54 protein-coding genes and 1 tRNA gene (2 of these 55 only partly in view) are annotated in these 56,257 nt (G+C 63.0%); 24 read left to right on the top strand and 31 right to left on the bottom strand.

The annotated features are described in order from the left end of the window. On the bottom strand, positions 1–133 hold the 5' end (the start) of the coding sequence (locus tag RBH77_RS17775; RefSeq protein WP_311028908.1) for a DsbA family protein. 689 nt of this gene lie to the left of the window's left edge; only the first 133 of its 822 coding nucleotides appear in the window; it begins with the start codon at positions 131–133; its stop codon lies beyond the left edge, outside the window. Between the two features lie 221 nt (positions 134–354). Between RBH77_RS17775 and RBH77_RS17770 the strand changes: the two genes are divergently transcribed. Beyond that, on the top strand, positions 355–1,512 hold the full coding sequence (locus RBH77_RS17770; RefSeq protein WP_311028907.1) for a pyridoxal phosphate-dependent aminotransferase: 1,158 nt from the start codon (positions 355–357) through the stop codon (positions 1,510–1,512). A gap of 24 nt (positions 1,513–1,536) precedes the next feature. On the opposite strand, the gene RBH77_RS17765 is transcribed toward RBH77_RS17770, so the two are convergent. Further along, positions 1,537–2,172, bottom strand: a complete 636-nt coding sequence (locus RBH77_RS17765; protein WP_311028906.1) for a DUF922 domain-containing Zn-dependent protease — start codon at positions 2,170–2,172, stop codon at positions 1,537–1,539. 122 nt (positions 2,173–2,294) lie between these two features. Here RBH77_RS17765 and folP point away from each other — a divergent pair, with 122 nt between their 5' ends. From folP to RBH77_RS17730, 7 genes are all read left to right on the top strand, one after another. After that, the gene (folP, locus tag RBH77_RS17760; protein ID WP_311028905.1) at positions 2,295–3,137 is read left to right on the top strand and encodes a dihydropteroate synthase; all 843 of its coding nucleotides are present in this window, start codon (positions 2,295–2,297) and stop codon (positions 3,135–3,137) included. 6 nt (positions 3,138–3,143) lie between these two features. Next, complete coding sequence (gene folB / locus RBH77_RS17755) at positions 3,144–3,503, top strand: dihydroneopterin aldolase (RefSeq protein ID WP_311028904.1); 360 nt, start codon at positions 3,144–3,146, stop codon at positions 3,501–3,503. Next, complete coding sequence (gene folK, locus RBH77_RS17750; RefSeq protein WP_311028903.1) at positions 3,487–4,005, top strand: 2-amino-4-hydroxy-6-hydroxymethyldihydropteridine diphosphokinase; 519 nt, start codon at positions 3,487–3,489, stop codon at positions 4,003–4,005. The genes folB and folK overlap by 17 nt, the downstream gene beginning before the upstream one ends. Before the next feature lie 62 nt (positions 4,006–4,067). Then, positions 4,068–4,733: a carbonic anhydrase gene (locus RBH77_RS17745; RefSeq protein WP_311028902.1), complete on the top strand. Its 666-nt coding sequence runs from the start codon at positions 4,068–4,070 to the stop codon at positions 4,731–4,733. 59 nt (positions 4,734–4,792) lie between these two features. Next, positions 4,793–5,341, top strand: a complete 549-nt coding sequence (locus RBH77_RS17740) for an NADPH-dependent FMN reductase (RefSeq protein WP_311028901.1) — start codon at positions 4,793–4,795, stop codon at positions 5,339–5,341. An 84-nt stretch (positions 5,342–5,425) separates the two neighbouring features. Beyond that, complete coding sequence (locus tag RBH77_RS17735; protein ID WP_311028900.1) at positions 5,426–5,908, top strand: hypothetical protein; 483 nt, start codon at positions 5,426–5,428, stop codon at positions 5,906–5,908. 180 nt (positions 5,909–6,088) lie between these two features. Then, positions 6,089–6,889: an aspartyl/asparaginyl beta-hydroxylase domain-containing protein gene (locus tag RBH77_RS17730; protein ID WP_371832798.1), complete on the top strand. Its 801-nt coding sequence runs from the start codon at positions 6,089–6,091 to the stop codon at positions 6,887–6,889. Between the two features lie 15 nt (positions 6,890–6,904). Here the strand turns inward: RBH77_RS17730 and RBH77_RS17725 are convergent, their stop codons facing one another. The 6 genes from RBH77_RS17725 to RBH77_RS17700 all read right to left on the bottom strand — a co-directional run bounded on the left by RBH77_RS17725 (position 6,905) and on the right by RBH77_RS17700 (position 15,464). Beyond that, positions 6,905–8,476, bottom strand: coding sequence for a glycosyltransferase family 39 protein (locus RBH77_RS17725; RefSeq protein ID WP_311028899.1), 1,572 nt, complete (start codon positions 8,474–8,476; stop codon positions 6,905–6,907). A gap of 73 nt (positions 8,477–8,549) precedes the next feature. Then, positions 8,550–11,132 carry a GcvT family protein gene (locus tag RBH77_RS17720; RefSeq protein WP_311028898.1) on the bottom strand — a complete coding sequence of 861 codons (2,583 nt, stop codon included), beginning with the start codon at positions 11,130–11,132 and terminating at the stop codon, positions 8,550–8,552. A gap of 36 nt (positions 11,133–11,168) precedes the next feature. Beyond that, entirely contained in the window at positions 11,169–12,746 is a 1,578-nt protein-coding gene (locus RBH77_RS17715) for a trimethylamine methyltransferase family protein (protein ID WP_311028897.1), read from the bottom strand. Positions 12,747–13,213: 467 nt separating this feature from the next. After that, entirely contained in the window at positions 13,214–13,702 is a 489-nt protein-coding gene (locus RBH77_RS17710) for an RDD family protein (protein WP_371832797.1), read from the bottom strand. Between the two features lie 104 nt (positions 13,703–13,806). Then, on the bottom strand, positions 13,807–14,811 hold the full coding sequence (locus RBH77_RS17705; RefSeq protein WP_311028896.1) for an inorganic phosphate transporter: 1,005 nt from the start codon (positions 14,809–14,811) through the stop codon (positions 13,807–13,809). Between the two features lie 8 nt (positions 14,812–14,819). Then, complete coding sequence (locus RBH77_RS17700) at positions 14,820–15,464, bottom strand: DUF47 domain-containing protein (RefSeq protein ID WP_311028895.1); 645 nt, start codon at positions 15,462–15,464, stop codon at positions 14,820–14,822. 218 nt (positions 15,465–15,682) lie between these two features. Between RBH77_RS17700 and RBH77_RS17695 the strand changes: the two genes are divergently transcribed. Beyond that, a complete protein-coding gene (locus RBH77_RS17695; protein WP_311028894.1) occupies positions 15,683–16,030 on the top strand; it encodes a gamma-butyrobetaine hydroxylase family protein in 348 nt (115 codons plus the stop codon). A 7-nt stretch (positions 16,031–16,037) separates the two neighbouring features. Here the strand turns inward: RBH77_RS17695 and RBH77_RS17690 are convergent, their stop codons facing one another. From RBH77_RS17690 to RBH77_RS17680, 3 genes are all read right to left on the bottom strand, one after another. Then, positions 16,038–17,321 (bottom strand): M23 family metallopeptidase, encoded by a 1,284-nt coding sequence (locus RBH77_RS17690; RefSeq protein WP_371832796.1) that lies wholly within the window; start codon positions 17,319–17,321, stop codon positions 16,038–16,040. A gap of 346 nt (positions 17,322–17,667) precedes the next feature. Next, on the bottom strand, positions 17,668–19,545 hold the full coding sequence (locus RBH77_RS17685) for an ABC-F family ATP-binding cassette domain-containing protein (protein WP_311028892.1): 1,878 nt from the start codon (positions 19,543–19,545) through the stop codon (positions 17,668–17,670). Positions 19,546–19,644: 99 nt separating this feature from the next. Further along, positions 19,645–20,157 carry a DinB family protein gene (locus RBH77_RS17680; protein WP_311028891.1) on the bottom strand — a complete coding sequence of 171 codons (513 nt, stop codon included), beginning with the start codon at positions 20,155–20,157 and terminating at the stop codon, positions 19,645–19,647. A 173-nt stretch (positions 20,158–20,330) separates the two neighbouring features. Between RBH77_RS17680 and ndk the strand changes: the two genes are divergently transcribed. Then, positions 20,331–20,753: a nucleoside-diphosphate kinase gene (gene ndk / locus RBH77_RS17675; RefSeq protein WP_311028890.1), complete on the top strand. Its 423-nt coding sequence runs from the start codon at positions 20,331–20,333 to the stop codon at positions 20,751–20,753. Positions 20,754–20,778: 25 nt separating this feature from the next. On the opposite strand, the gene RBH77_RS17670 is transcribed toward ndk, so the two are convergent. The 6 genes from RBH77_RS17670 to RBH77_RS17645 form a co-directional block, all read right to left on the bottom strand. Continuing rightward, complete coding sequence (locus RBH77_RS17670) at positions 20,779–23,025, bottom strand: putative bifunctional diguanylate cyclase/phosphodiesterase (protein ID WP_311028889.1); 2,247 nt, start codon at positions 23,023–23,025, stop codon at positions 20,779–20,781. Between the two features lie 170 nt (positions 23,026–23,195). Further along, positions 23,196–23,669 (bottom strand): molybdenum cofactor biosynthesis protein MoaE, encoded by a 474-nt coding sequence (locus RBH77_RS17665; protein ID WP_311028888.1) that lies wholly within the window; start codon positions 23,667–23,669, stop codon positions 23,196–23,198. Between the two features lie 4 nt (positions 23,670–23,673). Next, complete coding sequence (moaD, locus tag RBH77_RS17660; protein ID WP_311028887.1) at positions 23,674–23,964, bottom strand: molybdopterin converting factor subunit 1; 291 nt, start codon at positions 23,962–23,964, stop codon at positions 23,674–23,676. Then, positions 23,948–24,532, bottom strand: coding sequence for a CDP-diacylglycerol--glycerol-3-phosphate 3-phosphatidyltransferase (gene pgsA / locus RBH77_RS17655; RefSeq protein ID WP_311028886.1), 585 nt, complete (start codon positions 24,530–24,532; stop codon positions 23,948–23,950). Before pgsA ends, moaD begins: the two co-directional genes overlap by 17 nt. A 101-nt stretch (positions 24,533–24,633) precedes the next feature. Next, positions 24,634–26,694 carry an excinuclease ABC subunit UvrC gene (gene uvrC, locus RBH77_RS17650; protein WP_371832882.1) on the bottom strand — a complete coding sequence of 687 codons (2,061 nt, stop codon included), beginning with the start codon at positions 26,692–26,694 and terminating at the stop codon, positions 24,634–24,636. A gap of 26 nt (positions 26,695–26,720) precedes the next feature. Continuing rightward, positions 26,721–27,485 carry an SDR family oxidoreductase gene (locus tag RBH77_RS17645; protein WP_311028884.1) on the bottom strand — a complete coding sequence of 255 codons (765 nt, stop codon included), beginning with the start codon at positions 27,483–27,485 and terminating at the stop codon, positions 26,721–26,723. 329 nt (positions 27,486–27,814) lie between these two features. On the opposite strand from RBH77_RS17645, the gene RBH77_RS17640 reads away from it, so the two are divergent. Then, complete coding sequence (locus RBH77_RS17640; protein ID WP_311028883.1) at positions 27,815–28,477, top strand: outer membrane protein; 663 nt, start codon at positions 27,815–27,817, stop codon at positions 28,475–28,477. Positions 28,478–28,544: 67 nt separating this feature from the next. Here RBH77_RS17640 and RBH77_RS17635 read toward each other — a convergent pair whose 3' ends face one another. The 4 genes from RBH77_RS17635 to RBH77_RS17620 form a co-directional block, all read right to left on the bottom strand. Continuing rightward, the gene (locus RBH77_RS17635; RefSeq protein ID WP_311028882.1) at positions 28,545–29,141 is read right to left on the bottom strand and encodes a glutathione S-transferase family protein; all 597 of its coding nucleotides are present in this window, start codon (positions 29,139–29,141) and stop codon (positions 28,545–28,547) included. Between the two features lie 91 nt (positions 29,142–29,232). After that, positions 29,233–29,916 (bottom strand): ribonuclease T2 family protein, encoded by a 684-nt coding sequence (locus tag RBH77_RS17630; protein ID WP_311028881.1) that lies wholly within the window; start codon positions 29,914–29,916, stop codon positions 29,233–29,235. Positions 29,917–29,931: 15 nt separating this feature from the next. After that, the gene (locus RBH77_RS17625; RefSeq protein ID WP_311028880.1) at positions 29,932–30,384 is read right to left on the bottom strand and encodes a hypothetical protein; all 453 of its coding nucleotides are present in this window, start codon (positions 30,382–30,384) and stop codon (positions 29,932–29,934) included. A gap of 74 nt (positions 30,385–30,458) precedes the next feature. Beyond that, positions 30,459–31,313 (bottom strand): 23S rRNA (adenine(2030)-N(6))-methyltransferase RlmJ, encoded by an 855-nt coding sequence (locus tag RBH77_RS17620; RefSeq protein WP_311028879.1) that lies wholly within the window; start codon positions 31,311–31,313, stop codon positions 30,459–30,461. 45 nt (positions 31,314–31,358) lie between these two features. Here RBH77_RS17620 and RBH77_RS17615 point away from each other — a divergent pair, with 45 nt between their 5' ends. Next, entirely contained in the window at positions 31,359–33,464 is a 2,106-nt protein-coding gene (locus tag RBH77_RS17615) for a molybdopterin oxidoreductase family protein (RefSeq protein WP_311028878.1), read from the top strand. A 9-nt stretch (positions 33,465–33,473) separates the two neighbouring features. Here RBH77_RS17615 and RBH77_RS17610 read toward each other — a convergent pair whose 3' ends face one another. From RBH77_RS17610 to purM, 4 genes are read right to left on the bottom strand one after another with little or no spacing between them, the layout of a single operon-like run. Further along, positions 33,474–33,764: a type II toxin-antitoxin system RelE/ParE family toxin gene (locus RBH77_RS17610; RefSeq protein WP_311028877.1), complete on the bottom strand. Its 291-nt coding sequence runs from the start codon at positions 33,762–33,764 to the stop codon at positions 33,474–33,476. Between the two features lie 3 nt (positions 33,765–33,767). After that, positions 33,768–34,043 carry a type II toxin-antitoxin system ParD family antitoxin gene (locus RBH77_RS17605; protein ID WP_311028876.1) on the bottom strand — a complete coding sequence of 92 codons (276 nt, stop codon included), beginning with the start codon at positions 34,041–34,043 and terminating at the stop codon, positions 33,768–33,770. A gap of 52 nt (positions 34,044–34,095) precedes the next feature. Next, positions 34,096–34,806, bottom strand: coding sequence for a phosphoribosylglycinamide formyltransferase (gene purN, locus RBH77_RS17600; protein ID WP_311032591.1), 711 nt, complete (start codon positions 34,804–34,806; stop codon positions 34,096–34,098). 2 nt (positions 34,807–34,808) lie between these two features. After that, positions 34,809–35,873 carry a phosphoribosylformylglycinamidine cyclo-ligase gene (purM, locus tag RBH77_RS17595; RefSeq protein WP_311028875.1) on the bottom strand — a complete coding sequence of 355 codons (1,065 nt, stop codon included), beginning with the start codon at positions 35,871–35,873 and terminating at the stop codon, positions 34,809–34,811. Positions 35,874–36,102: 229 nt separating this feature from the next. Here purM and RBH77_RS17590 point away from each other — a divergent pair, with 229 nt between their 5' ends. From RBH77_RS17590 to hdaA, 3 genes are read left to right on the top strand one after another with little or no spacing between them, the layout of a single operon-like run. After that, the gene (locus tag RBH77_RS17590; RefSeq protein WP_311028874.1) at positions 36,103–36,660 is read left to right on the top strand and encodes a CDP-alcohol phosphatidyltransferase family protein; all 558 of its coding nucleotides are present in this window, start codon (positions 36,103–36,105) and stop codon (positions 36,658–36,660) included. After that, positions 36,632–37,792, top strand: a complete 1,161-nt coding sequence (locus RBH77_RS17585) for an AI-2E family transporter (RefSeq protein WP_311028873.1) — start codon at positions 36,632–36,634, stop codon at positions 37,790–37,792. The genes RBH77_RS17590 and RBH77_RS17585 overlap by 29 nt, the downstream gene beginning before the upstream one ends. Continuing rightward, a complete protein-coding gene (hdaA, locus tag RBH77_RS17580; protein WP_371832795.1) occupies positions 37,789–38,493 on the top strand; it encodes a DnaA regulatory inactivator HdaA in 705 nt (234 codons plus the stop codon). Before RBH77_RS17585 ends, hdaA begins: the two co-directional genes overlap by 4 nt. 21 nt (positions 38,494–38,514) lie before the next feature. Here hdaA and RBH77_RS17575 read toward each other — a convergent pair whose 3' ends face one another. After that, positions 38,515–38,844 carry a hypothetical protein gene (locus RBH77_RS17575; RefSeq protein WP_311028871.1) on the bottom strand — a complete coding sequence of 110 codons (330 nt, stop codon included), beginning with the start codon at positions 38,842–38,844 and terminating at the stop codon, positions 38,515–38,517. Between the two features lie 663 nt (positions 38,845–39,507). Here RBH77_RS17575 and RBH77_RS17570 point away from each other — a divergent pair. Continuing rightward, positions 39,508–39,699 carry a hypothetical protein gene (locus RBH77_RS17570; RefSeq protein ID WP_311028870.1) on the top strand — a complete coding sequence of 64 codons (192 nt, stop codon included), beginning with the start codon at positions 39,508–39,510 and terminating at the stop codon, positions 39,697–39,699. A gap of 128 nt (positions 39,700–39,827) precedes the next feature. Here RBH77_RS17570 and RBH77_RS17565 read toward each other — a convergent pair. Next, positions 39,828–39,903, bottom strand: a tRNA-Thr gene (locus tag RBH77_RS17565). Positions 39,904–40,080: 177 nt separating this feature from the next. On the opposite strand from RBH77_RS17565, the gene RBH77_RS17560 reads away from it, so the two are divergent. After that, a complete protein-coding gene (locus tag RBH77_RS17560) occupies positions 40,081–40,356 on the top strand; it encodes a DUF982 domain-containing protein (RefSeq protein ID WP_311028869.1) in 276 nt (91 codons plus the stop codon). 175 nt (positions 40,357–40,531) lie between these two features. Here RBH77_RS17560 and RBH77_RS17555 read toward each other — a convergent pair whose 3' ends face one another. Continuing rightward, positions 40,532–41,392 (bottom strand): TrmH family RNA methyltransferase, encoded by an 861-nt coding sequence (locus RBH77_RS17555; protein ID WP_311028868.1) that lies wholly within the window; start codon positions 41,390–41,392, stop codon positions 40,532–40,534. Between the two features lie 141 nt (positions 41,393–41,533). Here RBH77_RS17555 and RBH77_RS17550 point away from each other — a divergent pair, with 141 nt between their 5' ends. Then, positions 41,534–41,959 carry a phasin family protein gene (locus RBH77_RS17550; RefSeq protein ID WP_311028867.1) on the top strand — a complete coding sequence of 142 codons (426 nt, stop codon included), beginning with the start codon at positions 41,534–41,536 and terminating at the stop codon, positions 41,957–41,959. 83 nt (positions 41,960–42,042) lie between these two features. On the opposite strand, the gene RBH77_RS17545 is transcribed toward RBH77_RS17550, so the two are convergent. After that, complete coding sequence (locus RBH77_RS17545; protein ID WP_311028866.1) at positions 42,043–44,769, bottom strand: Rne/Rng family ribonuclease; 2,727 nt, start codon at positions 44,767–44,769, stop codon at positions 42,043–42,045. A 613-nt stretch (positions 44,770–45,382) separates the two neighbouring features. Here RBH77_RS17545 and RBH77_RS17540 point away from each other — a divergent pair. The 6 genes from RBH77_RS17540 (at position 45,383) to RBH77_RS17515 (ending at position 54,817) form a co-directional block, all read left to right on the top strand. Beyond that, positions 45,383–46,627, top strand: coding sequence for an N-acetylmuramoyl-L-alanine amidase (locus tag RBH77_RS17540; protein ID WP_371832794.1), 1,245 nt, complete (start codon positions 45,383–45,385; stop codon positions 46,625–46,627). A 211-nt stretch (positions 46,628–46,838) separates the two neighbouring features. Continuing rightward, positions 46,839–49,340, top strand: a complete 2,502-nt coding sequence (locus RBH77_RS17535; RefSeq protein WP_311028865.1) for a penicillin-binding protein 1A — start codon at positions 46,839–46,841, stop codon at positions 49,338–49,340. 153 nt (positions 49,341–49,493) lie between these two features. Further along, positions 49,494–50,625, top strand: a protein-coding gene (gene prfB, locus RBH77_RS17530; protein WP_311028864.1) for a peptide chain release factor 2 whose coding sequence is annotated in 2 segments (ribosomal slippage) — positions 49,494–49,559 and positions 49,561–50,625 — 1,131 coding nt in all. Because the reading frame shifts where the segments join, the coding sequence is not laid out codon by codon here. Between the two features lie 840 nt (positions 50,626–51,465). After that, complete coding sequence (locus RBH77_RS17525) at positions 51,466–52,263, top strand: YdcF family protein (RefSeq protein WP_311028863.1); 798 nt, start codon at positions 51,466–51,468, stop codon at positions 52,261–52,263. 135 nt (positions 52,264–52,398) lie between these two features. Further along, on the top strand, positions 52,399–53,799 hold the full coding sequence (locus tag RBH77_RS17520; protein WP_311028862.1) for an L-serine ammonia-lyase: 1,401 nt from the start codon (positions 52,399–52,401) through the stop codon (positions 53,797–53,799). A gap of 580 nt (positions 53,800–54,379) precedes the next feature. Further along, positions 54,380–54,817: a DUF1489 family protein gene (locus RBH77_RS17515; RefSeq protein ID WP_311028861.1), complete on the top strand. Its 438-nt coding sequence runs from the start codon at positions 54,380–54,382 to the stop codon at positions 54,815–54,817. Positions 54,818–54,824: 7 nt separating this feature from the next. Here the strand turns inward: RBH77_RS17515 and RBH77_RS17510 are convergent, their stop codons facing one another. Further along, a complete protein-coding gene (locus RBH77_RS17510; protein WP_311028860.1) occupies positions 54,825–55,133 on the bottom strand; it encodes a hypothetical protein in 309 nt (102 codons plus the stop codon). Between the two features lie 62 nt (positions 55,134–55,195). Further along, on the bottom strand, positions 55,196–56,257 hold the 3' portion of the coding sequence (locus RBH77_RS17505; protein ID WP_311028859.1) for an SPOR domain-containing protein. 267 nt of this gene lie beyond the right edge of the window; the window shows 1,062 of its 1,329 coding nt (coding positions 268–1,329); its start codon lies beyond the right edge, outside the window — the gene reads right to left on this strand; the stop codon is at positions 55,196–55,198.

The raw sequence follows: 56,257 nt of genomic DNA, 5'->3' as shown, positions 1-56,257 counted from the left end.
GCGCATTGTCGGCCACCCTGACCACTTGCGGTAGTTCATCGGCATTTACCGACGAGCCGGAGACAAAGCCGGCGCCCAACATCACGGCGGAAACGGCGATGCCGCAGACGGCGGTCAGGATTGCGGTTTTCATGGAGGGCTTGTCCTCTTGCCTGAATTGCGGTTTCCGGCGCGAGATAGCGCCGGATTCTCTCTATATGATCTTAATAACCTCAACCGCCCGAAGCCAATCAACGGTTCGGCATCGTTCCCGACTGCGATCTATCGAAGCGCCCGCCTTGTGATCCCCACACCAATCGGGCATTTGTGCGGCGCGCCGCAAGGACGGCGGAACAGAAGCAGGATTTGAAGGGCATGGGAATATCCGTTTCACGGCGAAGCGCGGTCGAGCCCTTTCACGCCATGGACGTGCTCGCCGAGGCAAACCGGTTGAAGGCGGAAGGCCACGACGTCATCTCGATGGCGGTCGGCCAGCCTTCCGATCCGGCGCCGGAAATCGTGCGCGAGGCCGCGCGTGAGGCGCTTGCCGACGGCCGCATCGGCTATACGGATGCGCTCGGCCTTGCCAGCCTGCGCGAGGCGATCGCGGCCCACTATGCCGATCATTACGGCGTGAAGGTTCCCATCTCCCGCATCGTCGTTACGACGGGCTCGTCGGCCGCGTTCAACCTTGCCTTCCTTACGCTTTTCGACCCCGGTGACAAGGTCGCGATCACCGCGCCCGGCTATCCGGCCTATCGCAACATCATGGCCTCGCTCGGGCTGGAGGTGGTGGAGATCCCGCTCGGCGAGGAAGGCTACCTGACCGCCGCGCAGCTGGCCGAGGCGCATGAGCGCCTGCCGCTCAGGGGCGTGCTCTTCGCCAGTCCCGCCAACCCGACGGGCGCGATCATTCCCGATTCCGAGCTTGAAAAGTTGCTCGAATACGCCGCTTCGTGCGGTATCGCGGCGATATCGGACGAGATCTATCACCGGCTGAACTATGTCGGCCCCGACAAGACGGCGCTCGCGATCCCGCCGGACGTGACGGTGATCAACTCGTTTTCGAAATATTACTGCATGACCGGCTGGCGGATCGGCTGGATGGTGCTGCCCGAGGAACTGGTCCGCCCCGTCGAGCGCGTACAGCAGAGCCTCTATATCTCCGCGCCTGAAATCTCCCAGCGCGCTGCGATTCGCGCCTTCGAAGCCAGCAGGGAACTCGACGCCGTGAGGCAACGCTACCGGCAGAGCCGCGACATGCTCATGAAGCGCCTGCCGCAACTCGGCTTTCGCATCGCAGCGCCCATGGACGGCGCCTTCTATGCCTATTGCGACGTCTCGGCCCATACGAATGACAGCATGGCCTTCGCCCGCCGCATGCTGGCCGAGGCGCATGTGGCCGCAACGCCGGGGCTCGACTTCGACACGGTCGAAGGTCACCGCTTCATGCGCTTTTCCTATGCCGGCAGCGTCGGCGACATGGTGGAGGCAACGAACCGTATCGAGCGTTGGCTTAACGGCTTGAACTGAAGGCGGAGCCGCGTTCCTTTCGTTTCAATGGTGGTAGCGCGGACTGCCGAATTCCCTTGATTGCCGGCCTTCCATGCGTTGCAGCCGGTAGTCGAGGAGCCGCTGGAACCGGTCCTCGAAATTAATGTTCTCCACGCGGTCGAATTGCTGCTGGGCGCGGTCGTGCTCATCCAGCACGCTTGCCGTGGTCTTTTTCACTTTCACCGCCATCTCCGCGCAATTATCGGCCGATCCCAATTCCTGGATCGATTGTTCCAGCTTGCGCGCATAGTTCTTGGCGATGTCCGTGTGCTGGCCTTCGTGCCGGCGTATATCCGAGGCAAGCGTGTCCCAGATGATGCGCATGTCCGCTTCCGGTTTCCGTCGAGGCCGCCAGCGCGGCAGGATCACTTCCACTTTCAGAACGGTCCTTGCCTTCAAAACGCGGCAGCGGCCGGGTTCCCGGCTGTAGGTCGTATGCGTGGTGAACTGCATCCGCGTCGCGCCCGGATGCTTGTGGCCAGAGCTTTCCACCTTGGGGCCGCGGCTTTCGAACTGCTTGCTCAACTCGTCGAGCGTCGTCGCGTCGAGCGTGTAATAGCTGTAGCTCCTGACCATGTCGGCCGCGAATGCCGGGCTCGCCGACAGGGTCAGGAACAGTGCGGCCAGTAAATGCTTCATGAGCAAGCCTCTCGCGCGCCACTTTGCCGTTCCCGATCGGGCGGCACAACGCAAATGTCATTGATTTTCCGTCCGGCCCGCTTCAGAAAGCCACTCCACCGGATATGGAGCAGCTTTCCGCCATGACCAACAGGCGCTGGCAACTGGCGCATGGCCGCAGCCTGGAATTCGGCGCCGAGGCGCTGGTCATGGGCATCCTCAACGTGACGCCGGACTCCTTCGCCGATGGCGGCCGCTATTTCTCGCCTGAGAAGGCCCTGGCGCAAGCGGAGCGGATGCTGCGGGAAGGCGCGGTCATCATCGATGTCGGCGGCGAATCCACTCGTCCAGGAGCGCGGCCCATAACGGCCGAGGAGGAACAGGCGCGCATCCTGCCGGTGATAGAAGCGCTGGCATCGGGTGGAACGATCGTCTCGGTCGACACATATCGGGCCGAGACGGCGCGGCTTGCGGTCGAGAGGGGCGCGCATATCGTCAACGACGTCTGGGGCGCGCAGCGTGAGCCCGAGATCGCCCGCGTCACGGCGGAAACGGGCGCCGGCCTTCTCCTGATGCATACGGGCCGCGAACGGCAGAAGGAGCCGGATGTCGTCGCCGACCAGTTCGCTTTCCTGGAAAAATCGGTCGGCATCGCGCGCGCCGCCGGTGTCGCTGACGAAGCTATCGTGCTCGATCCGGGCTTCGGCTTCGCCAAGGAGACACCTGCCGATAATCTTGAACTGATGGCGCGCTTCGAGGAACTCGCCGCGCTCGGTTTCCCGCTTGCTGTCGGCACGTCGCGCAAGCGTTTCGTCGGCTCCGTGACTGGCAGGGAAGGGGACGACCGCGATGTCGGCACGGCTGCCACGAGCGTCATCCTGCGGCTGAAGGGCGCCGTGCTTTTTCGCGTCCACAATGTCGCAATCAATGTGGACGCGCTCAAGATGGCCGATGCTATGCTGGCGCATGCCGTCCACGGGAACTGACCGCCGATGCATGTGATCCGCATGAAGAATTGCGCGTTCTTCGCGCGCCACGGGGTATTGGATGCGGAGGAAACGCTCGGCCAGCGCTTCTATGTGGACGCCGAATTGACGGTCGAGGCGGGCGAAGCACTCGCCCAGGACCATATTGACGCAACGGTGGATTACGGGGTCGCCTTTGGCGTCATACAGGAGATCGTCACCGGACGTCGCCGCCTTCTGATCGAAGCGCTGGCGCTGGAAATGGCGCAGGCGCTGTGCGATCGCTTTCCCCGCATCGTCAGTGCGGCGGTGACGGTACGCAAGCCCAACGCCCCTGTTCAAGGCGTTCTGGATTATGTCGAGGTGACGGTTGTCTGGCCGCAGTAGGAATCCGGCATGGCTGGGGCTTGGCGGTAATCTTGGCGATCCGCAAGACGCCATGGCGAGAGCGCTTCAGGCGATCGACGCCGATCTGCGAACCCGCGTATGCGCAGTTTCCTCCGTCTATCGCACGCCGCCCTGGGGCAAGACGGATCAGCCGGATTTCCTGAATGCAGTGGCAGGCGTGGAGACCGGCCGTTCGCCGCGCCAATTGCTGGACCTCTGCCTTGAGGCCGAAAAGGGTCTGAAGCGCGTTCGTGCCGAACGCTGGGGCCCGCGGACCATCGACATCGACTTGCTGCTCTTCGGTGATCTGTCGATTAACGAACTCGGCCTCGAAGTGCCGCATCCGCGCATGACGCAACGCGCCTTCGTGCTCCTGCCTCTGGCCGAGATCGCACCGGAATTGAAGATCGGCGGAAGGGGTGTCGCACAATTCCTTGCATCGCTCGATACGAAGGGGATAGACCGGGTAACCGCCGACGGCGACTGGTGGCGCCAAGGCTGACGTTTCCCTTCGAGGAAAATGGTCCTTCCCGTCGGCACAATGAAACAAAACGGAGTGACGGCATGTTTCCGAAGCGGTTGATCGACGGCCATAAGGCTTTTCTGGAGAACCGCTTCGCCAACGAGCATGGACGCTACAAGACGTTGGCCGAGAAGGGTCAGCATCCGGAAATCATGGTGGTTGGCTGTGTCGATTCCCGCGTGTCGCCGGAAGTGATCTTCGATGCCGCGCCGGGCGAACTCCTCGTCGTACGCAACGTCGCCAACATCATCCCGCCCTACGAGCAGCATGGCGACACGCAGCACGGCACGAGCGCTGCGCTCGAGTTCGGCGTGCAGGCCCTGCATGTGAAGCATATCGTCGTCCTGGGCCACGCACATTGCGGCGGCATCCGCGCTTTCGCCGACGAGCAGGAGCCGCTGTCGCCCGGTGACTTCATTGGCCGCTGGATGTCGCAGATCGCGCCGGCGGCGAAAAGCCTCGGCCCGCGCCATGAGCACGATCACGATGAATATCTGCGCAAGCTGGAATTCGCCTCGGTCGAGCTCAGCCTTAAGAACCTCATGACCTTCCCCTGTGTGCGCATCCTCGTGGAGCGCGGCAAACTCGAACTGCATGGCGCCTTCTTCGGCGTCGCCACTGGTCGCATGCTGGTCCGCGACCCGTCGACCGGAATTTTCGAGCCGATCGACGGGCAGTTCCAGGAGCGGCTTTCCTCCGCATCCTGACGCCGGCCTCGAATCGGCTAGACTCGGCTGCTTCTGCAATCCTCGAAGGAAGCGCCTCCATGCGATTTCTGGCAATCTGCGGCAGCCTGCGTGCGGCCTCGACCAACCGCGTCCTGCTGGAAGCCTTTGCGCGCCATGCACCGGAAGGCATCGCCGTCCGTATCTGCGAGGAGATACGGAGTCTGCCGCTCTTCGACCCTGATCGGGATGGTGAACACCGGCCGCTCGCTGTAGTCGAATTGGCACGACAGGTGGGTGAGGCGGACGGACTGATCGTCGCCTCGCCGGAATACGCGCACGGCATTCCCGGTCCCCTCAAGAATGCGCTCGACTGGCTCGTCTCGGGTTCTGAAATCCCGAACAAGCCCGTCATGCTGGTGCACGCGTCCGTGCGCGGCCTTTCCGTCAGGGAGCATCTTTCGGAGGTGCTGAGGACGATGTCGACAAGGCTTCAGCCCGGCCTTGCCTTCGAGATGCACCTCGTCGGCAAGTCGCAGGGCGAAGCCCGGGAGATGCTGGATCGATCCGAAACGCGGGAGCGTCTTGCAGGCGCAATTGCGGGGTTCGCGGCCTTCGTGACCGATCCGGACACTTCGGCGAAGGGCTGAGCGCCGCTAGCGCTTATCAATTCCGGGAACTCCTCGGCGTCCATCCTGTTGTCTGGCAGGGATCCGCTCGAAAGGAGTTGGAAGATGAAGAAATCGACAATCGGCGCCGCGGCGGCTTGCATGCTCGTGCTGACCGTGCCGTCCTTCGCCGCCGGCCCGCGAAACGATGCGAACGACGCCACCCGGACGATGAGCGACAGTGTCCAGCAGACACCGAACACAGGCGGCATGGCTCCGGAAGAGAGCGGGGCTGCGCAGAAGCAGAGCCCTCTCGATGCAGCTGTTGCCGGCATACGCGCCAGCGAAGAGGGCGCCGCCCGGGTGCAATCGATGAGCAAGGTCGCGTCCCTCAGGATCGTGGACGTAGGCGCGGGCGGCGACAAGGCAGCGATTGACAAGGCGATCACTGAGAACCGCAACGGCATCAAGGCGCTTCGGGACGCAATCCGCGCCAACGATCCTCTCCAAAGCAAGCTCAAGGAAAAATCGATCAAGCCGGAACAGATCGTCGCGGTGAAACTCAACAACGACGGTTCGCTGACCGTCTACGTGAACAAGTCGGCATGACCCGCTGAACGGAAGCGGCCTGAGCACTGGAACTGAAGGACGCGGAACAGCCTTGCCGCTAAACCGCCTCAATTGAGGTTGTCCGATTTCCTCGGTTGAAGCGCGTCGCGACGGCGATATCTGATTGCGGAGTGCGTGTCAGGCGCTTCGTTCGCACGTGAATACGCAAGGTTGCATGAAATGGATCAGAAAGTCAGCATCGGGAATTTCGAGCAGAAGCGTACACAGGGGATCGAGGATCCCATGTTCAAGAAGGGTCTCGGCTACCGGATCGGCCAGGCTATCGTGGATTGGGCCGAACGGCTCAACCTGAAATATGCGGTCCATGGCAATCCGCCGGTTTATGACAACGCCACTTTTCCATGGGCGGCGGATATAGAGAAGGAATGGAAGCTTATCCGCGCCGAGCTGGATCGCGTGCTCACCCGCAAGGACGAGTTGCCGGGCTTCCACGAGATATTGAGCGAGGTCAGCACGATCTCCACCGACCGCGACTGGAAGACCTTCGTGCTGTGCGGCTACGGTTCGGTATCGGAGGAGGGCGTCCGCGCCTGCCCGGAGACCTGGCGTATTCTGCAGAAGGTTCCCGGTCTCAAGGCGGCGATGTTCTCGATCTTCGAGCCCGGCAAGCATCTGAAGGCGCATCGCGGCCCCTATAACGGCGTGCTGCGCTTGCATCTCGGGCTGAAGGTGCCGCCCGAGCGCGACAAGATCGCCATCCGCGTGCTCGACCGGATATGCCACTGGGACGAAGGCAAGGTTCTGCTCTTCGACGATGCCTACGAGCACGAGGCGTGGAACCACTCCGGCGAGACGCGCGTCGTGCTGTTCGTCGATTTCGTGAAGCCGACCCGCTTTCCCGCCAGCCTGACCAACTGGCTGCTCCTGAACCTCGCGCCTTTCACCCCCTTCATCCGAGAGGGCTATCAGGCTCAGAAGAAGTGGGAAAAGCTCTTCTTCGCCGGCGGCAAGGAGCACTGACAGGGCTGGTGCCCCTCAGTCGCCGTCGTGAGCGGGTTCGGCATCCGGAATATCCGCATCCGCCGGCGGGACATCACGGATTTTCCGGAGCCGGGCAAAGCCTGCTTCGCGGCTGCCCTTCTTGCTCAGATGCTCGGGTACGGACAGTTCGTGCACGCTGCCCTCGACGGCGTAACCGGCCTTTTCTACCCTGTTCAGCAAGCCCGCCGGAGGCGGCCCGCCGTCAAGCCAGACTACCACGGCGGGTGGTCGCATAAGGGTTCCGAAATACGGCGTCTCGGGATCGAGGATCGCGAGATCGCGCTCGACCAGACGGAAATTGCCGACCCATTGCTCGTCGCCGACGATGGTCGAAACGGGCCCGTCGGCTGTCAAGAGCTTGTAGAAGGCCGGATAATCGAGCCGCACGGAACTGGAAAAGCCGTTTCCGCCGGCGGCTTGCACGTACCAGATCAGGGGAATTGCCGCGATCGCGAACGCGCCACCTATGCCGGCAAGGAAATACTGGATTCTCTTGCCTTTAAGATCGAATTCTTCGGCTCGCATCGCGCCATAGGCCGGCACTAGGAACAGGAGCGGCAGCAGCCAGCGATTTCGAACTTCGGCGGTGCCGCTGGCGATGATCAGCACGGCCGTGATCGCCAGGCCGAAAAGGATGGTACAGCCAACGAATTGAGCCCCGGCCCCGGCTCTGTGCCGCCAGGCGTTCATCACCAGCTTTTCCGCAATGAAGGCCATGACGACGAGACCGAATGGCAATATGGCGAAGCTGACGGTGCCCCACACCAAATCCCAGAGGCCTCGCAGCCGTGCCGATAGAATGTGTGCTCCGAAACCGCTGATCTCGAATTTCGAAGCGTGGCCAAGGAGCGCGCTTCGGTGCTCCAGGCTCCAGAGCGCGGTCGGGAGGACGACAAGAGCGGTGAGGAACATGCTCACAACGATCCTGCGATCGAGGATCGCCGACCGATAGGCCGGGATGGACAATGCGGCTGCGATCAACGCGATAAGGAGAAGGACGTCGTTGTATTTGGCGAGCAGCGCCAATCCCGCCGCCAGACCGAAAAAGGCATACCGGGCAATGGTGCGCTTCTCGAAAAGCAGGACCAGTGCCAGGACCATCATGGCGGAGAATGCGAATGCCGCAACGGAGTGGGTCAGCGCGCGCTGCATTTCCCAGAGGATTTCAGGGACGGTGAACAGGCCGAGCATGGCGGCCGCGGCCGCTGCACGGGAATATCCCAGCCTGCGTACGCTAACGGCGACACAAACCGTACCCAGCAGAAAGACAAGATACTTTATGATTTTCAGCGACAGGATTGTCGTGCCGAAAATCTGGCAGAAGGCGGCACTCAGCCAACTGTAGAGCGGTGGCTGGGAACTGCCGTATCCCATCCAGAAATGCGGCAGATAGATGAGTTGCTCCGCCTCGTCGATATTGACGCCTGTGCCCGCCCAATAGCTGACCAGCGGCAAGGCAATGGCCTGTAATAGACAATAGAGGGCAATGAAGGCGATCGCCCCGTCAAACGGCCCGAACCTTTCTTCGCCAAGCCGTCTGCCGAGGTTTACCAGAAAATTGCTCACCACACGCCTGCCATGCCTGGAACCGCCGGCTGTTACCATGGCGGCCGTGGCGGCGGCAATCGCGCCGGTCCGCTTACGCGCGCATCTTTTGGCCGGTCGGATCGAAGAGTGGCTGGACATTGATGCGGGCCGGCCGCCGGCGCCCGAGGATTTCTATCTCGAAGAGGCCGTTGCTCTCGACTTCCGCGAGCGCTGCCGGCACGTAGCCCTGCGCCATCGACTGCTTGACGTAATGCGCGTAGCCGCCCGAGGTCACCCAGCCGACGACCCGCCATTCGCCGTCGACAATGCCGCGGATCGAGGAATCGCCTTCCTCGGCTTTCGAGATCCGGGTTTCTCCCCCGCTCCCGTTGAAGCGGGTGGCGCCGTAGCCGTGCGGCTTCTCGACCGTACCATAATCCTTCGAAACCCTGGCCCAGATCGGCTCGTCGCCCATGACGTCCGCATCAAGCGCATCGACCGTGAAGGAGACGCGCTTCAGCTTCGGCCCGGCTTCCAGTTCCTTCGCCGCCGCCTCGCGGCCGACAAAGTCGTTCTTCTCAAGTCTGACGAAGCGGCCCATCCCGCCCTCGAACGGCCCGTAGATCGGTCGAAGCTCACGGAACCAGGTCGGGAAATTCTTTTCAAGCCGCATGGAGAGCAGCGCGCGCATGCCGAAATCGGCGATGCCGAACTCGTTCCCCGCCTCCTTGATGGTGCGATAGACCAGCCGCTGGTAGGCCGGCTGCATCCAAATCTCGTAGCCGAGATCGCCCGTATAGGTGATGCGGTTGACCATGCACGGGGCGCCGCCGACCGCCATCTCGCGGAAATCCATGAAGCGGAAGCTCTTGGTCGAGACATCCTGATCGACCAGCTTCTGAAGTAGTTCCTGGCTTTTCGGCCCGGCGATGGAGAGACCGACCAGCGTCATGTCGAAGCGATGGATTCTTACCCCCCCGTTGGCAGAACCGTCCTTCGGCAGATGCTTCTCGAACCAGCGCATATGATATTTCTGCGCCGCCGAAGAGCTCCACACCATGAAACGCTCGTCGCCCGCATGTGCGATAGTGAAATCGCCGATCAGCTTGCCGAATTCGTTCAGCATCGGGGTGAGCACGATGCGGCCCTTCTTCGGCATGCGATTGGTCATCAGCCGGTTGAGGAAGTCTTCCGCGCCGGGGCCGCTCACCTCGTATTTGGCGAAGTTCGCGATCTCGGTGACGCCGACGCGCTCGCGCACGGCGCGCACTTCATTTCCGACATGCTCGAAATCGTTGGAGCGGTGGAAGGAGACGACATCCTTCGGCTCCGTGCCCTTCGGCGCGAACCAGAGCGGCGTCTCCAGCCCCCAGCTATCGCCCATGACGGCATTTTGGGCCAGCATCGTGTCGTAGAGCGGCGTCGTCTGCGCCGGCCTTGCCGCCGGCAGTTCCTCGTTCGGGAAACGAATGGAGAAGCGGCGCGAATAGTTCTCGCGCACCTTGGCGTTGGTGTAGCGCAGCGTCGCCCATTCACCGAAGCGCGCCACGTCCATGCCCCACACGTCGAAACCCGGATCGCCGTTCACCATCCAGTTCGATAGCGCGAGCCCGACACCGCCGCCCTGGCTAAAGCCGGCCATCACCGCACAGGCGCACCAGAAATTGGTGAGACCCTGAACGGGACCGACGAGTGGGTTGCCGTCCGGCGCGAAGGTGAAGGGGCCGTTGATCATCTGCTTGATTCCGGCCTTCTCGATGCCGGGGAAATGGCGGAAGCCGACCTCCAGCGAAGGCGCGATGCGGTCGAGATCCGGCACCAGCAATTCGTGCCCGAAGGTCCATGGCGTCTCGACCGGCGACCATGGCTTGCACGCCTTTTCGTAGGTGCCGAGCAGCACGCCGTTGCGCTCCTGCCGCGTATAGATCTCACCCTTGAAATCCATGACGCCGATCATTTCGCGCCCGGTCGTCTTGTTGAAGTCCATGACCTCGGGGATATCCTCGGTCAGAAGGTAGTGGTGTTCCATGGCGAGCAGCGGCAGTTCCAGCCCGACCATGCGGCCGACCTCACGCGCCCACAGCCCGCCGCAGTTGACGACGTGCTCGGCCTTGACGGTCCCCTGTTCGGTGACGACGTTCCAGGTGCCGTCCGACTCCTGCGTCAGTTCGACGACGCGGTTTCTGAGCACGATTTCCGCGCCGAGCTTCCGCGCGGCCTTGGCATAGGCATGCGTCGTGCCGGAAGGATCGAGATGGCCTTCGACCGGGTCCCACATGGCGCCGACGAAGTTCTTCTCGTCCATCAGCGGGAACATTGCCTTCACTTCGGAAGGCGTGATCAGTTCAGTATCCATGCCGAGATAGCGGCCCTTGGCGTGGGCGAGCCGCAGGAAGTCCATCCGTTCCGGGCTATCGGCGACCATGGCGCCCCCGGTCAGGTGCAGCCCGCAGGACTGGCCGGAAAGCTCCTCGAGTTCCTTGTAAAGCTGCACCGTATAGGCCTGCAGCTTGGCGACGTTCGGATCGCCGTTCAGCGTGTGGAAGCCACCGGCCGCGTGCCATGACGAGCCCGAGGTCAGCTCCGAGCGCTCGATCAGCATGATGTCGGTCCAGCCGGCTTTTGCCAGATGATAGAGCACCGAACAGCCGACGACCCCGCCGCCGATCACAATCGCTTTTACGTTAGATTTCATAGAGATTTGTCCGTAGATAAAGAAATTCGTTGAATATCAAAAATCCGTCGGGGCGCCGCCTTCGGCGATGCGGCGCTCGACGAAATCGTCGAGTTCCTCGCGGATGGCGGGGTCCATCGCCGGTTCTTCGTAGCTGGCCAGCCGCTCCTTCCAGACGCGGTTCGCGTGCTCGATCGCGGTCGGCGCACCAGCCAGCGTCCAGCTTTCGTAATTGCGCCAGTCGGACAGGACGGGCGAATAAAAAGCGTTGCGGTAGCGGTCCTGCGTATGCTGCGTGCCGAAGAAATGCCCGCCCGGTCCGACATCGCGGATCGCCTCCACTGCCAGCGCGTCTTCCGACAGGTCGAGCGGCGTCAGGAACTCCGCTACCATCTGCAAGAGGTCGACGTCGAGGATCATCTTCTCGTAGGAGCAGCGCAACCCACCTTCGAGCCAGCCGGCGCCATGCATCATGAAATTGCCGCCGCCCTGGATGGCGCCCCACAGCGAAAAGACACTCTCATAGGCGGCTTGGGCATCCACCGTGTTCGCCGCGCAGGTGTTGGAGGTGCGGTAGGGAATGCTATAGCGCCGCGCGAGTTGCCCGCCGAGAAGCTGCGCCTTCATGTATTCGGGCGTGCCGAAGGCCGGCGCTCCGGATTTCATGTCCACGTTGGAGGTGAAGCCGCCATAGCCGACCGGTGCGCCTTTCCGCACCATCTGTGCGAAGGCGATGGCGGCGAGCGCCTCGGCGTTCTGCTGGACGACCGCGCCGGCGATCGTCACCGGCGCCATGGCGCCCGCAAGCGTGAATGGCGTCACGATCACGCACTGGCCAGCGCCCGCCATCTGGATGATACCTTCCATCATCGGCACATCGAGCTTGAGCGGCGAATTGGTGTTGATGACGGTGAAGCAGGAAGGCTCCTTCTCCAACTGCTCACGGCTGATGCCGCGCGCGATACGGGCGATCTCGATACCGTCCGTGTTGCGCTCCTTGCCGAGCGAGTAGATGTGGAAGACCTTGTCGGTCAGCGTGGTGAGATCGCGCAGGCATTTCAGATGCCGGATCGAGGGATGGATATCGATCGGCTCGACCGGGTAGCCGCCGGTGCACTGGAGCACGTTGTGCATCTGCGCGAGCTTGAGGAAGTTGCGGAAGTCCGCCTGGTTGCCGGGCCGCCTTCCACGGTCGGTATCGGAACAGTTCGGCGCCGAGGCCATCTGGGCGAGGATGATGGCGTTGCCGCCGAAATCGAGGTCATGCGACGGGTTGCGGGCATGCAGCGTGAAGCGCGGTGGACAATGAGCGATCCATTCGAGGATCATGTCGGCGTCGAAGCGAACGCGCGTGCCGCCCGGTGCGACGTCCGCGCCGTTCTTCTTCATGATGGCGCGCGCCTCGTCGTGCAGCACCTCCACGCCGATTTCCCTCAACACCCTGAGCGACGCCAGGTGGATCGATTCCAGTTCGTCTTCTGAAACGATCCGTGTCGGCTCGAAAGGAATGCGATGCTGCCGGAAGGGCGGCTGCTCGAAATGAGTGCCCGCGCTTGCGCGCTTTCCCGCGCGGCCGCCGCGGCGTGCTCTTTCGGCGACGGGCACGGGTTCGGCCGGTTCCAGGCCTTCGATCATGATCAGCCTCACTGGGGTGCGATTTCACGCCGAATATCGAGCTTGCACACCGGCGGCGATAGCGATGGCGGCGACCATTAGCGCGAGGGAAACGACATGCCGCAAAGCCCGGCCACCGTTTCCAGAAATCCTTCCTCATTCAGCGCCGTTCGTCGCTTCGCGCGTTACGCATCGAACGACAGGTAATCTGGATCCGCCACGTTGGTGTCGGCATGAGGGGTGTTGACTATTGAACAGAAACAGAACATAATACGAACATAAAGGGATAGGAGAGAAACATGCCCGGTATCGTTCAGGACGTTTTTTCGTTGGTGGCCGTCAGCCTTTTCATCGTTTCAGCGGCGATGTGGATCGGCGCGCTCTGAGGCGAGCAAGGCGGGTGACACAGCCGCGGTCATCCTGGGGCTTGTCCTAGCAGATGGTCGGGACAAGCCCGGCCATGATGGAAACGAAGGTTCGAGAGTGGGTCAGCGGTCGTCGCGGATGACGACGGTTCCGAGCAGGAGATCGTGCAGCGTGCGCTTGCGATCGGTGAACAGGCTGACGAGCAGGATGAGCGGCGTGAGGACCGCATTGGCGGCCCAGAAGAAGACGGAGTGGACCACAGCCAGCATTCCGTCGACCGGGCGGCCGTCGAGCCGCTCCAGCCGGATCGACATGGCGCGCATGCCGAGCGTCGCCTGGCGCCTGCCGCCGAGCGTCGTCCACACGTAAAGGATCGCCACGATCGGGAAGAGGATGGCGAAGAGCGTCCAGCCGAGGCCGAAGGTCAGGAGGCCGAGAAGGAGCACGATCACGCCGGCCGGGATCAGGAGCAGCGCCACGATCATGTAGTCGATCAGGAAGGCGAATATCCTGCGGGTGCGGACACCTGCATAGAGGCGGTTGTCGTCCAGCCGGTCGGACACGACTTCTTTGCCGAGGACTTCGCCATCGATGGTGCGGCCGATGCTCATTTCGATCCTTTCTCGCGGTCGGCGAAAAATGCCGCTGCCGGGTTCAGATGGTGAATGCGGGCCGGATTTCAAGAATGGCGGCCTGAAGCCCCCAGGGCTTGCGATCAGAAGGCAAGGGCGATGGCGGTGTGGCAGGCCGCGGCGATTAAGGCCGTGGCCGGCAGCGTGACGATCCAGGCGATGACGATGTTGCCGGCGATGCCCCAGCGGACGGCGGAAACGCGTCGTGCCGCGCCGACGCCGACAATGGCGCCGGTGATGGTGTGCGTCGTCGAGACCGGAATGCCGAGCCATGTCGCCAGGAAAAGCGTGATCGCGCCGCCGGCCTCTGCGCAAAAACCCTGCATCGGGTTGAGCCGCGTGATCTTCGATCCCATCGTATGGACGATACGCCAGCCGCCGAAGAGCGTGCCGAGCGCCATCGCCGACTGGCATGACAGCACGACCCATAGAGGCACGTAGAATTCATGGCCGAGATGGCCCTGCGAAAAGAGCAGGACGGCGATGATGCCCATCGTCTTTTGCGCATCGTTGCCGCCATGGCCGAGTGAATAGAGCGAGGCCGAGATGAATTGCAGGTGCCGGAAGGCGTTGTCGACCGCGAACGGTGTCTGCCTGAGCGATATCCAGGAGACGGCAAGGATCAGCATGAGCGCCAGGAAGAACCCGAGCGCTGGTGAAAGCACGATCGCGGCTGTCGTTTTCAGCAAACCCGACCATACGATGGCGCCGCCGCCGGCCTTGGCGACGCCGGCGCCGACGAGGCCGCCCACCAGCGCGTGCGAACTGCTCGAGGGGATGCCGAATATCCAGGTCAGGATGTTCCAGACGATCGCGCCCGTCAGGGCCGCGAAGATCACCGTCGGATCGACGATGCCGGCGTCTACGATGCCGGTGCCCAGCGTTCGCGCGACATGAAGGCCGAAGAAAAGAAAGGCGATGAAATTGAAGAACGCCGCCCAGAACACGGCATATTGCGGCCTTAGCACACGGGTCGAGACGATGGTCGCGATGGAGTTCGCCGCGTCGTGCAGTCCGTTCAGGAAATCGAAGAACAGCGCCACGGCAATGAGGCCGATCAGGGCCGGGAAGGCGAGCGAGGTTTCCACCGCCGGGCTCAGACGTTCTCGATCACGATGCCGCTGATCTCGTTCGCGACGTCCTCGAAGCGGTCGACGACCTTTTCGAGCTGGCCGTAGATTTCGCTGCCGATCAGATAGGCCATCGGATCGGTCTTGCCGTGACGATCAAACAGGTCACGCAAGCCCGCGTCGTGCAACTCGTCCGAGCGTTCCTCGACGCGCGTCACTTCCTCGGCGATAGCGGCGAGGCGGGCCGCATGCGTGCCGATACCGTTGAGGAGCGGGACGGCCTCGGCGGTCAGCCGTGCCGCTTCCACGATGGTGCCGCCCATCTCCTGCATGAGCGGATCGAAGCTTTTCTGCTGGAACAGCGTCACCGTCTTCACGGTCTTCTGCATCATGTCGATGGCGTCATCCATGGACTGGATCAGGTCCTTGATGTCGCCGCGGTCGAACGGCGTGATGAAACTCTTGCGTACCGCCTGCAGTACCTCGCGGGTTATCGCATCCGCCCGGTGCTCCAGATCGATGATCTCACGGCACTGCCGCTCGACATTGTCGCCGCCGGCGAGCAGCTTCTGCAAGGCTTCCGCACCGCCGACGACTGTCTCGGCGTGCTTGGCGAACAGGTCGAAGAAGCGGTCTTCGCGCGGCATCAGTTTGCGGAACCAGCCCAGCATCGCTCTTCCTTTCCCGACGAACGCGATTCGCCGCTCCGGTCGATGTAACCCAAAGCCGCACGATCACACAGCGAATAGGTGGCGTTTTCCGCACTAAACCGTAGCCGCCTGGAAGCCAGGGACGGCCGACAGCGCGGCGTGTCGCAACGCCCTCTGGACGCCCGGTCCCGAAAGAGGCAAGGGTGACGTTTCTTGCAACGCCTCGGGACATCCCACGAATGACTGCACCGACTGAATTGCGGGTATCGAAGGATCGCAGGACGCTGACGGTGAGCTTTGCGGGCGGTCGGCGCTACGAAGTGCCGGCGGAGATGCTGCGCGTCCTGTCGCCTTCGGCCGAAGTCCAGGGCCATTCGCCGGAACAGCGCGTCACCGTGCCCGGCAAGCGGAATGTCGCGATAAGCAGGGTCGAGCCGGTCGGGAATTATGCCGTACGGATCGTGTTCGACGATTTCCACGATACCGGCATCTTCACATGGCACTACTTGCGGGAACTCGGCGAGGAGAAGGAAGAGCGCTGGCAGGCCTATCTTGACGAACTGGCGACCAAAGGGCTCAGCCGATAAGAGAGCGCTACAATAGCTGAGAGATGACCCGTCCCGCCTTCAGGAAGGAAACGGGGTCCACCGCCTTACCGTTGTGACGAACTTCGTAGTGAAGGTGCGGGCCTGTCGAGCGGCCGGTACTGCCGGATTTTCCGATCGTCTCGCCCCGCGCCACCTTGTCGCCGACCTTCACATCGATTTCGCTCAAATGCGCGTAGCGGGTGGAATAGCCGCCGCCATGGTCGATCTCGACCATATTCCCGTAGCCTCCGGCCCGGCTGGCACGCGTCACCACGCCGGCGGCGGTCGCGGGAACATTGCTCCCGATGGCATCGCGGAAATCGATGCCGGGATGCAGCGCTGAAACGCCGAGAATAGGATCGCGCCGAACCCCGAAAGCGCTGGTCACCACTGCGCCCGGCGCCGGATTGGCTATCGGTATCTTGCGGATTTCGGCCTTCAGAAGGTCGAGCCGGTCAAGGGCTTGATCGAGTTCCTTGACCTTTTTGTCGAATTTGGTCGGGTCATTCACTTCGATCAGCGGACCGCCCACATCTTCCTTGCCGTAATTCGCGGCGACCTCGAGACCGGCGGATTGCAGGGCCTCTTTGACCGCATCGCCGGTCTGCCATGCTTTTTGCGACAGCGTCTGCACGCGCCGCAACTGCTCCGTTTCTATCGAGCGCAGCGAAGTGTTGATGCTGGCAAACAAACGGTCCGCCCGGTCCGTCGTGGTTTCATCGCCCGTAGACGCGAGCCGCGTCTTCCAAAGTGCGGCCGGGCCGATCTCCGCGGTGCGCAGCCCCACTGCCTGGGCGTTTGAGGTGGAGGATCCCTCGTCGGCGCGTGCGCGTTTATCCGGCCGCACTGAGGGCAGGGGGATCGAGGCCGCTTTTTCCAGTGTCTCGGCGCGTTCCAGTAGAGGCCCGAGCCGGCCGTGCTGTTGCGAGAGGAGGGACTGGCGGGCGAGCAATTCGCTCACCTTCTGCTCAACTGCGCGCTGGTCGAGAAGCTGCCGGCTGGTGATGCGGTCGACCTGCGAGCGCAGCGCCGAAATACGGTCCTCGTAGGCCTGCTGCATGCGGGCCTGGTGGGATACCGACGCGCCGATCAGATTGTCGCGCAGGACGAGATAGGAGGTGGCGAGCAGATAGCCGATCGCAATCGCGGCGCAGGCCGAACCCGCTACGGCGGCAACCCAGGGGCGGATCGTGAAATGGCGGATGGTGTCGCCGCGCGCGATGATGACGGTATGCGGCTCGCTGCGCTTCCCAAATACGGTCGATTGAGGGGGATGTGCCACGGATTCCATGCCGTCGAAACAATGAACGGGATGGATTACACATCGTTAGGGTTAACAAAGCTTTGCCCGCAACCGGGGATTTTGTTCCGGTTGCGGGCGCGCATCGCGTATTCGCAGCATTTTTTCAGGAACGCGACGCTTTCCCTTTTATGTGGGAAGAAGAAATCCGCTCAGTGCCAGAAAAGAAGAATGAGGATAATGATTGGTATCGGTATACCAAGCAACCACAAGAGAATTCCTCGTCCCATAACTTTTCCTCCGATGTAAGTCGTATCGAAGAAACGTCATCCGGTCGAATTCGTTCCCTTATTCCGCGCACAGACTGCCGGGTCCGGGACCTGCCGGTTTGCCCGCGTCAGGCCGCCATTGCCTCCTCATACTCTGTCGAAAGCGCAAGCCATCGATCCTCCTGCGCCGCCAGCCTGGCCGCCAGATCGCCGCGCTCCTTGGTCAGTTCCGTGACCTTCGCCGGTTCCTTCTCGTAGAGGGAGGGATCGGCAAGCCGGGTTTCGATCGTTTCCAGCCGCCCGCGCAGCCGTTCGATCACCGCTTCGGTCGCCTTTATTTCCTTGGCGAGCGGTTCTAGCGCGGCACGGCGCTGCGCGGCTTCCCGGCGTCGGTCCGCCTTGCTCGTCTTTTCCGCCTCGCGCCGATCGCGCCGGTCGGAAGCGCCGCCGGTGACCAGTTGCCGGTAGTCGCCGAGATCGCCGTCATATGGCTTCACCGTGCCGTCCTTCACAAGCCACAGCCGGTCCACGGTCGCCTCGATCAGGTGGCGGTCGTGCGAAATCAGGATCACCGCGCCGGAAAAGTCGTTGAGCGCCTGGATCAGCGATTCCCTCGAATCGATGTCGAGATGGTTGGTCGGCTCGTCCAGGATGAAGAGATTGGGGCCTTCAAAGGAGGCAAGACCCATCAGGAGACGCGCCTTTTCGCCGCCCGAAAGGTCCTTCGCCGCCGTGTTCATCTTCTCGGTCGCAAGACCCATCCGCGCCACGCGCGAGCGCACCTTGGCCTCGGGCGCTTCCGGCATCATGCGCCGCACGTGCTCGTAGGCGTTTTCCTCGGGCCTGAGATCGTCGAGCTGGTGCTGAGCGAACATGGAGACCTTGAGCTGCGGAGCGACGGTCATGGTTCCGGTTTCAGGCGCGAGCCTTCCGGCCAGCAGCTTGGCGAAGGTCGACTTGCCGTTGCCGTTGGCGCCGAGCAGCGCGATGCGGTCGTCGGCGTCGATCCTGAGCGACAGGTGCCTCAGCACGGGCCGGCCCGGTGCATAGCCGACGGTCCCGCCCTCCAGCGCGATGATCGGCGAGGCGACCGTCTTCACCGGCTCGGGAAAACTGAAAGGCCGCACCGTTTCGTCGACGAGGGTTGCGATCGGCTTCATCCTTTCCAGCGCTTTCAGGCGCGACTGCGCCTGCCTTGCCTTCGAGGCCTTGGCGCGGAAACGCGCGACGAATTCCTCCATGTGCTTGCGTGCCGCATCCTGCTTGGCGCGGTTCTTTTCCAGGAGTGCCGCCTTCTCCGCCCGTTGCCGCTCGAACTGGTCGTAGCCGCCGCGCCAGAAGGTGAGCTTCTTCTGCTCCAGATGCACGATGGAGTTGACGGCGCGGTTGAGCAGGTCGCGGTCGTGCGAGATCAGGAGAACGGTGTGCGGGTATTTCGCGACGTAATTTTCCAGCCAGAGCGTGCCCTCGAGGTCGAGATAGTTGGTGGGCTCGTCGAGAAGCAGGAGGTCGGGCTGGGCGAACAGGACCGACGCGAGCGCGACCCGCATGCGCCAGCCGCCGGAGAAGGAGGAAGCCGGCCGCTTCTGCGCGGCGTCGTCGAAGCCGAGACCGGCGAGGATGGTCGCGGCGCGTGCCTCGGCCGAGTGCGCGTCGATATCGGCGAGCCTTAGATGGATCTCGGCGATGCGGTGCGGGTCTTTCGCCGTCTTCTCCTCGGCAAGAAGCGCGGCGCGCTCGGTGTCGGCCCGAAGCACGATATCAATCAGCGGCTCATTGGTGCCCGGTGCCTCCTGCGCCACCTGGCCGATCCTGGTGTTCTTCGGCAGGCTGATCGAGCCGGTCTCGGCTGCAAGATCGCCGGTGATGGCGCGAAAGAGCGTCGTCTTGCCGGTACCGTTGCGGCCGACAAGACCCGCCTTGGCGCCGGCGGGGAGGGCCAGCGAGGCACGGTCGATGAGAAGGCGCCCGGCGATGCGCAGGGAAAGGTCTGTAATGGTAAGCATGGCGCGGCCCTTTTGGCCGAGCCGGGCCGCGATGACAAGAGCATCGAGGAGGTTCTGCCGCGTATCGCGGCAAGGAGGCTCGGAGCAGAGCGGTATTGCCTACGCGAAGGAACGGCCTTCCGGCGTGCGCTGGAAATAGACCAGGTCGAGCACAGGCGCTGATTTGCCGAGCACGCTCAGGATCATGTGGGCGTGTCCGCGGTGATGCGTCTGGTGATTGAAGAAGTGGTCGAGCGCGGGCGCAAGCCGCTGCGACACGGTCCGGAGGTCGGTTACCGTCATGTAGGTGAAGCGGCCGGCCAGCGCCTTTTCCGAGAGGCTCGAAATCCATTCCACGATGCGCCGGTCCTCCGCTTCCCGCGCCAGGCGCAGGGGATCGAAGTTCGGGTGAATAATGGTGTCCAGTGCCTTTGGCGCTTCGCCCTCGCTGGTGAAGCGCTTCATCCAGATGCGGTCGGCGACGAGCAGGTGGTTGAGCGTCCCTCTCATCGAGCCGAAGAAGGCGCCGACGTCGCGGCCGAATTCCTCGTCGGTCAGTTCGGCGGCCGCATCGTAGATTTGTCCGTTCGCCCATGCATTGTAGGCGGCGAACATCATGAAGTGCTGCTTCATTTCCAAAACGTTCTGCCCTGTGTCTTCCGTTGAGGAACTACACCAGCCGCCGGGAACGGCCAACGGCAAATCCGTGCCGCAGGGTGCGGGATTTCGGCCCCTTCACAAGTCCGGTCCAGCGCGCTATGCAGCCCGCCACCTCCGAAACACCAATTTCTTGCAAAGGACAGCAGATGGCGATCGAACGCACCTTCTCGATGATCAAGCCGGACGCGACGAAACGCAACCTCACCGGCGCCATCACCATGATGCTGGAAGATGCCGGCTTGCGTGTGGTCGCGTCGCGGCGGGTATGGATGAGCCGGCGTGAGGCGGAGGGCTTCTACGCCGTTCACAAGGGCCGGCCGTTCTTCGACGAGCTTTGCGATTTCATGTCGTCCGGCCCGACCGTCGTGCAGGTGCTGGAAGGCGAGGATGCCATCGCCAGGAACCGCGAAGTGATGGGTGCGACCAATCCGGCCAACGCCGCCGAAGGCACCATCCGCAAGGTCCATTCTCTCTCGATCGGAGAGAATTCGGTCCACGGTTCGGATGCGCCGGAAACCGCCGCGCAAGAAATCCGCTTCTGGTTCTCCGATACCGAGATCGTCGGCTGAGGATTATCTCCCGTCGGCCGGCTCGTCAGGCCGGCCGACGGATATCGGCCGTTTCCGCTTCGGCGGGAGCGTTGCGCGCGATCGTGAAGGCCAGGAACTCCTCCTCGGGTACGGCCGCGCTGTAGAGCAGCCCCTGGAAGATCTCGCATCCGAAGAGATGCAGGAAGATGCGCTGCTTGTCGTCCTCGACATGCTCTGCGACCGCAGTCAGCCCCAGCGTCGTCGCCATGGCGAGGATCGTACGCACGAGCGTGCGGTCGCTTTCCCGTGTCTCGATATCCGCGACGAAGCCGCCGTCGATCTTGAGTTCGTCGAAAGGCAGCTTCTTCAGATGTACGAGCGAGGAATAGCCGGTTCCGAAATCGTCCAGTGAGAACCGGATGCCGAGCTTCTTCAGTTCGGCCATGCGTACCGCCGTCCGCTCCTGGTCGCGTGCCATGACGTTCTCGGCGAATTCGAGCGTCAGGCAGGAAGCGTCGACGCCATATTCCCCGACAAGCCGCGTCAGGTCCGGCACGAAGGTTGCGTTGGCAAAGGACTGTACGGAGATGTTCACCGCTAGTCTGAGATGCGACGTTGCCGGATTTCGCTGCCAGCCTGCCAGAGTGGCGATGGCCTTGGCGAGGACGAAGTCACCGATCTCGTGGATGAGGCCGCAATGCTCGGCAAGCGGTATGAACACGCCGGGCGGGATGTCGCCAAGTTCGGGATGATGCCAGCGCAGCAGCGCCTCGGCGCCGCAGACGCGGCCTTCGCGGTCGATCTGCGGCTGGAAATGCAGGGCGAGCTGAGCGCGGAAAATCGCCACGCGCAGGTCGTTGAGAAGCCGGAAACGCTGCGATTCCAACTCAAGCGATGCGGGATCGAAGAGGGAGATACCGTTCCGGCCACCGCTTTTCGCCTCGTACATGGCGATGTCGGCGCGGCGGACAAGTTCCTCCGCGCCCGATTCGCTGCCGTCGAAAACGACGACGCCGATACTGGCCGAACCCCTGTGATGAACCGGCCCGAGGACGAACGTGTCGCGGAGCGACGAGAGCGTGCTGTCGGCAATGACCAGGGCGCGCCGGCTCCCATCGGCCAGCCCATCCGCGAGGTCTTCCAGCATGATGACGAATTCGTCGCCGCCCATGCGTGAGACCATCCCGTGCTCGCCGGCACATTGGCGTAGCCGAGAGGCCACCTGCACAAGATATTGGTCACCGACATGGTGACCCTGGCTGTCGTTCAGGTTCTTGAAATTGTCGAGGTCGATGAAGAGGAGGGCGCCGACGCGGCCCCGCTTGCGTGCGCAGGCGATGGCCGCGGCAGTGCGGTCCCTCAGCATGCGCCGGTTGGGCAGGCGGGTGAGCGGATCGAAATAGGCAAGTTCCTCGATCTCCATCGCCTGGCTCTTGCGGGCGGAGATATCCATCAGATAGCCGTGCCAGGTGATCGCGCCGTCATCCTGTTCCGGCTTGGCGACGATGCGCAGCCATCGGCATTCGCCGTCCGGCGTGCGCACGCGGAATTCATGGTCCCATGGCAAGAGGCTTCGGCGCGAGGCTGTCAGCGAACGGAAATAGTCGCGCCTGTCCTCGCGAATGATGAGACCGACGAATTGCGAGGTCGTCGAAAGGCGCATGTCCGCCGGAAAGCCGACGACGCGCCCGAAGCCGCCGCTCAGATATTCAACCGAATAGGAGCCGTTCGCGCTGCGCCGGAACTGGAAAAGGCCGCCGGGAAGCTGGCTCGTCAGCTTCTGGATCTGCTCTTCCAGTTGCCGCCGCCGGATGGTCTCAGTGATCTCGCGGACGGACCCCTCATAGTAGAGGGGTTTTCCGGTCTTCGGATCGCGGACGATCCTGGCCGATTCGGTGATCCAGATGCGCTCCCGCGTCTTGTGCCGATAGACTTCGGAGACGAAATCCTCGACCCTGTCGTCACGATTGAGGATATCCCGGAATTCGGTGCGCCGGTTCGGATCGACATACCATTCCGTGGCGATGTCGTTGACCGAAGCGAGCATTTCCGCTTCGCTGTCATAGCCGTTCAGCCGAACGAGGGAGCGGTTGGCGGCCAGTTGGTGGCCGTCAAGCGAAGAACGGTAGATGCCGTCGTGGAGGTTCTCGATAAGCTCCGCCGTATTCGTCCGCTCACGGAGCGCGGCGCGGTAGCGCCGGCGATAGTCCATGAGCGCGACGATCAGCATCGCTGAAAAGGCAATGCCCGCCGTCGCGATCCAGAACGCGGCGCCGCTTGTTTCCAGCAGAAAGGTGGAAATTGAAACCATGCACCCCGACATGCCACTACGCTCGGCGTAAGGTAACGGCAGCGGGCTTGCGAAAAGTCTAATTCACGGGAATTCCCGACGGCATCATTAATTTAGGGTTGCCGTCGCCCGAAAAACACTCGTTTGTTGCGAAAAAGCCGGCTGGGCGTGGGCATCGCGTATGCGATTTTTCAGCTATGTTCCCAACGTCTTGCCGCGATTTCATCATCTTCGCGCGCATCCACCCATCCGCCATCGCTCCCGTCCTTGGGATGCTCTTTCTTCCAGAAAGGAGCGCGGGACTTCAGATAGTCCATCAGAAAGGAAGCGGCATCGAAAGCCGCGTGGCGATGAGTGGATGCCGTCACGACGAGAACGATGTTGTCTCCGGGCGCCAGCCGGCCGTAGCGATGAATGACGCTGATACCGCTAAGCGGCCAGCGCTCCATGGCCTCAGCCGCGATGCGTGCGATTTCCGCCTCGGCCATCGCCGGGTAGTGTTCGAGTTCCAGTGCCGAAAGCCGCCCGCCTTCGTCGCGGCAAAGCCCGATGAAGGTCACGACGGCGCCGACATCGTGCCGTCCGCGCGTCAGACGCGCCACCTCGGCCGAAGTATCGAAATCTTCGGTCTGGATGCGGACAAGCGGAACAACGTGCGCCGACATTATCTCATCCGCCGGTCATCGGTGGGAAAAGCGCGATCTCGCGCGCGCCGGCAATCGTCTCGCTATGGTCGGCGTGTTCGTGGTCGATCGCAACGCGGATCACGTCCGCGTGCTCGAGCGCGGCTTCGTATTCCTCGCCGCGTCTTTTCAGCCAGCCGAGCAGATCCTTCACGGTGCGGACTTCGCCCGGCACGACGATCTCCTCCTCGGTGCGCCCGATACGCTCGCGCACCCAGGCAAAATAGACGAGCTTCAGGGCGTTTTCATCCGCCTCGTTCTCATTCGTCGATGACATGTTTCAGTCCAGCCCGGAAATAGTCATAGCCCGTATAAAGCGTGATGATGGCGGCAATCCACAACAGCACGATGCCGATCTCCGTCGCATGGGCAAGCACCTTGTCGCCGGCAGGGCCGGCGATGAGGAAGCCGAGCGATATCATCTGAACCGTGGTTTTCCATTTGGCGAGGCGGGTGACCGGCACGGAAACCTTCAGGCCGGCCAGATATTCGCGCAGGCCGGAGACCAGGATCTCTCGGCAGAGAATGATGATGGCCGCCCACAGCGAATATTTATCGATCGTGCCGTTATGCGCCAGAAGAAGGAGCACCGCCGACACCAGGAGCTTGTCGGCGATAGGGTCGAGCATCCGGCCGATATTCGAGGTCTGTTCCCATATCCGCGCCAGATAGCCGTCCAGGTAATCGGTGATGCTGGCGATGACGTAGATGGCGAGCGCGGTCCATCGGGCGAAGTCCGTCGGGTGCGTCCGCCCTTCCAGATAGAAGCAGAGTAGGATGAGCGGGACGGCTAATATGCGGCCATAGGTCAGCAGATTGGGGAGATTGAACGCGCGCCGGCGCATGTGCCCGCCACTCTTTGTTGCCTCGACAGTCAAATCAGATATGTCCCTCCCGGGTCAACGGTTGAGTAAGTAAAGAAGTAAACGTCACTTATGCTTTCCATTTAGCCCTTTTCGTGGAAGTGACCATATATCTGGCGCGCCATGGCTTCCGAGATGCCCGGAACGGCGAGGATATCGGCGACCGCCGCGCGGCTGACCGCCTTGGCCGTGCCGAAATGGTGCAGAAGCGCGCGCTTGCGGCCGGGGCCGATGCCGGCGATCTCGTCGAGCGGATTCCTGATCATCTCCTTTTTCCGCCGTGCTCGGTGCGAGCCGATGGCGAAACGGTGCGCCTCGTCGCGCAGCCGCTGGATGAAATAGAGGACCGGATCGCGGATCGGCAACGAGAAGGCATCGCGGCCCTCCATGAAGAAGCGCTCACGTCCCGCATCGCGGTCGACGCCCTTGGCGATGCCGATCATCGTGACGAAGCCGGTCACGCCGAGATTGTCGAGGATGGTGTTGACAGCCGAAAGCTGGCCCTTGCCGCCGTCGATCAGGATCACGTCGGGCCAAGCGGGGAACGCCTTCTCGGTAACGATCTCGTCGTCGCTTTCCTCGGGGATTTCGGCGCCCGGCAATCCGTCTTCCTTCAGGAGGCGCGAGAACCGCCGCTCCATCACCTCGCGCATCATGCCGAAATCGTCGCCCGGCGTGATAGCCTCGGAGCGGATGTTGAACTTGCGGTACTGGTTCTTGACGAAGCCTTCGGGGCCGGCGACGACCATCGCACCGACGGCATTGGTACCCATAATGTGGGAGTTGTCGTAGATCTCAATGCGCCGGGGCGTCCGCTCCAGGTGGAAAGTCTCCGCAAAACCCTTGAGCAACCGCGCCTGCGAGGAAGTTTCCGCCAGCCTGCGGCCGAGCGCCTCGCGTGCGTTCTGCCTCGCGTGGTCGGTCAGTTCCTTGCGCTCTCCGCGCTTGGGAACCGCAATCGCCACCTTCCGCGAGGCCTTTATCGACAGCGCGTCGGCAAGCAATTGCTGGTCCTCCACGGCGTGCGAAAGAAGGATGCATTTCGGCACCAGCTTGTCGTCGTAGAACTGCGCCAGGAAGGCGCCGAGCACCTCGGGGGGGCCAAGCGACGGATCGGCTTTCGGAAAATAGGAGCGGTTGCCCCAGTTCTGTCCGGTACGGAAGAAGAAGACTTCGATGCAGGTTTGCCCGCCTTCCTGGTGGACGGCGAACACGTCGGCTTCCTCCAGCGTCTGCGGATTGATGGCCTGATGGCTCTGCACATGGGAGAGCGCCGCCAGCCGATCGCGCAGGATGGCGGCGGTCTCGAAATCAAGCGCCTCGGAGGCGCGCTGCATGGCGGCCGAGATTTCGCCCTTAACCTTCTGGCTGCGGCCGGAGAGGAAACTTTTCGCCTCCGCGACAAGATCCAGATAGCCTTCGGGGCTGATCTCGTTCGTGCACGGGGCCGAGCAACGCTTGATCTGATAGAGCAGGCAGGGGCGCGTTCGCGTCTCGAACACCGAATCGGTGCAGCTTCTGAGAAGGAACGCCTTCTGCAGCGAGTTGATCGTCCGCCCGACCGCGCCGGCAGAAGCAAAGGGGCCGAAATAATCGCCCTTTCGGGAATGCGCGCCGCGATGCTTGAAGATGCCGGGCGCGCGATGGTCGCCGGTTATCAGGATATAAGGGAAAGACTTGTCGTCGCGCAGGAGCACGTTGAAGCGCGGCCTCAGCCTCTTGATGAGGTTGGCCTCGAGCAGCAGCGCCTCGGTCTCGGTGCGTGTGACGACGAACTCCATCGCCGCCGTCTGCGCCACCATGCGGCCGATGCGGTTGGTGTGGAAGCGTCCCTGCGCATAGTTCGTCACGCGCTTCTTCAGGCTGCGCGCCTTGCCGACATAGAGAACGTCGCCGGCTGCGTTCATCATCCGGTAGACGCCGGGCTTGTTCGGCAGGCGCTTGACCAGCGCCTGGATAAATTCAGCGCCGATCTTGCCTTCGCTGTGTTCCTTGCCGGCCGTATCCCACGCGATCTCCAACTCCGGCCGCGGCGCGGCTTCCGGAGACCCCGATATCTCGTCTTCTTCGTCCACGTTCGGGTCATCGGCGAGATAGGCAAGGTCTTCTTCGGTGTCGGCCGGGATCGCATCGGCCGCCGCCATGTCCTTCCCCGAAGGTCTTGAGCTGTTCATTCCCGAATTCCCGTCACGTCCGGCGTCTGCCAGCCGAGATGCTGGCCGCCATCGAGCGCGATCATCTGGCCGGTGATCGAGGGCGTATCCCACAGATAGCGGATCGTCGCGCCGAATTCGGAGAGCTCCGGTCCCCGCCGGAGCAGAACCGCCTCGACCTGCGCATCGAAATCCGCCTTCGACTGGCGCTCGCCCTGCAACGACGGACCGGGGCCGATCGCATTGACCCGGATACGGGGCGCCAGCGCCTGGGCCATGGTCTGCGTCGCCGTCCACAGCGCCGATTTCGACAGTGTATAGCTAAAGGTTCGCGGCGATAGTTTCCAGACGCGCTGGTCGATCATGTTGACAATGAGGCCATCTTCACCTTTCGGAAGAGCCTCGGCAAAGCGCCTGGAAAGTTCGACCGGAGCCTTGAGATGGACGGCGAAATGCCGGTCCCAATGCTCCCAGGTGAAATCGTCCAGTTCGTCCGGCTCGAAGACGGAGGCATTGTTGACGAGAAGGCCGATCGGCCCGATCGCCGAGGCGGCATCGTTCAATAATCCCTCGACGGCCCTAATGTCGGTCAGGTCGGCGCGCACGATCGCCACCTTTCCGCCCCTATCCTTAAGGTTTTTAACCAATTCCAGCGCCTCTGCATCCGATCCGTGATAGTGGATCGCAACGGCAAAACCGGCTGCGGAAAGGTCGCCGACGATCGCTTTTCCGATCCTTCTGGCGCCGCCGGTGACCAACGCTGTCTTGAGATTTTTTGCCATGTTTCTCCCTATTTAGCGCAATCGCCGGCTGTTCGGCCAGCGCTCCGCGGCCGCCCGCCCGAATCGGGAAGGAAGGTGCATAAAAGATTGGATCCCAACCAAACAAAAACAGGGCGTTGGCGTAGCGTGCTCAGCCATGTTGCGAATATGCAACGTCAATTTCCTGCCTCCTTTCCGTCCATGAATTTCCCCGTTTGCGGTGCGCTTCAGCCGCATTTCGGCACGACATAGGCAACCAGGCAATTCCGGCCGTTTCCTCCCGAGCGGCGCTGGGTGTCCAAACAGGAAGGCGCGTTGTGTTTGGCCTTCCGTGGCAGGAGTTGAAAGAAATGAACGTTAGAGCAAGCAAGATCATAAAGCCTTTCGCGGCCGCCGTCGGCGCGACGGCGCTCATCGGCGCCACCTCCGCTTTTGCGGCGGACGCCATCACCGAGGCACCGCCGGCTCCGGCGCCGATCGTCGAGCAGGCTCCGTCCGGCTGGGCAGGTCCCTATGCGGGTATCCAGGCGGGCGGCGCCTTTGCCGGCCGCACCAAGACGCAGGGCACCAGCGTCCACACGGACGGCTTCCACGGCCGCGGTTTCGGCGGCTTCAACTGGCAGAGCGGCAACTTCGTGTACGGTATCGAAGGTGACGTCGGCTATGACGGCTCGTCGGGTTCCCACAACGGCATCCGGTCCAAGAGCAGCGTCGACGGCTCTCTCCGCGGTCGTGCCGGCTACGCTCCGAACGACAGTATCCTCGTCTACGGTACGGCCGGTGCGGCTGCCAAGCGCCTCAAGGTGGAGACGCCTGTCAGCACCGATGCCAACGGCGTGATCGGCTGGACGGCCGGCGCCGGTATCGACGCCAAGCTCACCGAAAAGGTCTTCGCCCGCGTCGAATATCGCTATACCGACTACGGCAGTCACGACTTCAATGTCGGCGGCGTCAAGTCGGGCGTGCGCGACCGCAGCAACACGGTCGAGGCCGGTATCGGTATCAAGTTCTGATCGCAGGATCGAAGCAACATGGAAAGGCCGGGCCGATGTGCCCGGCCTTTTTCTTTGCCGAACAGTATCAGTGGGGCGCGCGGGTCGCCAATTCCGGGAACTTCTCGTCGAAACGCTTCGCCCAGCGCTTCAGCCTCGAATGTCCGCGCTCCCATTTGCCGGAAAAGCGCAGGTCGAGATAGCCGAGGCAGGCGCGCAGCGCGATCTGGCCCGCGGTGATCTTTTTCGGCAGTTTCGGCGGCGATGCCTCGAGATGATCGAGCGCGCGCGTCACCTTCTTCCACTGCTTGTCGAGCCATGGCTGATGGACGATCTCCTCGGGCCGGAAGCGCCGTTCGTAGACATGGGCGAGCAGGCAGTCGCAGATGCCGTCCGCCAGCGCCTCCAGCCTTTCGGCCTCGAGCCGCTTGGCGGGGTTGCGCGGGAAAAGCGCATTCTTGGAAACCCGGTTGAGGTATTGCGTGATGGCACGGCTGTCGAAGAGGTTTTCGCCTTCGTCGGTCAGCAGGACGGGGATCTTGCCGAGAGGATTGTTCTTCAAAAGAAGCTCCGGCTCCTCGCCGGTATTCGTCGGAATCTCTTCCAGCGCGATACCGGCATAGGCGGCCGCCATACGCACCTTGGCACTGTAGGGGGAAGGCGTGGCGAAAAGCAGTTTGGGCATTTTCCTCTCCGGATTGATGGTCGGCGCAAATTAGGGATATGGCCACACCCGGGCAACACGGATGATTTGGGCCAGTGCCCCCGGGCGATCTCTATGAGGGTGGCATCTGGACGTTGGAGGCGTGGCAGCTTGCGCGCTCGAGTTCCCGGCAGGGGCGGAAGCGCATGTCTTTTGTCATGCAGACGCGCACCTCGCGCAGATATTTGCGGTCGCAGTCCACGCTGATCCCGTCGTCCGGCATGCCGGGATTGGCCGCGATGAAGGCCGCTTCGATATCGGACGGTTTCACGCGGCCAGAGTCGTCGCGGGGAAAGTCGGCGGGTATCTCGACGCTCTCATAGGCTTTGCGCAGCGTGGCGAAGTAAGCCTCTTGTGAGAGCCCGGTGCACATTCCGTGCGTGCGCCATTCATGGATGATGAGGCCGTAGCCCGGCATCAGGTCCGAGAGCGCGTTCATCCGCTCTTTCGGTACCCTGCGCTCGGCGTCGCTGCGGCAGTCCTTCGGATAGCCATGCTCGTATTGCGGCCACAGCCCGTGTACGACGAAGCCATAGGCCGGCCGTTTGCCGCACTGGTACCGGTTGGCCTTTTCGCCCGCCGCCGCGCAATAACTCGGCGACCAGGAAAGCGACAGGACGTAGAAATCGAAGCGGCTTGAACCGGAAGCCGCGGTATCGCGGACATCGTTCGAGGCGGCATTGCCCGGTGTGATCGTGAAGCACAGGGCGAATATCGCCAGACAAAGAGAAAGCCGCCCGAATATCTTTTCTGTCATTCCAGCACGCGCCGGTCAGCGCAGGACACGGCAGCGGCCGTTATAGACCTTCCAGCGATCGAAATTGACGAGGCAGAACTCGACATTGTGGCCGAGGCCGGCGAAGCCCGCGCGATCCTCGATCAGATACCACATCGCATGCCGCCGCCCGTCCGAGGTGTAGGCCGTCGCCTCGCAATAGGTCCGCGTGAATTCACTGTCCGACATTGCCGGCTCGTAGCGTTTCTGGCGGATATCCCGGAAATCGACGAGACCGACATCGGGCAGGTTCGGCACATGCGTCACCTGATAGCGGAACTTGCCGGTGATGCGCGACAGCACCCAGTCCTGCGCGCAGGCTTGTGGGGCTTGCTCATGGTAGGAGGGCGCTGTTGCGATGATGTCGGCTGCCTGCGCCGGCGCGTAGGTACCGGCGAGACAGAAAACCGATGCAAGGGCAGCGACTGCACGCCGGGCGATGATCTTCATGACAATGGGTCCTGATGGTCACGGTATTTCGTGATTCTAGCGTGCAAACAGAGTGCTGTCTGCCGAAATCGCGGTCAAGCCGCTTCCGCCGTAAGATGATCGAGCGCCCATGTGGCGCCTTCGTCCTCCCTTAGCAGCCGGGCAAGCACCGGCAGGATCTCCGATAATTCCTCATGTAGGACGTATGGCGGATTGACGACGACCATGCCGCAGCCGTCGAGCCTCGCTTCGGGAGAGGGGGCGCGGATGGAAAAAGACACGTCGAGAATCTTCGGGATGCCGGTTTCGCGAAGCAACTGGCGGAACCGTTCGACGGCGGCGCGGTCCTTGACCGGGTACCAGAAGGCATAGATACCGCCCGGCCAGCGGCGATGCGCCTTCGTCAGACCATCGACCATGCGTGCGAACTCGCCGTCCTCCTCGAAGGGCGGATCGATCAGCACGAGCCCGCGCTTTTCCTTCGGCGGCAGATGCGCGCCGAGCGCCAACCAACCGTCGAGTTCGATCACCCGCACGTGGTGGTCGCCGGCGAAGACTTTCTTGAGGCTTTGTGCATCCTCTGGATGAAGCTCGATCGCGGTCAACCGGTCCTGCCGGCGCAGGAGGTGCCGCGCGAGCAAGGGCGAGCCGGGATAAAGGCGAAAGCCGCCATCCGGATTAAGCGCCCGGACCACAGACAGATAGTCGTGCAGCCACTCGGCGGGAGCGCCGGTCAGCGTGGCATCGAGAAGCTTTCCGATGCCGCCATGCCATTCGCCGGTTTTCTGTGCCTCCTCGCTGCCGAGATCGTAGAGGCCGACGCCGGCATGCGTATCGATCGCGCGGAAGGCCGCTTCCTTGCGCTTCAAATAAGCGATGATGCGCGCCAGGATGGCGTGCTTGAACACATCGGCGAAATTTCCGGCGTGATAGATGTGACGATAGTTCATGACGTGGCTCTACAACGGGCCGGAGGAATGCGGTAGAGAGGAGATATGAACACGCTTGCCAGGATCAACATCGGTCATTCGGCCTGTCCGCATGACTGCCCTTCAACCTGCGCGCTGGAGGTCGAACTCCTCGGCAATAATCGCGTCGGCCGCATCCATGGCGCAAGGGCGAATACCTATACGGCGGGTGTCGTCTGCGCCAAGGTCGCACGCTATGCCGACCGGCTGCATCATCCCGACCGGCTGACGAAGCCGCTCGTCCGGGCCGGCGCCAAGGGCGAGGGCGGCTGGAAGGAAGCGAGTTGGGAAGCGGCGCTCGACCTCGTTGCCGAGAAATTCATCTCGGCGGAGGAAAAATACGGCTCCGAGACGGTCTGGCCTTATTTCTACGCCGGCACGATGGGGCTGGTGCAGCGCGACGGCATCGAGCGGCTGCGTCACGCCAAGCGCTATTCCGGCTTCTTCGGCTCCATCTGCACCAATCTCGCCTGGACCGGCTGGATGATGGGCACCGGCAAGCTTGCCGGTCCCGACCCGCGCGAGATGGCGAAGTCGGATTGCGTGGTGATCTGGGGCACCAATGCTGTGGTCACGCAGGTCAACGTCATGACCCACGCGATTCGTGGACGCAAGGAGCGCGGCGCCAAGATCGTCGTCATCGATATCTACGAAAACGCGACGATGAAGCAGGCCGATATGGGCCTGATCGTCAAGCCGGGCACCGACGCGGCGCTCGCCTGCGCGGTCATGCATGTGCTTTTCCGCGAGGGAATGGCCGATAGGGCGTATCTCGAAAAGTACACCGACGACCCGAAGGGGCTGGAAGCGCATCTTCGGTCGCGGACGCCGGAATGGGCTTCCGCTATCACCGGGCTTTCGGTGACGGAGATCGAGGCCTTCGCCCGTCTCGTCGGCACGACCAAAAGGACTTTCTTCCGTCTGGGCTACGGCTTTTCGCGCCAGCGCAACGGCTCGGTCAACATGCACGCGGCCTCCTGCATCGCCGCCGTCACCGGCGCCTGGCAGTACGAGGGTGGCGGCGCCTTCCATTCCAATTCCGGCATCCTGACGCTCGACACGGACCTCGTGGAGGGCAAGCGTCTGCGCGATCCGAAAATCCGCTATCTGGACCATTCGCGCATCGGCCCGGTTCTTACCGGCAGGGCCGACGCGCTCTATGGCGGTCCGCCGGTGACGGCGATGCTGATCCAGAACACCAATCCGGCCAATGTCGCGCCGGAACAGCGGCTGGTGAAGCGGGGTTTCCTGCGCGACGATCTCTTCACCTGCGTCCACGAGCAGTTCATGACCGACACCGCGAAACTCGCCGATGTGGTGCTGCCGGCGACGATGTTTCTTGAGCACGACGACATCTACAAGGGCGGCGGCAACCAGCACATCACGCTCGGGCCGAAGCTGGTCGAGCCGCCGGAAGGGCCTCGCAGCAACCATTTCGTCATCGAGGAACTGGCCAGGCGCCTCGGCGTGTCACACCTGCCGGGCTTCGGCATGACCGAGCGCGAGCATATCGACGTGATGCTCGCGAAGAAGGGACTCGGTACGTTCGACACGTTGCGCGAGGAAAAGTGGAGCGATCAGCAGCCGCCCTTCGAGGAGGCGCATTACCTGAACGGCTTCGGCCATGCGGACAGGAAATTCCATTTCAAGCCGAACTGGACCGGGCAGGCCGCGCCCAACCGCCCGCCGCGTTCCATGGGCGTGTTCGGCCCCTATGATCGGCTGCCGGAATTTCCCGACCATGTCGACCTGATCGAGGTGGTGGACGAGGCGCATCCGTTCCGGCTCGCTACCTCGCCGGCTCGCAATTTCCTCAATTCAAGCTTCACCGAGACGCCGGTGTCGAAGGCCAAGGAAGGCAGGCCGCAGCTTCTGATCCATCCCGACGATGCCGCCTCGCTCGGCGTGGAAGAGGGCGGCCGGGTCGAGGTCGGCAACACGCGCGGCGAATTGGTACTGCACGCCAAATTCTTTGACGGCGTCCGTCGCGGCGTGGTCATCGCGGAAGGCATATGGCCCAACAGTGCGCACGAGCGCGGGGAGGGGATCAACGTGCTGACCGGCTCCGACGCGCCCGCGCCCTATGGCGGCGCGCCGGTCCACGACAATCATGTCTGGGTCCGGGCGGCCTGAAACTGACCGTCAGAACAGCGTCGTCAGATCGCGGGCACCGTGAACTATACGAACGATTTCGACCGTTCGCGCCTCGATACGGTAGAGAATGAGATAGTTGCCGACATTCAGCGTTCGGGCAGCATCGGCAATATCCGGACGTGAGCGCCCTAGTTCAGGAAATTCCGAAAGCTGCCCGGTTCGTTGCTGGACGGAATCGATTAGCCGGTCGGCGGCGGCTGGGTTTTCCAGCGCGATGTTCAGCCAGATATCATCCAGATCGGCTTCGGCGGCCGGGCTGAAGACCACCGCAACCGACATTGCTCAGCCCTGCTTCGCTTGCGCAAGCCTCTCGCGGCCGCGCCGCTTGATTTCCTGAAAATCGAGCGGGCGTGACGAGCCGCTCTCGACGCCTTCCCGCCAAGCCTTCCGCAGCCGCTCGATTTCGGCTTCGCGCAACGGCTTGCGCAGATTCCATTCTCGCAGCGCCTCGCGGACGACCTCGCTGGCCGAGGCGTATTCGCCACTTGCGACCGCTCCTTTGAGCATGGCGACCATTTCCGGTGAAAGCGCGATGCTGACCTTTTCGACCGCAGCCATCATCAATCTCCTTCGCGGAGAAGGTAGTAAGATTTGCTACCGCGCGCAACCGCTATGGCGTAAACCTTGCCAGGTATTCCAGGTCGACCGTATCGGGCTCGGTCGAAGGCGGCGCTGGGGAAATCAGGACGTCACCTGTGTCTCCCGAGTTCCGGCCATAGTGCATTACCCTGCCGCCCCGCAGGACGGCGCGGCCTGAGGCGACGAGCGACAGCGCCAGCGGATAGAGCCGGTGTTCGGCCTTGAGCACCCGCGCAGCGATCCCCGCTTCGTCGTCATCAGCCAGAACAGGAACGGCCGCCTGCGCTATGATGGGGCCGGCGTCCACTTCCGCCGTGACGAAATGAACCGTGCAGCCATGGATGCGGACGCCTGCGGCAAGTGCTGCGGCGTGCGTGTAGAGGCCCTTGAAGGCGGGTAGCAGCGCCGGGTGGATGTTGATCATCCGGCCGCTCCATTTCTCGACGAAGCCAGGGGTCAGGCGGCGCATGTAGCCGGCAAGGCAGACCAGTTCCGACCCAGACTCGCCCAGTGCAGCGTCGATCGCGGCGTCGTGTTCCTCGCGGCTCGAATAGTCCTTATAGGCAATCGCCCTGGTCGGAATGCCGTTCTGCGCGGCCATCTTGAGGCCGTTGGCTTCCGCGTCGTTGGAGATGACGGAGACGATCTCGGCCGGAAAGGACGGCTCGGCAGCGGCGGCGATCAGCGCCGCCATATTGGAGCCGCGGCCGGAAATCAGGATGCTCGTACGCTTTCTGTCCATGGTCACCAGTCGATCGTTCCCCGGAAGACGACACCGGCATCGCGCCGCGACACGACGCTTCCGATCGGCATCACCGTCTCGCCGGCCTGTTTGAGAACGGCCGCTACCTGTGCCGCCTGGCCGGCGGCGACCACCGCGACCATGCCGATGCCGCAATTGAAAGTCCTGAGCATCTCACTTTCAGCAACGCCGCCGGTTCTGGCAAGCCAGGAGAATACCGGTGGGACGTCGATCGCCTCGAGATCGATCTCGGCGGCGTAGTCGTGCGGCAGGACGCGCGGGAGATTGTCGGGAAAGCCACCGCCGGTGATATGGGCGAGCGCCTTGATGCCGTGCGTGTCCTTGATGGCGTGCAGGACCGGCTTAACGTAGATGCGGGTAGGTTCGAGAAGCGCTTCGCCGAGCGTCCTGTCCGAAGCGAACGGCGCTTTGCCGCCCAGCTCCAGGCCGGATTTCTCGACGATGCGGCGCACCAGCGAGAAGCCGTTCGAGTGAAGGCCGGAGGAGGCAAGACCGAGCAGCGCATCCCCCTCGACGATATCGTCTGTCGGGAGAAGCTGGCCGCGCTCCACCGCGCCCACGGCAAAGCCGGCGAGGTCATAGTCCTTGTCGGCGTACATGCCGGGCATCTCGGCGGTCTCGCCGCCGATCAGTGCGCAGCCGGCCTGCCGGCAGCCATCGGCGATGCCCGCGACGATTGCCGCGCCTTCTTCGGGATCGAGCTTGCCGGTCGCGAAATAGTCGAGGAAGAAAAGCGGCTCCGCTCCCTGCACGACGAGGTCGTTGACGCACATGGCGACAAGGTCGATGCCGATCGTATCATGCCGGCCGGCTTCGATCGCGATCCGGAGCTTGGTGCCGACGCCGTCATTGGCCGCCACCAGAAGCGGGTCCTTGAAGCCGGCGGCCTTCAGGTCGAAAACGCCGCCGAAACCGCCGATCTCGGCATCCGCCCCGGGCCTTCTTGTGGAGCGGACAAGCGGCTTGATGCGCTCGACCAGCGCATTGCCGGCATCGATATCGACGCCGGCATCGGCATAAGTCAGGCCGTTCTTCTTGCCGTTCATAGCCGAGATTCGCTGCCCTTTTTGGCTCCTGGTGACGATCCGGGCACATTGCACGAAGCCGGCGCCTCCGCAACCGCACCCGATCTTACCCTAACGCCGTGACGGGCGAAATCCGTGGACAATCGGCAAAGGCGCCCTGATACCTTGAAGCCTCGCCATCAAGCCGCCATTTAACGTCGCAACGTTCGCTCCAACGCAGCCCATGTGCTGATAGGCAACTGACCCTGCAGTGACGATACCCAATCTTATCACGGTGCTGCGCTTCTTTCTCGTGCCTTTCGTGGTGCTGGCGCTGCTGACCGGCCGCATGCAATGGGCATTCATCGCCTTCCTGGTCGCGGGCGTGTCGGACGGGGTCGACGGGTTCATCGCCCGCAATTTCGACCAGCGCTCCAAACTTGGCGCCTATCTCGATCCGATCGCGGACAAGCTTCTTCTCGTCAGCGTCTTCGTCGTCCTTGGTTATATGGGCGAACTGCCTCTGTGGCTCGTCATCGCCGCCGTTTCGCGCGACGCGCTGATCATCGGCGCGGTGCTTCTCTCCACGATCATGGGCAATCCGGTCGAAGTGAAGCCGCTCTTCGTTTCAAAAGCCAACACCGCCGTACAAATCGTGCTCGCGGGCTGGGTGCTCGCCGAACTCGCCTTCGGAATGGCCTTCGGCGCTTTCCGTTACTGGCTGGTGATCGCGTCGGGCATCTTGACCGTGGCTTCCGCCGCGGCCTATCTCGTCTCCTGGCTCAAGCACATGGCTGGATATGCCGAAAGCGAAACCCCAAAAGGCTGATGAAAAAACGGCGCCGATCAACTGGCGCCAGCAGGCCTTCTTCTGGGGGGGCGCTGTCATCATCTTCGCCCTGTTCCTCTTCATCTTCAGCTCAATCCTGCTGCCGTTCATCGCGGGCATGGCGCTCGCCTATTTTCTCGATCCCGTCGCCGATCGGTTGCAGAAGCTCGGCTTTTCGCGACTGTGGGCAACGGTCGTCATCCTCCTCGCCTTCGTCATCCTTCTCGTGCTCGCCCTGATGATCATCGTGCCGGTGCTGACCAATCAGTTCGCCGACCTGATGAAGAACATGCCGGACTACATCTCGCGCCTGCAGAGCCTCGTGACCAGCTTCGATCCGGCCTGGGTCGAGAAGACGCTGGGCGTGAGCGCGGGGCAATTGCGCGACGGGCTGAGTTCGCTGCTCACCCAGGCGACGGGATTCATCACCACGCTGTTCAAGTCGCTGTGGAGTTCGGGGCTTGCGATCATCAACATCGTCAGCCTGTTCGTCGTCGCGCCGGTCGTCGCCTTCTATATGCTGCTCGACTGGGATCGCATGGTCTCTACCGTCGATAGCTGGGTGCCGCGCGACCATGTCGAGACAGTGCGTGCCATCGCCAGGGACATCGACCGCTCGATCGCCGGCTTCGTCCGGGGGCAAGGCACGCTGTGTCTGATCCTGGGCATCTACTACGCGCTGGGGCTGACCGTGGTCGGCCTCAATTTCGGTCTGCTGATCGGGCTGCTCGCTGGCCTCATCAGCTTCATCCCCTATGTCGGTTCGCTCACCGGCCTGGTGTTGGCGATCGGCGTCGCGTTCGTCCAGTTCTGGCCGGACTGGATGTGGGTGGCGGCGGTGGCGGGCGTATTCTTCGTGGGGCAATTCATCGAGGGCAACATCCTGCAGCCCAAGCTCGTCGGCAAGAGCGTCGGCGTGCATCCGGTCTGGCTGATGTTCGCTCTGCTCGCCTTCGGCGCGTTGTTCGGCTTTGTCGGACTGCTCGTGGCCGTACCCTGCGCGGCCGCGATCGCGGTCATCATGCGTTTCGCGATTGCGCGCTACAAGGCTTCGCCTCTTTATCGGGGCGAGGAGGAAGTGCCTGCTTCCCCGGCGCGCCGCCGCCGCGACCCCACATCCCCGGACGTTTGACGATGTCCGAGACAGGCAGGCCGCGGCAGATCCCGCTCGCGCTCGGACACAAGCCGGCACTCGGTCGTGACGATCTTATCGTGACGCCGGCGAATGCGGAGGCGGTTTCGATGATCGACCGCTGGCCGGACTGGCCCTCCGCCGTCATGGTGCTTGCCGGGCCGGCGGGCTCCGGCAAATCGCATCTCGCCTCCATCTGGCGGGAATGGTCTGGCGCGGAAAGCGTACTTGCCGAAGAACTCGGCGGCATGGCGGCCGCGCCGGCAGGACCGGTGCTGGTTGACGGGGTCGGCGACGGACCCTTCGACGAGGCCGCGCTTTTCCATCTCCTCAACATGGTCCGATCCGCTGGTACGCATCTGCTGCTCACGTCGCGGCGCTTTCCGCTGGCCTGGGGCGCGGAATTGCCGGATCTCGTGTCACGGTTGCGGACCGCGACAACCGTCGAGGTGCATGAGCCGGACGACGCCCTCCTCGAAGGCGTGATCGCCAAGCTTTTCGCCGACCGCCAGGTGGAGGTCGAGCCCCATGTCGTCAGCTATCTTGCGCGGCGGATCGAACGCTCCGTTGCTACCGCGATCGATGTCGTGGAGAGGCTGGACCGCGCGGCGCTGGAGGAAAAGTCGCGCATAACGCGCGGACTTGCCGCGCGCATCGTCAGCGCTCTGGATGAAGGGCAGGGCGCATTGCCTTTTCCGTGAGCCGGCCGTTTGGCCGCGCTCCTATCGCCAATAGCGGTGTGAGTTGCTCGTGGACTGGCCGCAGGCAAAGCCGATCATGAAACCGACGAAGCCGATGGCGAGCGCCGCCGTCGAAACGGTGACAGGGTTTTCCTGTGCCACCTCGGAAACGGTGTGGGCCTGCGCGCGCACCGCGGAAGCTGCCCTCGAAGCGCGAGACGAGGCGCTGTCGTACCAGCCTTTCGCCTCCTCGACCGCTTCCGACGCCTGTTCGGAAAGGGTCTTGTTGATCCGGCCGACCTGCCGCTTGAGTTCGGCGATCTGCTTCTCCAGCGCTTCCGTTGCGTCTTCCGTTATCTTCTGGTCCGCCATGACGATTCTCCTGTCTTCGGTGAGAAAGGGAAACGGCGCTTGCGGCGGTTGGTTCCGGAAGATCGAGGTAACGGCGAGACCCGCATTCGACCCCAGCGGATTGGCGAAAAAGATGCAATCCGATCGAATGCTATTTCGATGTGGTGCGATTGGAAACCGAGACAGCGCGTCTTTCGCCTGATATCCGTGTGCCAAGAGCCTCCACTTCAGCCGGCGCGAAGACACGTCTAGCCGTCGAAATGATGTCATCGGCATGCCTGTCCGGTGGGAACTCCGAATCCACCACCGCGGTGACTGAAAACGTCACCTCAACAACGTTCGCCAATTAATTCCCCGCCCCGTAAACTACCCCCAAAAAGACCCTACAAGTATCGGCCGGAAAATCCAGCGGAATTACTCCGCATCGGCGAGCACTCACCTGAAGAGCTGAATTGCGGGAACGGTACTTGAAGATTCTACCGCAGAGCTTCGGAAAGGAAGCATCCATGCTTGCTTCGGTCAAAACGGCGATGATCGTGACATTGGCTACCCGAAGGCGGGCAGTTGGTAGAACGCTCAAGGCCATTCCTTCAAGTCGTTTCGCGATTGACCGCGCTGTACTCCATTCGATGGTCGTGGGCTATTTTGCTTCCAACATTCCGAGGGCCGACTTACACTTCCTCGATGACCACCTCTCGATACACCCTCAGGCACGACCCGGACGGCACCTGCGCCGTCATTGACGTATTCACCGGTTGGCCTGCCGTATCGCATGGCGTGCTCTTGATCGCGATGAAACCGGACGACGCGGACGACATGGTGGACCTCCTGAACTCGCTCGACGTGAGCCGCAGGAGGACCGAGGGGATAGCGTGAGGCTCGGCCTCTTCCAAGGGGTGCGATCTTTCACGGGGAGACGGGAGCAAGACGGGCGGCTCCTTGCCTCCGTCAGTGAAGCGCGGAAGGCATCAACGGTCGAATGAGAGGTTGCCAGGGGACGGGTTTGGTGCCGCGTGAGGGACTTGAACCCACGACCTACCGCTTACAAGGCGGTTGCTCTACCAACTGAGCTAACGCGGCCCGACGAAGGAACTGCCTTTCCAGCGCTCGGCAAGCCCTCGAACCGGCGGATATACCTCCAATCCAGGCCCAGGAGCACCGACAACGGCCTATCACAATTGCCGGGACAGTAAAGAGCTTGCGGACACGGAAAAGCGCGGCCACGGAACCGCATGGATGTAAGCACGTTTTCGATGAATGAAAGACAAGCCATTCGATACGCCGGTGATCGTCAGCCTGCATTCCGATACGGATCGCGACGTCAAGTCGGTGAAGGAGGCGCTGGACGTCCTCATGGACGAATGGCCGCCGGAAAAGGGCGGGCCAGCCCACGCGGAAGCCATGCTAGCCTGCCGGCGATCGCTTGACGGTCAGTATCCGGTAGAAAAGGCGCGCGATGCATTCAGTGCCGCGGCCTGGGAGGCGGATTTGTTCGTAAGCGACATGGGGCGCCTCAGCGAAGCGTTGGCCTGAGGGGAAGCATTGGCCTGAGGGGCCGGCGCTACTCCCCAAGGCGTCCACAGCAGGACGGGTTCACGGCTTTCCGATCCGGCCGACCCTGTGGTTTCGACTGCTTTGCCCATCGCAGCGCATCCCAAGCCTGTTCCCTGACGGCACTGTGCGGGGCAAATCCTTTCGCAACCGTTTATTACAGATTCAGATGACGCCGCGCGGCGTAAAGCGCGATCGCGGCGGCGTTGGAGACGTTGAGCGAACGGATCGCGCCCGGCATGTCCAGTCGCGCCAGCGTATCCACGGTCTCCCGGCTTTTCTGGCGCAACCCTTTCCCCTCGGCGCCCAAGACGAGCGCGATGCGTGTTCCGGCGAAGGATTTCTCCAGCTCCGCCGGCGCATCCGAATCGAGCCCGATGGTCTGGAAACCGGCTTTGTGCAGTTCGCCCAGCGCATCGGCCAGATTGCGCACCTCTATCAGGTCGATATGTTCGAGCGCGCCGGAAGCGGATTTTGCCAGCACGCCGGATTCCTGCGGGCTGTGGCGCGCCGTCGTGACTAGCGCGCCTGCGCCGAAAGCGACGCCCGAGCGGATGACCGCACCGACATTATGCGGATCGGTCACCTGGTCGAGCACGACGACCAACGCCGTTTCGCCGAGCGCCGCCAGCGGCTTTGGCTTGAGCGGCTTCGCCTCAACCAGAACGCCCTGATGGACGGCGTCGCTGCCGAGGATACGGTCGATCTCGCGCGGGTCGACGATTTCGAGCGAAAAGGCATGGGCGGCCGTCTCTTCGAGACCGAGGCGGTGCAATGCGTTGCGCGTTGCCAATACCCTCTCGACCGTGCGGCGCGGGTTGTCGAGCGCGGCACGCGCCGTATGCAGCCCGTATAGGCGGACGAGGCCGTCCGTGGGCAGGGAAGGCGGCAGGTGCCTGCGGCCGCCCGATCTCTCCGCCGACCTGTCCGAAGGCGAGGGCGCGGAAAGGCTGCGGTGCTGGCGCCTCAGCCGGGCGTAATGGCTGTCCTTCGGGGTCTTCGGCCGGTCGCTGCTCATGGGTGAGTCCTTAGCAACATCGTTGCCGATTGCCTATCGGTATAGTCGCGTCGGACGTAACTGGTCTGGATTGACGTCACGCCGCTTCCCTTTACCTTTTATCTTGGTCGCTGCCTGCAACCGCGACCGGGAGGAAAGGATATGGCCAAGGAACAGCAATCCTTCATCGACATGTTCGCGAGACTCGGTCAGGACCTGAAACTGCCGAGCATGGATATCGAGCGCGTCATCGAGCACCACCGGAAGAACCTCGAAGCACTGGAGAAATCGGCCAGGGCCGCGTCGTCCGGCGCAAGCGCGGTGATCGCGAGGCAGCGCGAGATGCTGCAGGAAACGCTCGATGAGATATCGGGCTCGGTCCGCAACTATCGCGCGCCGGCCAGTACGCAGGAACTTGTCGAAAAGCAGACGGAGTTCGCCAGGAAATCCTTCGAGACGGCGGTGAAAAACACCAGTGAAGTGGCCGATTTGATGCGCAAATCTGGCTCCGAGTCCCTCGATATCCTGCGTCAGCGTATCCGCGACGGCATGACCGAGATTCGTGAGAGCTACGAGAAACGCAAATAGCGACGACGGGGCGATAAACCAAAAGGGCGGGCGGCAAACGCCGCCAGCCCTTCAAGGAAATAATAATGTCAGCGCAGCTTCTCTCAGAAGAAGCTTTTCCGCTGCCACCAGCCGGTCTTGCGCGGCTTCGCTTCCTCGGTGGTCGAGGACACGACGACCGGCTCGGCGGGCGCTTCTTCCTTTTCCGGTTTGGCGTTCTTCACGGCCTCGCTCCCGGCTTCACGCGTGCTCTCCTTCGCCGAAGGATCTTCGCCGTTGACGAGCGCGGGCTGTTCGCTTGTCGCGACCTTGGCTTTGCGCGTCCGGCGTGCCGGCTTCTTCGGCTTTTCCGCTTCTGCCGGTTGAGGTGCAGCTTCTTCCGCCACCGTCTCGGTATCGGCAACCGCTGCTTCGACGACAGGGGTCTCGCTTACGACAGTGTCCGTTTTCGCGGCCTCCGCTTCGACCGAAGGCGCTTCGTCACCCTGGGTGGCCTCATCCTGCACGTCGTCGGCGTTCTCCGCCTGATCGCGCCGGTTGCGCTTGCCGCCCCGGCGGCCACGCCGGCGCTTCCTGGGCTCGTCCGCCGATGCTTCTGCGTCGGCAGTGCCCTCGACCGCTGTTTCTCCCTCGGAGCCTTCCGTCTCTCCGGTATCGGCCACCGCATCCGTTTCACCGGCCTCGAACACCTGCGGCTGCTCGCCATCATGGTCGCGCTCCTCGCCATGATCGCGGCCACCGCGCCGACGCCGCCGGCGCCGCCGCTTGCGGTGGGCATCGCCCTCTTCGTCGCGATCGGAGTGGGCGTGGTGCGTCGTTGTTTCCTCGGCCGCGGTATCGACGGCTTCATCCTCCTCCATCGCCTCGAAGGCAGGCGTGTCCGCGACCGCGCCCGGAGCCGTATCGCGCGGCTCGGCCGGCGCGCCGCGCGTGATGGCGAAATGCTGGATGCCGACATCGTCGTCCGCCTCGATCGCAACCGAAAGACCGAAGCGTTCCTCCAGTTCCACCAGGCTGGAGCGCTTGTGGTTGAGAACGTAGAGCGCGGTCGCCGTCGGCGTACGCACGGTGATGTGGTGACGCGAATCCTTCAGCAGGTGCTCCTCGATGCCCCGGATCACATGCAGCGCCGTCGAGGAATCGGAGCGCACATGACCGGTACCGCCGCAATGCGGGCAGGGCTTCATGGTCGATTCCAGCACGCTGGCGCGGATGCGCTGGCGCGACATTTCCATCAGGCCGAAATGCGAGATGCGGCCGACCTGGATGCGTGCCCGGTCGTTCTTCAGGCACTCCTTCAGCTTCTTCTCCACCGCCCGGTTATTGCGGTTCTCCTCCATGTCGATGAAGTCGATGACGACGAGCCCGGCGAGGTCGCGCAGCCGTAATTGCCGCGCCACTTCATCGGCCGCTTCCAGATTGGTCTGCAGCGCCGTGTCCTCGATCGAATGCTCCTTTGTGGAGCGGCCGGAGTTCACGTCGATGGCGACCAGCGCCTCGGTCTGGTTGATGATGATGTAGCCGCCTGACTTCAGTGTCACCTGCGGCTGCAGCATCCGGTCGAGCTGGGCCTCGATGCCGTTCCTCGCGAAGATCGGCGTCGGGTCGCGGTAGGGCTGGACCACCTTCGCATGGCTCGGCATGAGCATGCGCATGAAATCCTTGGCTTCGCGATAGCCTTCATCCCCCGAAACGAGGATTTCGTCGATGTCCTTGTTGTAGAGGTCGCGCACGGAACGCTTGATCAGGGAGCCTTCCTCGTAGACCAGTGCCGGTGCGGTGGATTGCAGCGTGAGGTTGCGCACATTCTCCCACAGCCGCATCAGATATTCGTAGTCGCGCTTGATCTCGGCCTTGGTCCGGTTCTCGCCGGCCGTGCGCAGGATGACGCCCATGCCCTGCGGCACGTCGAGGTCCTTGACGACATCTTTCAGGCGTTTGCGGTCCTGCGCGTTGGTGATCTTGCGGCTGATGCCGCCGCCTCGTGCGGTGTTGGGCATCAGGACGGAATAGCGGCCGGCAAGCGACAGGTAGGTGGTCAGCGCCGCGCCCTTGTTGCCGCGCTCCTCCTTGACGACCTGTACGAGCAGGATCTGCCGCCGCTTGACGACTTCCTGGATCTTGTAGGTGCGGCGCATCGAACGGCGCCTGTGCTGGGCCTCGTCCAGCGCATCTTCCGCGCCGACCGATTCCACCTCGTGCTCGTCGGAGCCCGATGATTCGCCGGAATCCGTCGAGGCGTCGTGCTCTTCGTTGCCGTTGGTTTCGTCACCGTTCGTCCCGATCTCCTCGGAGACGACATCGGCGGAAGTGCTTTCGGCCATTACGGGGCCGCCGCTGTCTTCCTGGTGGCCATCGTCGTTGGCTTCCGCGGCTTCGGCTTTGCTCTCCGCCGAAAGGTTCTCTTCGTCGGTTTCCGCCGTTCCGGTCGATTCCGTCGCCTTCTGTTCCGCGCGCCCGCGTCCGCGACCCTTGCCGCCACGCCGGCGCCGACGGCCATTGCCGCGCTCGGCGCTGTCCTCTTCGGCGTCCTCGGCTTCCGCCGCATCGGCTTCGGCCTTCAGGAGCGCCTGCCGGTCGGCGACGGGAATCTGGTAGTAATCGGGATGGATTTCGTTGAAGGCGAGGAAACCGTGACGGTTGCCACCATATTCGACGAATGCGGCCTGAAGCGAGGGCTCGACGCGCGTCACGCGCGCAAGGTAGATGTTTCCTCTTAGCTGCTTCTTGTCCTGCGATTCGAAATCGAATTCTTCGATACGATTACCGCGGGTGACAACCACCCGTGTTTCCTCCGGGTGGGAGGCGTCTATAAGCATTTTGTTGGGCATATTCGAAAATCTCCCCGACCGCTGCCGTTCGAAGCGTGGGCGGATAGGCGCCACGCGTCGGGAGAGGGCAGGTGTCGGACAATTGCGCGCGCGCCGGGGGACGTTTCGGCAGGGCGAAAAGGGTGACCGGCGCCATAGCGGCGCGGGGTCCACCCGATCCGTCCATGTCTATGCCTGAATTCATCGCTTTTCCCGGCGAGATCGCATCTTTGATATTTGGACCCGGGTATCCGGATCCGCTCTTTCGCTTTTACAAAGCCGGCGCGGGATATCGATCCCGACCGTTTTCCTCACACCGGGGTTCCAGTCATTCGGAACGCCCCGAGAGAATTCGTAGAGCCGCATGTGTCCCCGGAAGGACGCGATTTCAAGCCGCCTCTCTCTGCCTCGCGTCAGTGTCGTTGCGATCGAGTCCGGTCCCGGGGCATTGCAGCGACCCTTTGTCGCTTTTATGATTTGGCGCGGTTCATGGCAACCCTGTTTCGATGCCGGCAAATGGAACCTGGATGGGGATGCCGGTCTGCAAGGCTTGGTTAACCAAGCGTCGTTACCAGTCGTTAATCAGCGTTGTCGGTTTCGTATTCGCTGGTGCGGCCTGCCAAAAAGGATGTTCATGCGACGGCTCTGCGGCCCCTTGTCGGACTGTTTGAAGCGGGCCGGCCTGCTCTTTTTGGCTGTGCTCCTGCTCGGCTTCGCGGCTCCCTTGACGATGCGGCCCTCGGCCCATGCGGACATCCTGAAGGCGCATGATTTCCTCGTCGCGGGCGATGCGGTCAGGACACGCATTGTCATGCAACTCGACGACGACGCCTCGCTCAACTGGTTCCTGCTGAGGTCGCCGCACCGGCTGGTGGTGGACCTGCCGCAGACGAGCTTTGCCATCGCGCCGGCCGACCTCAAGCCGCGCGGGCTGGTGACGAATGTCCGCTACGGCAAGATCAGCGACGATCATTCGCGCATGATCTTCGCGGTGAACGGGCCTTTTACGGTAGACGGCATTTCCATCGTCAAGAACGAATCCTCCTCCGGCTACCGGCTCGTCGCCGACATCGTCGCGTCGCCGGAGGCGGATTTCGAGGCGGCGCTGGCGAAACAGGCGGGCGGCGCCCCCAAGGCGGCAGCGGCGACAGACGAGCCGGTGGACATGAAGCCCGAGGCTCCGGGCAAACCCTTCACCGTCGTCATCGACCCCGGCCATGGCGGCATCGATGGCGGCGCCGAAGGCGTCAGCGGCACGATCGAGAAGAACGTCACGCTCGCCTTCGGCACCGAATTGAGGGACGCGCTGGAAAAAGTCGGAAAGTACAAGGTCTTCATGACCCGCGACGACGACCGATTCCTGCCGCTGGACGAACGGGTGCGGATCGCGCGGCAGGACGACGCCGACCTCTTCATTTCCATCCATGCCGACACCATTTCGGTGAAAGGCATCCGCGGCGCAACCGTCTATACGGTCTCCGACAAGGCATCCGATGCCGCCGCCGCCGCCGTCGCCTCGCGCGAAAACCTCTCCGACGATCTGGCCGGCGTCGAGATCACCGAGGCCAACCACGACGTTGCCGACATCCTTGTCGACCTGATCCGACGCGAGACGCATTCCTTCTCGATCCGCTTTGCCCGTTCGCTCGTCGGGCAATTGTCGAATACGATCGAGATGATCAACCATCCCCATCGCTTTGCCGGATTCAGGGTGTTGCGGGCGCCTGACGTGCCGTCGGTTCTCATCGAACTCGGCTATCTGTCCAACCCGAAGGACGAGGCGGAGTTGCGCGATCCGAAATGGCGTGCAAAAGCGGTCGACAGCATATGCAAGGCGATCTCGCTGTTCGCCGCCGCCAAGGTGAGGGCAGGAGGGTGAATTCATCGGTGGAAATCGGTACCCGGAAGGCGTTGCAGCGACACAACAGTTCGCGGCCTAATGGTAACCAATTGCACGCCTCTGGCGCCCTTGCCGCATTTTGCCCACAACGGCGGAGCAAGGACCGCCGGATAAGAGTAGGGTGGCGTGGGCGCGAGTCTCGCCGGACGCCTTGTGCGTTCGGTCATGCCCGACGCATGCTGGAGCAGGCATGATACGACTTCTGGGCTATTTCTTCGGCGTTGGGATAATGCTGGCGCTGCTGGCGGCTGCCGGCGTGGCTATCTATGTCGGCAATCTGACCAAGGATCTGCCCGACTACGAGGTCCTGGCGAAATACGAGCCGCCGGTGACGACCCGGTTTCACGCGGCCGACGGCTCGCTGATGGCCGAATATGCCCATGAGAGGCGGCTTTACCTGCCGATCCAGGCGATCCCGGATCGCGTCAAGGCCGCCTTCATCTCGGCCGAGGACAAGAATTTCTATTCGCATCCCGGCATCGATATCCCCGGCATCATCCGCGCCGTCGTCACGGACGTGCGCAATCTCGGCACCGGAAAGCGGCCGGTCGGCGCCTCGACGATCACGCAGCAGGTGGCCAAGAACTTCCTGCTTTCGTCGGACCAGACGATCGCGCGCAAGATCAAGGAGATGATTCTGGCGTTCCGCATCGAGCGGGCCTATTCCAAGGATCGCATCCTGGAACTCTATCTCAACGAGATTTTCCTCGGGATGGGCTCCTACGGCATCGCCAGCGCGGCTCTTACCTATTACGACAAGTCCGTCAACGAACTGACGGTTTCGGAGGCTGCCTACCTCGCCGCCCTGCCCAAGGGGCCGTCCAACTACCAGCCTTTCCGCCATACCGATCGTGCCATCGGGCGGCGTAATTTCGTCATCGATCGCATGGTCGAGAACGGCTATGTCAGCAAGGAAGAGGGCGAGAAGGCGAAAGCCGAACCTCTCGGCGTCAAGCTCCGCCGCGGCGGCACCTATCTTTTCGCGGCCGAGTATTTCACCGAGGAAGTGCGCCGCGAGATTCTCGCGCGCTACGGCGAGTCTGCGCTTTACGAAGGCGGGCTGTCGGTCCGCACCTCGCTTGATCCGCAGATGCAGCGTCTCGCGCGCAAGTCGCTTCAGCACGGCCTCATCAAATACGATACCCTGCGCGGCTATCGCGGCCCGGTAGACAAGATAGACATTTCCGGCGACTGGGGACCCGCGCTGGCCAAGATCGATGCGCTCGGCGACGTGCCCGAATGGCATCTCGCCGTCGTGCTCGACGCTTCCGACGACGGCGTCACGGTCGGTATCCAGCCCAAGCGGCTGCAGTCGGGCAAGCTTGCCCCCGAGCGCGAGAAGGGGACTATCGCCACCGCCGATATGAAATGGGCGATGCGCCATTTCAAGGAAGGGAAGCTGCTCAAGGCCAAATCGCCGGCCGACGTGCTTTCGCCCGGCGACGTCGTCTATGTCGAGAAGAAGAAGGTAGCGGAGGAAGGCCACGATCCGGAAAGCGCCGGCGATCAGGATGTGGAGGGAAGCGGCTGGCTCTTGCGCCAGGTGCCCAAGATCGAAGGCGGCATGGTGGCGATGGACCCGCACACGGGCCGCGTGCTCGCCATGGTCGGCGGCTTCTCCTACGCCGAATCCCAGTTCAACCGCGCGACCCAGGCGATGCGCCAGCCCGGCTCGTCGTTCAAGCCGATCGTCTATGCAGCCGCGCTGGACAACGGCTATACGCCGGCTTCCGTGGTGCTCGACGCGCCGATTACCGTCAAGGTCGGCAATACGATCTGGCAGCCGCACAATTACGGCGGCAAATGGGCCGGTCCCTCGACGCTCCGCCTCGGCATCGAGAAATCGCGCAACCTGATGACGATCCGGCTTGCCCAGGACCTCGGCATGAACATCGTCGCCGAATATGCGGAGCGCTTCGGCGTCTACGATCATCTGGCGCCGTACCTGCCGATGGCGATCGGCTCGGGCGAGACCACGGTGATGCGCATGGTTTCCGCCTATGCGGTGATGGCGAACGGCGGCAAGCAGATCAAGCCGTCGCTCATCGACCGTATCCAGGACCGCTACGGCAAGACGATCTTCAAGCATGACCAGCGCGTCTGCGAAGGCTGTAACGCCCAGGACTGGCACGACCAGCCGGAACCGACCATCGTCGACAATCGCGAGCAGGTGCTCGATCCGATGACCGCCTACCAGATCACCTCGATGATGGAGGGCGTGGTGCAGCGCGGCACCGGCTATATCATCCACGATCTCGGTTATCCGATCGCCGGCAAGACGGGCACGACCAACGAGGAGAAGGACGCCTGGTTCGTCGGCTTCACGCCCGATCTCGTCGTCGGCCTCTACATGGGCTACGACACGCCGAAGCCGATGGGCCACGGCTCCACCGGCGGTGGGCTGGCCGCGCCGGTGTTCAAGGAATTCATGAAGGCGGAGCTTGCCGGCACGCGGCCGGTCGATTTCCGTGTGCCGCCCGGCATGAAGCTGATCGCGATCAATCGCAAGACCGGCATGCGCGCCGAGGGCGGCGGGCCGGATGTCATCATGGAAGCCTTCAAGCCCGGCACCGGCCCGGCCGATACCTACTCCGTCATCGGCATGGGCGACGAGGTGGACATCAACGGACCGCGCGTGCTGTCGCCGGAGGCCAACCAGGCGGTTACGACAGGCAGCGGCGGCCTCTACTGAGAACCTTAGCCGCATTTGCGCCACGCCGGACATACCCGTCCGGCTGCAAGATGCTTAGGCGCGACTTTCACGGCAGCCGTCCTTTACAGGGGCGGCTGCCGTCCCTATGTTCCGCGCCGATTCAGCATATTGACGAACGGAAAGAGCGAGCCGATGCGCGCCGAAACGGAAAGCCTCGTCGACGAGATCAAGCAGGCGATCGCCCTGCTGAGGAGGCATCTTTGACTGGGATCAGGCGGTAAAACGGCTCGACTATCTCAATAATCGCGCCGAGGACGGCGATCTCTGGAACAATCCGCAGGAAGCGCAGAAGCTGATGCGCGAGCGCCAGTCGCTCGAGGACGGCATCAAGGCGGTGCGCGGGCTGACGCAGGCGCTTGACGACAATCTCGGTCTGATCGAGCTCGGCGAGGAAGAAGGCGACCGCGGCGTCGTGGACGAGGCCGAGGCGGCGATCCGCGCGCTGTCGGGCGAGGTCAAGGCGCGCCAGATCGAGACCATGCTCTCCGGCGAGGCCGACGCCAACGATACCTATGTCGAAATCCATGCGGGCGCGGGCGGCACCGAGAGCCAGGACTGGGCCTCGATGCTGCTGCGCATGTATACGCGCTGGGCCGAGCGCCGGCGCTTCAAGGTCGAGGTGCTGGAAATGCACGACGGCGAGGAGGCCGGCATCAAGTCGGCCACCGTGCTCGTCAAGGGCAACAATGCCTATGGCTGGCTGAAGACGGAATCGGGCGTTCACCGGCTGGTGCGCATCTCTCCCTACGATTCCAACGCGCGCCGCCACACCTCCTTCGCCAGCGTCTGGGTCTATCCGGTGGTGGACGACACGATCGAGATCGACATACCGGAATCCGATGTCCGCATCGACACCTACCGTTCATCGGGCGCCGGTGGCCAGCACGTCAATACGACCGATTCGGCCGTGCGCATCACCCATATCCCGACCGGCATCGCGGTCGCCTGCCAGGCCGAGCGCTCGCAGCACAAGAACCGCGCTACCGCCTGGGAGATGCTGCGTTCACGGCTCTATGAGGAAGAACTGAAGCGGCGCGAGGAGGCGGCCAACGCGACCGAAGCCTCCAAGACCGATATAGGCTGGGGCCACCAGATCCGCTCCTACGTGCTGCAGCCCTACCAGCTCGTGAAGGATCTGCGCACCGGTGTCGAGAACACTTCCCCGTCAGGCGTGCTCGACGGTGACCTCGACGAATTCATGAAGGCGTCGCTGGCGCAGCGGATAGAAGGCGGCTCCGGCCAGCCTGTCGAGGATATAGAGTAGGCGCTCCCGGCGTTGTCATCTTAGCGATCACCCTTCACCAGGTTCGCCCGACGGTTCGGCTTTGCCTCATCGGGGCTCCCCCATCTCCGGCGATTGTCGGAAGGGTCGATGAAAACGCCGCCATTCCCGACACTCTCCGCTCCACAGTCGCTCACGAGATCGGGAATGACGGAGGAAGGGGGCAGTCGCCGAAACGTGGATAAACCTGCGCCCGTTTGTTTCCCAACCCGTTCATATCGCTGCCTTTCCATATTTTCTTCGCCTCCCTTTCTCCACGCCCTCTGCCCTTCATCCATACTCCCTGTCAGTTCCTCCCATCGGGAACACCGATCATGACGGTGATTGCGTGGAGAGGAGCCGGCGCCTCCGCCGTGATGCTGACGTGGCATCATGGCCGGGGAGGTTCCGCCTGGAGGTTCCCCTGGGGGCACTATGACTCCTGCGTGCCGGTAGAAGGTACACAGACCCCGGGACGAGCGCTGAACCTGTTCGGAGTGACTACCCTTCGGCAGGTTCAGGGTGAGGCTCGGGGAGCAGCGGAACAGGCGGGAACAGAAATCGCCGGCGGGGCGCGAGGTTCGCGCCACCTATGTCAATTCGGAAGGCACGGCCGCGCGCCCCGCTTCCCGACTGAACAATGGCCAGGGCCGACAGGCAGCGTGGCGGGGGCGGAGCGTGTGGATGACGGATGCGAAGGGCGGAGGACGAAGAAGGATGTCCACATGAACGACGGCTTTGATGGCTTTCAAAACCACGGATGCCCGCCCGCCATCCCGTCGCCCCGAGCCTGCGAATCATCCAGTATGATCCAGGGTGGCGTTGAGGTTGCCGGGAGATAGCATGTTCTTTGTCGCCTCGAAGATTGTCGGCTTCATTATCCAGCCGCTGAACCTCATTGCCCTTTTGCTGCTGTTGGGGCTTACGGCATCGCTGCTTAGGCTCAGGCGATTGTCGGTCCTGTTCCCGGCGCTGGCGCTTCTCATCCTCGTCGTTTCGGTCTGGACCAGCACCGGTTCGGTACTGCTCGAACCGCTGGAGGACCGGTTCAGCCGGCCCGCCGCGCAGCCTGAAGAAGTGAAGGGAATCATTGTCCTCGGCGGTTTCTTTGAAGGTGGCATCAACCTTGTGCGCCATGGCTACGAATTGAACAACAGCGCCGACCGCATCGTGGAAGCGGCGATCCTTGCGCGCCGATACAAGGATGCGGAAATCGTCGTCACCGGTGGCAATGGTTCGCTGGTGCTGGCCGGCGAGGGCGATGCGGTGACCGCGCCGCGGCTTCTCGAAGCGCTCGGGATCGCGCGCGAGCGTCTAAGGCTGGAGACGCACTCGCGCAATACCTATGAGAATGCCGTCTTCACCCGTGATCTGGTGAAACCGAAGCCGGGCGAGACATGGCTTCTGGTGACGTCGGCCTTCCATATGCCTCGCGCCATGGCGCTCTTCCGCAAGGCCGGTTTCGATATCGTCGCATGGCCGACCGATTACCGCACGGCGGGAAACGAGCGGCTTTCGTTTGCGCGTGACAACGCAATTGATTGCCTGCAGAACATGACGCTCGCCATCCGCGAATGGGCCGGCCTCGCCGCCTATCGCCTCTCCGGCAAGATCGACAGTCTCTTTCCGGCGCCAGGATAAGCTTGCGGTCGGAGAAAAGGGGTACGACATAAGGCCATGTCGTGCGTGCGATAGCGGAAGTCGGCGGATATCGAGCCTCGAGACGTCGAAGGAAAGATAGAAGATAGATTGGCGAGTTTTCGCGGAATCCCGGAAATGTTTCTCTCCGTCTTCGACCTCTTCAAGATCGGCATCGGCCCGTCGAGTTCGCACACGATGGGGCCGATGACGGCCGCCGTCCGTTTTCTCGACGAACTTGCCGGTGACGACTGGCCGAGGCCGGTCGGCACGGTGGTCGATCGGATCGCTGTCAGCCTGCACGGCTCGCTTGCATTCACCGGTATCGGCCACGGCACCGATCGCGCGGTGATCCTGGGATTGACGGGCCAGACGCCGCTTACCGTCGATCCGGACGCCTCCGATGCGATCCTGGAGAAGATCGCCACCGAAAAACGTATCGAGCCGCCCGGCCATCCCGGATACCGCTTCGATCCGCAAAAGGATCTCGAACTCGACCGTAAGCATCCGCTGCCGGGTCATGCCAACGGCATGGTCTTTTCTGCCTACGATCGCGATGATCGGCTTCTGCTGCGCCGGATCTACTATTCCATCGGCGGCGGTTTCGTGGTTTCCGCCGAGGAATTGCAGCGCATGAAGGCCGACAGCCAGAAGCCGGAGGAGAGGGGCGTGCCCTATCCCTTCGGCAGCGCGCGGCAGATGCTCGAAATGGCCAAGGCGAGCGGGCTTTCGATCTCCGACATGAAGCGGGCGAACGAGGAAACCCGCATGAGCCGTGCCGAACTCGATGCCGGGCTCGACCGCGTCTGGGGCGCCATGAGCGCCTGTATCGACCGCGGCCTGTCGCAGGAAGGGATCATGCCGGGCGGGCTGAAGGTGCGCCGCCGCGCCAAAAAGCTCAACGAGCGCATGGAGGAGGATTGGCGGCAGAATCGGCCCAACCCGCTGATGGCGAACGACTGGCTCTCCGTCTATGCGATGGCGGTGAATGAGGAGAACGCCGCCGGCGGACGCGTGGTGACCGCGCCGACCAATGGTGCTGCCGGCGTGGTGCCGGCGGTGATGCGCTATTGGCGCCGGTTCCATGTCGATGCCGACCCGCACGGCACGCGTGACTTCCTGCTGACGGCGGCGGCGATCGGCGGCATCATCAAGCACAACGCCTCGATCTCCGGCGCGGAAGTCGGCTGCCAGGGCGAGGTCGGCTCGGCCTCGGCTATGGCCGCCGCGGGACTATGCGCGGTGATGGGCGGCACGCCCGAGCAGGTCGAGAACGCCGCCGAGATCGCGCTCGAACACCATCTGGGCATGACTTGCGATCCGGTCGGCGGGCTGGTGCAGGTGCCCTGCATCGAGCGTAACGCGCTCGGCGCCGTGAAGGCTGTGACGGCGGCATCTTTGGCGATCAAGGGCGACGGGCAGCATTTCGTGCCGCTCGATGCGGCGGTCGAAACCATGCGCCAGACCGGCCACGACATGAACGAGCGCTACAAGGAGACCAGCCAGGGCGGGTTGGCCGTCAACGTCGTGGAGTGCTGAGCAAGAATCCGGCCGCGAGGCGCGGCCGGATGACGATAGCGGGCACGGATGTCGCGCGTGCCGCTCTTTCGTATGGCTTATGGGCAGAACCACATCGGTCCGACGACGATGCAGCCGCGGTTGTGCCAGTCGCGCGGGCGCTTGTGATAGCGATGCCAGCCATGTGGAGCCGAGCGGTAGCGCTCTCCCGGCCTGTAGCGCGAATGATACCGATCGTACCGATCCCCATGGCGATCCCTGTGCGAATGGGAGTCACGGCGATCCCTGTGATAGCGGTCCGGGGTCTTGTGAACCTCGCTCTGTTGGTGGTTGCGGCTGTCATGCCGTCGCGAATAGTCGTTTGATGCGGCAAAGGCTGTCGAAACGACAAGGGAAGATGCCAATATCGCTGCGGCAATATATTTCAACATGAGCTTGGACCTTTCCGGATTTCCAAGAATCGCCCCGACCGTTACTGAATCTAGCAGCTTCTTTAATGCTCGGTAGCGGGAAAGGTTGCGGCGGCAGGAGAGGCCGCGTCCTTGTGGAGATGCGTCGGCCGGCGCTTGACCTCCGCACGCCGGCCGCTAAACCATAGGCCATGCCTCTCAATATCCTCAAATTGTGCGTCGGCTGCGACAGCGTCGAAGACCTCGAGGAATGGATCGGTTTCCGCCTCGAGGAGAAGCGCCGTGCGGGCGAGAAGCCGGAGCATTTCCATACCACCCGCATGGTGCCGAAGCGGGTGGAGGAGATCACCTCAGGCGGGTCGCTCTATTGGGTGATCAAGGGCAACGTCCAGTGTCGGCAGCGGATTACCGAGATTCGGCCATTCACCGACAAGGACGGCATCGGCCGCTGTCACTTGGTCCTCGAGCCAAAGGTCGTGCGCACCGAATGGCAGCCGCGCCGCGCTTTCCAGGGCTGGCGCTATCTGAAGCAGTCGGAAGCGCCCGTGGATGCGCGGGAAGAGCGCGAAGGATGGTTCGCGCTGCCGCAGAATTTGCGGCGCGAACTTGCGGAATTGGGGCTGCTTTAGGCCACTTTTACCTGGCGGTGATCTCGGGCGCATCGAGGTCGATGCGCACGGCGGGGTGTCCGTCGGGCGCGAAAACCCTGACACGTACCCGTGCCGCCGGCTGCGAGGCACGCCATGACCGTGCGCCGTGGCTGAGCAGCAAGGCGACCAGGTCGCGGGTCTTGAACCTGTTCCCCGGGCTGCGGAAGTCCGCAAGCCGCGTCGCCGCCTGCCGCAACGTGCTGAAGCCGAGGCCGCGCCCCTGCGGGTGAATTGTAGATCGCGATTGCGGACGCGGATCGACGATCCCGGCGGCGTCTTGTTCTCCCGTTATCACGGCGTTCCCCCTCTACTCGACACTATTCAGGGTATGCCCCACCCGAAGTCACATTGCGCCGGCTATTGCTCCACCGCGTAGCAGGAAATCTTGCGCTTCTTCAGTGCGCCGCAGGCGTCCCATGCCTGCGTCTTCGACGAGAAGCCGCCGAAGCGCGCGCGGTAATAGGTGTCGCCGCCCTTCTGGTAGACGGCAGTGAAAGGCGAAGCGTCTGCAAGCACCGTCGGCGCCTTTTTGCTCGCCTTGTCGAGCACGGCGCGGGCCTGCGTTTCGCTGTCGGTCGCGGCGATCTGGATCGCCCAGCCGCTCGGCGCCGTGGAGGCAGTGCTGACCGGGTCGACGCCCTTGCTGGCGATGGCCTCGGCGACCTTGAGAGCAGGCCGCGCGGCTGGCTCTGGTGCTTCCGAAACCAGTGCGAGTGCCTGCGTCTCCGGCGCGGGGATTACCCGCGCGGGCCGCTTGTCGGGGGTCGGCGCATCGTGGCGGGGGAGCGCAACCGCTACGGCTGCCGGTGCCACCTCCTGCCGCGAGGCGATGTAGTCGCCCGGATCGCCACGGCGCGAGGCGCGCGGCATGTATTTGCGGATCAACTCGGCCATTTCCGCGTCGCGGGAACGGCTGGTCTTGCCACCCAACACGACCGCCACGATGCTGCGCCCGTCGCGCTTCACCGATGTAGCCAGATTGTAGCCGGAGGCGTGCGTGTAGCCGGTCTTGATGCCGTCCACGCCGTCAATGCGCCCCAGAAGGTGGTTGTGGCCCCTGATCCGGTGCCTTCCGTATTGGAAGGAGCGCGTGGCGAAATAGCCGTAATATTGCGGGAAATGTTCGCGAAGCGCGATGCCGAGCAGCGCTATGTCGTGCGCCGTCGTCACCTGCTCATCGTCCGGTAGTCCGTTGGCGTTCTTGAAGGTCGTGCGCGTCATGCCGAGCCGATGCGCGGTCGCGGTCATGGTGCGGGCGAAATTGCGTGTGCTGCCGCCGAGCATTTCGCCCAGCGCCGTCGCCGCGTCGTTCGCCGAACGCGTTATCAGGGCGTAGATGGCTGTTTCGACCGTGACCGCACCGCCGGCCTTCACGCCAAGCTTGGTCGGCGGCTGGGAAGCGGCCTCGGCCGAGAACGG

This window comes from Mesorhizobium koreense (assembly GCF_031656215.1).
Taxonomy (GTDB): Bacteria; Pseudomonadota; Alphaproteobacteria; order Rhizobiales; family Rhizobiaceae; genus Mesorhizobium_L; species Mesorhizobium_L koreense.
This window is presented reverse-complemented; position numbering and strand designations above follow the sequence as displayed.

Coding starts and splice junctions, on each gene's coding strand:
- ndk (WP_311028890.1), top strand. CDS start 20,331: ATGGCGATCGAACGCACCTTCTCGATGATCAAGCCGGACGCGACGAAA.
- RBH77_RS17730 (WP_371832798.1), top strand. CDS start 6,089: ATGGATCAGAAAGTCAGCATCGGGAATTTCGAGCAGAAGCGTACACAG.
- RBH77_RS17745 (WP_311028902.1), top strand. CDS start 4,068: ATGTTTCCGAAGCGGTTGATCGACGGCCATAAGGCTTTTCTGGAGAAC.
- folB (WP_311028904.1), top strand. CDS start 3,144: ATGCATGTGATCCGCATGAAGAATTGCGCGTTCTTCGCGCGCCACGGG.
- RBH77_RS17710 (WP_371832797.1), bottom strand. CDS start 13,702: ATGAGCATCGGCCGCACCATCGATGGCGAAGTCCTCGGCAAAGAAGTC.
- RBH77_RS17740 (WP_311028901.1), top strand. CDS start 4,793: ATGCGATTTCTGGCAATCTGCGGCAGCCTGCGTGCGGCCTCGACCAAC.
- RBH77_RS17635 (WP_311028882.1), bottom strand. CDS start 29,141: ATGCCCAAACTGCTTTTCGCCACGCCTTCCCCCTACAGTGCCAAGGTG.
- RBH77_RS17550 (WP_311028867.1), top strand. CDS start 41,534: ATGGCCAAGGAACAGCAATCCTTCATCGACATGTTCGCGAGACTCGGT.
- RBH77_RS17585 (WP_311028873.1), top strand. CDS start 36,632: ATGCCGAAAGCGAAACCCCAAAAGGCTGATGAAAAAACGGCGCCGATC.
- RBH77_RS17640 (WP_311028883.1), top strand. CDS start 27,815: ATGAACGTTAGAGCAAGCAAGATCATAAAGCCTTTCGCGGCCGCCGTC.
- RBH77_RS17685 (WP_311028892.1), bottom strand. CDS start 19,545: ATGCTTACCATTACAGACCTTTCCCTGCGCATCGCCGGGCGCCTTCTC.
- RBH77_RS17525 (WP_311028863.1), top strand. CDS start 51,466: ATGTTCTTTGTCGCCTCGAAGATTGTCGGCTTCATTATCCAGCCGCTG.
- pgsA (WP_311028886.1), bottom strand. CDS start 24,532: ATGCGCCGGCGCGCGTTCAATCTCCCCAATCTGCTGACCTATGGCCGC.
- RBH77_RS17715 (WP_311028897.1), bottom strand. CDS start 12,746: ATGATCGAAGGCCTGGAACCGGCCGAACCCGTGCCCGTCGCCGAAAGA.
- folP (WP_311028905.1), top strand. CDS start 2,295: ATGACCAACAGGCGCTGGCAACTGGCGCATGGCCGCAGCCTGGAATTC.
- RBH77_RS17630 (WP_311028881.1), bottom strand. CDS start 29,916: ATGACAGAAAAGATATTCGGGCGGCTTTCTCTTTGTCTGGCGATATTC.
- RBH77_RS17770 (WP_311028907.1), top strand. CDS start 355: ATGGGAATATCCGTTTCACGGCGAAGCGCGGTCGAGCCCTTTCACGCC.
- RBH77_RS17695 (WP_311028894.1), top strand. CDS start 15,683: ATGACTGCACCGACTGAATTGCGGGTATCGAAGGATCGCAGGACGCTG.
- RBH77_RS17765 (WP_311028906.1), bottom strand. CDS start 2,172: ATGAAGCATTTACTGGCCGCACTGTTCCTGACCCTGTCGGCGAGCCCG.
- RBH77_RS17560 (WP_311028869.1), top strand. CDS start 40,081: ATGAAAGACAAGCCATTCGATACGCCGGTGATCGTCAGCCTGCATTCC.
- RBH77_RS17620 (WP_311028879.1), bottom strand. CDS start 31,313: ATGAACTATCGTCACATCTATCACGCCGGAAATTTCGCCGATGTGTTC.
- RBH77_RS17535 (WP_311028865.1), top strand. CDS start 46,839: ATGATACGACTTCTGGGCTATTTCTTCGGCGTTGGGATAATGCTGGCG.
- RBH77_RS17570 (WP_311028870.1), top strand. CDS start 39,508: ATGACCACCTCTCGATACACCCTCAGGCACGACCCGGACGGCACCTGC.
- RBH77_RS17520 (WP_311028862.1), top strand. CDS start 52,399: ATGTTTCTCTCCGTCTTCGACCTCTTCAAGATCGGCATCGGCCCGTCG.
- purM (WP_311028875.1), bottom strand. CDS start 35,873: ATGAACGGCAAGAAGAACGGCCTGACTTATGCCGATGCCGGCGTCGAT.
- RBH77_RS17610 (WP_311028877.1), bottom strand. CDS start 33,764: ATGTCGGTTGCGGTGGTCTTCAGCCCGGCCGCCGAAGCCGATCTGGAT.
- RBH77_RS17680 (WP_311028891.1), bottom strand. CDS start 20,157: ATGAAGCAGCACTTCATGATGTTCGCCGCCTACAATGCATGGGCGAAC.
- RBH77_RS17615 (WP_311028878.1), top strand. CDS start 31,359: ATGAACACGCTTGCCAGGATCAACATCGGTCATTCGGCCTGTCCGCAT.
- RBH77_RS17515 (WP_311028861.1), top strand. CDS start 54,380: ATGCCTCTCAATATCCTCAAATTGTGCGTCGGCTGCGACAGCGTCGAA.
- RBH77_RS17555 (WP_311028868.1), bottom strand. CDS start 41,392: ATGAGCAGCGACCGGCCGAAGACCCCGAAGGACAGCCATTACGCCCGG.
- RBH77_RS17645 (WP_311028884.1), bottom strand. CDS start 27,485: ATGGCAAAAAATCTCAAGACAGCGTTGGTCACCGGCGGCGCCAGAAGG.
- RBH77_RS17545 (WP_311028866.1), bottom strand. CDS start 44,769: ATGCCCAACAAAATGCTTATAGACGCCTCCCACCCGGAGGAAACACGG.
- uvrC (WP_371832882.1), bottom strand. CDS start 26,694: ATGGCGGCGGCCGATGCGATCCCGGCCGACACCGAAGAAGACCTTGCC.
- RBH77_RS17665 (WP_311028888.1), bottom strand. CDS start 23,669: ATGTCGGCGCACGTTGTTCCGCTTGTCCGCATCCAGACCGAAGATTTC.
- RBH77_RS17605 (WP_311028876.1), bottom strand. CDS start 34,043: ATGGCTGCGGTCGAAAAGGTCAGCATCGCGCTTTCACCGGAAATGGTC.
- RBH77_RS17690 (WP_371832796.1), bottom strand. CDS start 17,321: ATGGAATCCGTGGCACATCCCCCTCAATCGACCGTATTTGGGAAGCGC.
- RBH77_RS17575 (WP_311028871.1), bottom strand. CDS start 38,844: ATGGCGGACCAGAAGATAACGGAAGACGCAACGGAAGCGCTGGAGAAG.
- moaD (WP_311028887.1), bottom strand. CDS start 23,964: ATGTCATCGACGAATGAGAACGAGGCGGATGAAAACGCCCTGAAGCTC.
- RBH77_RS17540 (WP_371832794.1), top strand. CDS start 45,383: ATGCGACGGCTCTGCGGCCCCTTGTCGGACTGTTTGAAGCGGGCCGGC.
- purN (WP_311032591.1), bottom strand. CDS start 34,806: ATGGACAGAAAGCGTACGAGCATCCTGATTTCCGGCCGCGGCTCCAAT.
- RBH77_RS17700 (WP_311028895.1), bottom strand. CDS start 15,464: ATGCTGGGCTGGTTCCGCAAACTGATGCCGCGCGAAGACCGCTTCTTC.
- RBH77_RS17670 (WP_311028889.1), bottom strand. CDS start 23,025: ATGGTTTCAATTTCCACCTTTCTGCTGGAAACAAGCGGCGCCGCGTTC.
- RBH77_RS17720 (WP_311028898.1), bottom strand. CDS start 11,132: ATGAAATCTAACGTAAAAGCGATTGTGATCGGCGGCGGGGTCGTCGGC.
- RBH77_RS17625 (WP_311028880.1), bottom strand. CDS start 30,384: ATGAAGATCATCGCCCGGCGTGCAGTCGCTGCCCTTGCATCGGTTTTC.
- RBH77_RS17735 (WP_311028900.1), top strand. CDS start 5,426: ATGAAGAAATCGACAATCGGCGCCGCGGCGGCTTGCATGCTCGTGCTG.